Genomic DNA, 56,577 nt, shown 5'->3' with positions numbered 1-56,577 from the left:
ATTACCATCTCGGACGAAGTCCAGAAGACGATGGAAGAGCTCAAGGCCGGCATGCCTGACGGCGTGAGCTACGAGATCGTCTATGACACGACGAAGTTCGTTCGTTCGTCGATCGAGAAGGTCGTCGACACGCTGCTCGAAGCCATCGCGCTCGTCGTCATCGTCGTCATTCTGTTCCTGCAGACATGGCGCGCCTCGATCATCCCGCTGATTGCCGTTCCGGTTTCGATCATCGGTACGTTCGCGGTGATGTATGTCTTCGGCTTCTCGATCAACGCGCTCAGCCTATTCGGCCTCGTGCTGGCGATCGGTATCGTGGTGGATGACGCGATCGTCGTTGTCGAAAACGTCGAGCGAAACATCGAGAATGGTCTCAGCCCGCGGGCTGCCACCTACAAGGCCATGAAGGAAGTGTCTGGCCCGATCATCGCGATCGCGCTGGTGCTCGTCGCGGTTTTCGTGCCGCTCGCCTTCATCTCTGGTCTGTCTGGACAGTTCTATCGCCAGTTCGCGCTGACGATTGCGATCTCGACCGTCATTTCGGCCTTCAACTCGCTGACGCTGTCTCCTGCTCTGGCTTCGCTGCTGCTGCAGGATCATCACGCCAAGCGTGACTGGCTGACCCGCGCCATGGACGCCGCATTCGGCTGGTTCTTCCGTGGCTTCAACAAGGCCTTCGGCGCCGGTTCGCGGGGCTACGGCAAGGGCGTCGGCGGTCTGCTGTCGCGCAAAAGCATCGTCATGCTTGTCTATGTGGTGCTGGCAGGCGCGACCTACGGGCTCTTCAACGCGGTGCCGGGTGGTTTCGTGCCGGCGCAGGACAAGCAGTATCTGATCGGCTTTGCCCAGTTGCCGGATGCCGCCAGCCTTGACCGAACCGAAGACGTCATCAAGCGGATGAGCGACATCGCCATGGCCGAGCCTGGCGTCGCGCATGCGATTGCCTTCCCTGGTCTGTCGATCAACGGCTTCACCAACTCCTCGAACGCCGGCATCGTCTTCGTGACGCTGAAGGATTTCGAGGAGCGCAAGTCGCCGTCGCTTTCGGGCGGTGCGATCGCCATGTCCCTGAACCAGAAGTTCGGGGCGATCCAGGATGCCTTCATCGCGATGTTCCCGCCGCCGCCGGTCAATGGTCTCGGCACGACGGGCGGCTTCAAGATGCAGCTCGAAGACCGTGCCGGTCTCGGCTATCAGGTGCTCGACGAGGCCAACAAGGCGATGATCGCCAAGGCCTACCAGACGCCTGAACTGACAGGCATCTTCTCGGCCTACCAGATCAATGTTCCGCAGCTCTATGCCGATCTCGACCGTGAGAAGGCGGAACAGCTTGGCGTCCCGGTAACCGACGTTTTCGAGACGCTGCAGATCTATCTCGGTTCGCTCTATGTCAACGACTTCAATGCCTTCGGCCGCACCTACAGCGTGCGCGTCCAGGCCGACGCCAAGTTCCGGGCACAGCCCGAGGATATCGGCAAGCTGAAGGTTCGTTCGGCATCGGGCCAGATGATCCCGCTGTCTGCGCTCCTGAAGGTGAACGCGACAACCGGGCCGGAGCGGACCAACCGTTATAACGGTTTCCTCTCCGCCGATATCAACGGCGGTCCTGCTCCGGGCTTCTCCTCCGGCCAGGCTCAGGCAGCGATCGAAAAGATCGCCGAAGAGACCTTGCCGAAGGGAATCAGCTTCGAATGGACGGATCTGACCTATCAGCAGATCCTGGCGGGCAACTCCGGCGTGGTCGTCTTCCCGCTGGCACTGCTGCTTGTCTTCCTCGTGCTCGCTGCACAGTATGAGAGCCTCGCACTTCCGATCGCGATCATCATGATCGTGCCGATGGGCGTGCTGGCCGCGTTGACAGGCATCTGGCTGACCGGTGGAGACAACAACATCTTCACGCAGATCGGTCTGGTGGTCCTTGTCGGCCTCTCGGCGAAGAACGCGATCCTGATTGTGGAATTCGCCCGCGAGCTGGAATTCGAAGGACGGACTCCGGCTCAGGCTGCCATCGAGGCAAGTCGCCTGCGTCTGCGCCCGATCCTGATGACGTCGATGGCGTTCATCATGGGCGTCGTGCCGCTGGTGGTCTCCACCGGTGCCGGTGCCGAGATGCGTGCGGCCATGGGTGTCGCGGTCTTCTCGGGCATGATCGGCGTCACCTTCTTCGGCATCTTCATGACGCCCGTCTTCTACGTGCTGGTCCGCAAGCTGTCGGGCAACCGCCCGCTGATCCAGCACAAGGAACACGAGCACGACGAGGAAGAAGCCGAAATCATCCGACTCGCCGCCGAATAACCCCCATTCAGCGGCGAGACGTGGAAAGGCGGAGCATTGCTCCGCCTTTCCTGTTTGGTGGCGGTGCCTGCGTTCCGTCTTATTGCTTGAACGTATGGAGTTGGCGCAAAGCCATCGACTATCGATGTCGGCTACCGGCCCATTGCGGAATTTGAGCAATCTCTTAAAACACACTGATGGACTACGCATTACCGCGTCGCCACGCTGATAAACCCAAGATTTAGAGCATCGATGCGTCTATTGCTCGTTGAAGATGACCGGATGATTGCAGATGCTCTCCTGAAAGGATTTGAGCGGCATGCAGTATCTTTAGACTGGGTGAAGGACGGCCCAGCAGCGCTTGAAGCTATCGATCTTGCCGAATACGCCGTCGTTCTTCTCGATCTTGGCTTGCCAAAAGCTGATGGAATGCAAGTGCTGGAAAGTCTCCGTCGAAACGGCCAGGGCATACCTGTCCTTATTGTCACTGCCCGGGACGATCTCTGCAGCCGGATAAAAGGTCTCGATCTTGGAGCTGACGATTACATCCTGAAGCCGTTCGAATTCGATGAACTGATGGCTCGTATCCGTGCCGTCGTCCGTCGCAGAGCGGGTCATGCGCAGTCGCTCGTTGAGGCGGGCGAGGTAACGCTCGATCTCGCTACCCATGCGGTGACTTTTCGTGAGGCGACCGATACGCTCCCCGCCCGCGAATTCGCGTTGCTGGCGGCGCTGGCGGAACGGCCAGGCGTGATACTGTCACGCAACCAGCTTGAAGAACGCATTTACGGCTGGGGAGAGGAGGTCGAAAGCAATGCGATCGAGGTGCTCATCCATTACATACGCAAGCGCTTCCACAAGGATATCATCCGCAATATCCGAGGCGCTGGCTGGACGATACCGAAGGCCTAATCATGTCACTCCGCCGCACTTTCATCCTGGTCTTCTCAGCCCTCCTGACGGCGCTGGCGGCCTTTGCAGCGGCCTTTTCGTATTACAGCGCCCGTAATGAAGCGTGGGGCATCCTCGACTTCCAACTCCAGCAAATAGCGCATGTTGTTGGGGATGGCAGCAGCGTCACACCTATGAAGTCGGCAGCAGCGTCGAGCGACGAGGTGGTTGCGCTTCGGATCATTCCTCAGGACGGACAGCCACCGATTACCAATGATCTCTCCGTGAATTTCCCGGAACCGACCATGCCTGGCTTTTCGACATTCAGCAGCGGCGATGTCGAGTGGCGGCTCTACGCCGACGTCCGGCCGGAGCGAACGGTCTTGATAGCCCAACGCACAGCCGAACGCGATGAACTAGCGGCGGCTGCTGCCTGGAACAGCGCATGGCCTTTCCTGCTCGCCATCCCGCTCTCGTGGATCGTTGGCTACTGGCTGGTCGGCGCGATCATGCAGCGGCTGCAGGTCATCGCCACGAGAGTTGAGGCGCGGGCTGTCGAAGATACGGAACCTCTTGCCGTAGAGGATGCGCCACTTGAGGTGCGGCCATTGGTGACCGCCATCAACAGCGCCTTTGACCGCGTGAAGGCTACGCTTGAGCAACAGCGGGCCTTTCTTGCCGATGCGGCGCACGAGCTTCGTACGCCGGTGACCGCTCTCTCGCTCCAGATCAGCAATCTGAAGCAAGCAACAGGTTTGCAGGAACGGGACGCGGCTATTGCCGAGCTCGAAGCCGGGGTTCGCCGTGCCAAGCAGGTGGCGACCCAACTGCTTGGGCTGGCCCGAAGTGAAAGTGCTGACGGGGTCGGCGTCGTATTTCCGCCCGCGAAGCTGTTGGATGCAGTCAAAGACTGCCTTGGGCGGTTCTTGGTCGCGGCTGATGCCAAGCGTATTGACCTGGGGCTAATGCAGTCAGGCACTTGTTCGGTTCGGATCGATCCGGTCGAACTGGCGGCCATTCTCGATGTCGTGGTGGACAATGCCCTGCGCTACACGCCGGAGGGCGGTCAGGTCGACCTCGCAGTCAAGACCGACAACCTAAGCGCTATCGTCACCGTGACCGATGATGGTCCCGGCATTCCCGATCAACTTAGGGAACGCGTCTTCGACCGCTTCTTCCGCGTTGATAGCTCAACGTCCGACGGGACCGGCCTCGGTCTCGCCATCGCACGCAATCTTGTCGGTCGCTACGGCGGTACGATCCGGCTGACTGAGGCTCCCGATGGTTCCGGCCTCAGGGTGGCACTTTCCTTCCCGCTAGCCTGATTCCCCCTTCTAAGTTTCTCCTAAGTCTCGTCGGCAATGGTGTGACGGTACCCGGTGGGTGCCACCACACGATTGGAGACAAACAGATGAAGCGTACTGCCAACCTCTTCCTCGCCGCCCTCATGCTCGGCTCTGCCGCCTTTGCCGTTCAGGCTTATGCGGCCAACCAGCCCTGTGAAGATGCACTGAAGGAATACCGGGCCGCCAAGGCGACGGCCAATCTCTCTGCTGACGTGATGAAGAAGGCTGACGAGCTGGAAGCCAAGGCCGTCGAGCGCTGCAATGCAGATGACGACAAGCGGGCCGACCAGTTCGTCGGCGACGCCATGAAGCTCCTCGGCAAATAACTGCACCGACGTGACCTTAGGAGACGCCCCAATGAACAACTGGTCACCCACCACTTTCGACCAACCCGCCAGTCGTGTTCCCGAGGTCACGGTCGACTTCTGGCTGATCAAGCTTTTGGCCGTGACCATGGGCGAGACTGCCGCCGACTTCCTCAACGTCAACCTTGGCTACGGACTCACTGCGACCTCGGCGTTTATGGCAGGAGTATTCCTCTGCGCATTGGCGATCCAGTTCCACCAGGGCCGCTACGTGCCGTGGTCCTATTGGCTAACCGTCGTGCTGATAAGCGTCGTCGGCACCTTGGTAACCGACAATCTAGTCGACAATTTCGGCGTTTCGCTCATGACGACGACGGTAGGCTTTACCATCGCTCTCGCTGCGACCTTCGCCATCTGGCACGGCGTCGAAGGGACCTTGTCGATCCACTCGATTTTCACCGCCCGCCGCGAAGGCTTCTACTGGCTAGCGATCCTGTTCACCTTTGCGCTCGGTACCTCGGTCGGCGACCAGGTGGCGGAGAAGTTCGACCTCGGTTACCTCAACACCGGTCTGCTCTTCGGTGGCCTCATCGCGGTCATCGCGCTTGGCTACTATAAGACCAGGCTCGATGCGATCACCGCCTTCTGGCTGGCCTATATCTTGACCCGACCGCTTGGAGCGTCATTCGGCGACCTCCTCTCACAGCCCAGGGAGTATGGTGGTCTAGGCCTCGGTACCGTAACCACCAGCATTGGCTTTCTAGTCGCTATCATAGCGACTGTCGTCTATGCGACGATACGGTATCTCAGGGTGCCCCGAACTGCATGAACGAACGGGCGCGTAAATGTATAAGCTGGGATAAACCGGTCGATGGACGTGTTCTGCCATCGACCCGAAAGAGGGATCGGTTGCTGGCATTAGCAAGTGGCGCGAATTTCATGTCAGAGCATCTCTCCGCCCTTGCTTGAGACTATCACCATGAAGTTGGTCTGCTCGGGCCGATTTTTGCCATGCCGATCTGCAGGCTTCTATCTGAGATACCGAAACCACGCGATCACCGTTTCCTTTTTGGTCGCGTCGCGATAAGTGATCTGCGCGCGGTAACAAAGGAGTCGTCCGTGGCGAGCTTGAAATCCCGGCTGAGACGGGAGGCAGACCTTCTTCTGCATCGCGGAACGAGAGCCACCCAGGGGGATTATTCCGTTCGCCGTGCGAGCAGGCCGGTTGCCGTTCAGCGCCTGATCGGTGCCTTGGGAAATATCATGCTGTCGGACAGCACGCCGATGATGGAGAAGTTCGTCGCCGGCAAGGTATTCCACCGTCTCCAGGAGCCCGGCGCTGTCGCCAACAAGCCCGTTACGGTCATGCCGCTGGCGAGCCAGATGCAGTTTGCGCTTCGCCACCTGTCGCAGAAGGGGCCGTCCTTTGCGGAAGTCGCGGCCGCGATCGGCGATCTTGCCAAGAGCCTGGAATGGGTTGCCAGCAAGACGGGGCCGTTCGCAAGCCTGAATATCGAGCACACGCACGCGCATGCCGTGGTGGCAGGGGCCTCGGGCGTCGAAGAACGGGACGACGTCGCTCTCGGCCTAACGATCATGGCGCCTTACACTCGTTTCCCTGATCATATCCAGTACCGTTCGAGGGTGTTTCTCGCGCTGTCGGATTGCGAATTCTCCTGCGACGACAAGGGCTGGCAGCGCGGATCGGTCGGATCCATCTTCTTCAACGACGCGGGCCATAACGTGGCGATGCGTTGCACGGCGCGGCCGCTCCTCGCGGCATGGTGCCACGTCGAGCGGTGACTCACCCGTTCCGGCATCTTCCGTTCACGTAAGGTTCATTGCCAGGGGTATTAGCTAGTGTCGAGGAGGTGCTGTCATGACCAAGACAATTTCGAACGCTGCGAAAGCACCGCTTGAGGACCACGAAGTCGCACTTTGCCAACGTGTGCTGCACCGTTTGAGCAGAAAAGCCGCGACGGACGCGGGAGATCTCGATGATCTGGCCTGCCTGATCCTACATCTCTATCAGGATGGCGTGCGAAGCGAAGACAGGCTCGAACATATGCTGACGCCTGTCCCGAATCTTGCCTGACGGCAGGGGCTTTTCGGTCCCGAGCACTTAGGCCAGAGATGGGCCGGGCTATCTCTGACAGCCCTATTTTTCTGTTCCCATGATCCCTCAGATATGCCTTGATGAACGTACGTCGGGCGAAGGGAGTCGCGCCGCGAGCCAAAGCTTGGAGGAGCGTGATGCACATCGCAATTGTCGGCGCCGCAGGTATGATCGGGCGCAAGCTCGTCGCGCGCCTGGTTTCGGATGGAAGTCTCGGCGGGCATCCGCTGACGCGTCTTTCGCTCGTCGATGTTGCCGAACCGGAGCGCCCGCAAGGCTTTGCCGGTCGTGTCGACAGCAGCTCGATGGATATTTCCCAGCCGGGAAATGCGACGGCACTGATCGCTGCCAGACCGGATGTCATCTTTCATCTCGCGGCGATCGTCTCCGGCGAGGCGGAGCTCGATTTCGAGAAGGGCTACGGCATCAATCTCGAAGGAACGCGATCGCTGTTTGAGGCGATCCGGCTCGCGCATCTGAAGGACGGTTATCGCCCCTGCGTCGTCTTCACATCGTCCATCGCCGTGTTCGGTGCGCCGTTCCCGGACGTCATTCCCGACGATTTCAATCTCACACCGTTGACGAGCTACGGAACGCAAAAGGCTATGGGCGAGCTGCTGCTTGCCGACTACACGCGTCGCGGTTTCCTCGATGGCATCGGTATCCGCCTGCCGACGATCTGCGTGCGGCCCGGCAAGCCCAACAAGGCGGCGTCGGGCTTCTTCTCCGGAATCGTGCGCGAACCGCTCTCCGGCCAGGCCGCGATCCTTCCCGTTCCGGATACGGTGCGCCACTGGCACGCATCGCCGCGCTCGGCCGTCGGCTTTCTCATTCATGCCGCGAGTATCGATCTGCAGTTATTGGGTTCGAGACGCAGTCTCACCATGCCCGGGGTCAGCGTCACGGTCGGCGAGCAGATCGAGGCGCTGCGTCGCGTTGCCGGTGAAAGTGCGGTCGCTCTCATCCGTCGCGAGCCGGACGAGTTGGTGATGAAGATCGTGCAAGGGTGGCCCCAGGCGTTCGAAGCAAGGCGGGCGCTGGAACTCGGTTTTGCAGCCGATCGTTCGTTCGACGACATCATCCGGGTTCATATCGAGGATGAAATGGGAGGAGAGCTCTAATGGGCGCTGCGTCGCGAAATATCGCGTTTCTTGGAACGGGCCTCATGGGAGCGCCGATGGCGCGACGCCTGCTCGATGCGGGCTTCGCGGTAACTGTCTGGAATCGCGATTCCGCCAAGGCGCAAGCGCTTGCAAAGGACGGGGCCGTCATCGCAGAGACGCCCGCCCTTGCCGCCAAGGGTGCGGCGGTCGCCTTCACGATGCTCTCCGACGGAAAGGCGGTCGAAGACGTCCTGTTCCTGCAGGGGGTTGCGGAAGCTCTGCCGCAAAACGCCACCGTCATCGATTGCAGCTCCATCGCACCGGCGCAGGCGCGAGACCACGCAGCGCGGCTTGCCGCGCTCGCGATCCGGCATCTCGACGCCCCGGTCTCCGGCGGTGTCGTCGGCGCGGCAGCCGGTACGCTTGCGATCATGGCGGGCGGGGATGGAGCGCTTATTACCGAACTGGCTGACGTCTTCGGGCCGCTTGGCCGTGTCACGCATGTCGGGCCGAGCGGTACCGGACAGCTGGCAAAGCTCGGCAATCAGCAGATCGTTGCCGTTACGATCGGGGCCATTGCCGAGGCAATGATGCTGGTGCAGGCCGGCGGCGGTTCGCCCGAGGCTTTTCGGCGAGCCATCCGCGGCGGATTTGCCGAGAGCCGGATACTCGACATTCACGGGCAGAGGATGGTCACGAGGGATTTTGGCCATGCCGGACCATCGAAGCTGCAGCTGAAGGATCTCAACAATATTCTTGCCGTTGCCGAAGACCTGTCGCTGGCCTTGCCTTTGACGGAGGCCGTTCGTGCGGAATTTGCTGCGTTCGTCGAAAGTGGCGGCGGTGACGTCGATCACAGCGGCCTGCTGTTGCAGCTCGAGAAACAGAACGCAAATGCGCGCAATTCCGTCTGATGGAGACGGGCTATCGAAAATAGACGTCGTTCCTGCGGCACAATCATTGATGGATTTTTAGTTTGTTCTAATTAACATCTCGCGCGACGGTTGGTTTGGCCAGGTCTGTCGCAGGGAATGCATGAGGCTGAGACGGTTTTGGTACCAAACGACACCACACGGTCGGAGCGGGAATTTCGGGATCTCTTGAGACGCCTTGAACTGGCGCTCGATGCATCTCAGATCGGTGTCTGGGAACACGATCTGCAGCAGAACGAGATCTCCTGGGATCTGCAGATGCACCGGCTCTACATGACGGGGCTGACCGGTGGCAAGGTGTCTACGGCCGTTTGGGCGGACGCAATCCATCCTGATGATCGCGAGCGGGCTGAACAGGATTTCAGCGATGCGGTGGCGCGGAGAGGGCAGTATAATTCCGAATTCCGCATCATCTGGCCGAATGGCGAGATCCGCCATATCCGGTCACGCGCGCATTTCTACATCAGCGACGATGGCGCGCCTTCGTTCATCGGCGCGGAATGGGACGTGACGGCCGATGTGCTTCTGACTGACGAGGCCGCACGGCAGAGGACTGTCGCGGAGGCACGCGCACTCGATCTGGAGCAGAGTGCGGCGCGCGTCGAATATGCCGCCGAGCATGATTACCTCACGGGTCTGCCGAATCGGCGCCTTTTCGACAAGCGGCTGGCGCAGTTGGTGGACGATCCTGCTGCCCTGAAACTTGCCGTGCTGCATCTCGATCTCGATGAGTTCAAGCAGATCAACGACACTTACGGACACGCCGCCGGCGATGTCGTGCTGCGCGCGGCCGCCACACGGATCAAGGCTGCACTGCCGAAAGGCGCAGTCGCTGCCCGGATCGGGGGAGACGAGTTCGTCATCATCCTCGTCAATTTTGGAAGCATCGACGAGCTTCGCGACGTTGCCCGGGATTTGCAGCGCCGATTGCGTAAGAAGATACGCTTCGGCCGCGAGCAGCTGCAATCCGGTGCGTCGATCGGCGTTTCCTGTTCTATCGATCGCAAACGCGCCAATCTCCTGGCCGAGTCGGATATTGCGCTCTACCAGGCGAAGGCATCGGGCAGAGACCGGATCGAGTTCTTCACGCAGCAGCTGAAGGACGATCTCATGGGTCGTCGGCGGATTGCCGAGGAATTGAGGACGGCGCTGACGGAAGGCGAGATCGTGCCCTTCTATCAGCTGCAGGTGGATGCTCGCACGCGCGCGGTCGTCGGGCTCGAGGCGCTGGCGCGGTGGAAGCACAAGGACAGGGGCGTGCTTCTGCCGGGAGAATTTCTGAAAGTTGCCGACGAGTATGGCCTGACTGCCGAGATCGACTCCATCATGCTACGGCGCGTGCTGGAAGATCGGCGGACGTGGGAAGGGCGGGGAGCACAGGTGCCACGAATCGCCGTCAACATCTCGGGACAGCGGCTCTACGATCCGCTGCTTTCCAAGGAGTTGCTGGCGTTGAACGTGCCGCGCAATGCCATCGTCTTCGAGCTGATCGAGACGATCTTCCTCGATGACTGCGACGACGAATTGCTGGAAAGCGTCGAGCGGATCAAGCAGATGGGCATCGAAATCGAGATCGACGACTTCGGTTCCGGTCATGCCTCTTTGATCGGACTGGTCCGGCTGCGGCCTACGCGTCTGAAGATCGATCGGCAGCTCGTCGATGCCGTCGATACGTCAGACGAGCAGCGCCGCGTCGTGAAGTCGATCATCGAGATTGCGAAGGCGCTGGGCGTCAAAGTGATCGCCGAGGGCGTCGAGACCGAGAAGCATGCGGAAACGCTGGCGAAATTGGGGTGCGACGCGCTGCAGGGTTTTGCCCTCGGGCGGCCGGCACCGGCGTCTGAAATCGACAGGCTGTTCGAGGCGGCGACCGTCGACTAGCACTGGGCATTCGACCCGAAGCAGGAGGCTAGTCGAGCTCCGCCCGGGCCTCGACGTACCAGTCGACAAATGCCTTCACACCCTCGCGCAAGGTCGTCTCGGGCTTGTATCCGGTCAGTGCGACGAGCAGATCGGGGCTCGCGAAGGTTCGGGGGACGTCGCCCTTCTGCATCGGCAGCATCAGCCGTTTGGCAGGTTGGCCGAGCGCCTTTTCAACTGTATCCACGAAGTCGAGGAGGCTCACCGGCTGTCCGCCGCCGATATTGACGACCCGGAAAGGTGCCTGATGCGAAAGCGTGTCGGTATTCTCGCCCGCCACGCGGTTCGCTTCGGATGGGGCAACGGCCGAAAGCCGTAGGATCGCTTCCACGAGATCGTCGATATAGGTGAAATCACGGCTCATCTTGCCTTCGCCGTAGATTTCGATCGGCTGGTCTTCCAGCATGTTCTTGACGAACTTGAACAACGCCATGTCAGGCCGGCCCCATGGACCGTAAACCGTGAAAAAGCGGAAGGCGGTCGTCGGGATCTTGTGAAGATGGGCATAACTATGCGCCATCAGCTCCATCGATTTCTTCGTCGCCGCGTAGAAGGTCAGCGGCTCGTCGGCGCGGTCCATCTCATGGAACGGGACGGTCGGGTTGGCGCCGTAGATCGAGGATGTGGACGCCAGCATCAGATGCTGCACGCCGACATTCTTTGCAATCTCCAGAATGTTCCAGGAGCCCTCAAGGTTCGACGTCAGATAGGCCCTGGGGTTTTCGAGGCTGTAGCGAACGCCGGCCTGGGCGGCCAGATGCACGATCACGTCGGGGTTGGCGGAGGCAACCGCATCCTCGACAGCCTTGCGGTCTTCCAGCATGGCGGTCACGGCGCGAAAGCCCGGGAATTGCGCCAGCGCGGCGTTTCGCATCTGCTTCAGCTTGATGTTGTAGTAATGCGTCATTCCATCGAAGCCGACGACCTCGTGCCCGTCCTGCAGCAGGCGGCGGGCAAGATGAAATCCGATGAAGCCGGCGGTTCCGGTGATGAAATAGCGCATGCTCAGTTCTTCTCGCTCTTCTTGCCGACGGCGAAATAGCTGAAGCCATGCCGCGTGACTTCGGCCGTCGGGTAAATGTTGCGAAGATCAACGAGCACCGGCGTGCGCACCAGCCCCTTCAGCCGCTTGAAGTCAAGCGCACGGAACTGGTCCCACTCCGTTATCAGCACGACGGCATCGGCGCCTTCGGCGATCTCGTAGGCGTCGCTGCCGTAGGTGACCGGCCCCAAAAGGTCCTTGGCCGCGTCCATTCCTTCCGGGTCATAGACGTGGACGGTGGCGCCGCCGTCGAGCAGCGCCTGAACGATGGTGATCGATGGCGCGTCGCGCATGTCGTCGGTGTTCGGCTTGAAGGTCAGGCCGAGAACCGCAATCTTCTTGCCGCGCACGCTGCCGTCACAGGCGGCAATCACCTTGCGTCCCATCGCCCGCTTGCGATTGTCGTTGATCGCCACCGTCGTTTCGATCAGCCGGACGGGGCTGTCGTAATCCTGGGCGGTCTTGACGAGGGCGAGCGTATCTTTCGGGAAGCACGATCCGCCATAGCCCGGGCCGGGGTGCAGGAACTTGTCGCCGATGCGCTTGTCCATGCCGATTCCCTTGGCCACCTTCTGGACGTCGGCGCCGATCTGTTCGCAGAGATCGGCGATCTCGTTGATGAAGGTGATCTTCATCGCGAGAAACGCGTTGGCGGCGTATTTGATCAGTTCCGAGGTTCGGCGTTCGCAGAAATAGAGCGGCGCCTCGTTGAGATAGAGCGGGCGATAGACCTCGCGCATGACCTCGATGGCCCGCGGCTCCTCGGTGCCGAGAACGATGCGGTCAGGGCGCTTGAAGTCGCTGATGGCGGCGCCTTCGCGCAGGAATTCCGGGTTGGACACGACTTCGATGTCCTTGTCCGGGAACTCTTCGCGAAAAATACGCTCGAGTTCGTCGCCGGTGCCGACGGGGACCGTCGATTTGGTGACGACGACGGTGAAGCCTTCGACCGATGCGGCGATTTCACGCGCTGCGGCATAGACATAGCTCAGGTCGGCATGGCCGTCGCCACGGCGCGAGGGCGTGCCAACGGCGATGAAGACGACGTCGGCCGCGGCCACGGGGGCTGAGAGATCTTTGGAGAAGTCCAGGCGGCCGGAGCTGCGATTGTGCTCGATGATGGTGTCGAGGCCGGGTTCGAAGATCGGAACCTCTCCAGCCTCGAGGGCATCGATCTTGGCAGCGGATTTGTCGACGCAGGTGATATGATGGCCGAAATCGGCAAGGCAGGCGCCGGAAACCAGGCCGACATAGCCCGAACCAATCATCACAATACGCATGGGGTCATTCCCTGAGAAAAACGATCACGACCCGCCGGTCCAGCGGGTCGTGACGGTTTACAGGGGTAGTTTTATAAGTTCAAGACAAAGGCTCGGTTGGCGGATCAGCTGCGTCCGAACTCGTCGACGATCCGGATGATATCGTCTTCGCCGAGATAGGAGCCGGTCTGAACTTCGATCAACTCCAGGGTGATTTTGCCGGGGTTGGCGAGGCGGTGGACCTCTCCGAGCGGAATGTAGACGGATTCGTTCTCGCGCAGCATCTGCACGTTTTCGCCGATCGTCACTTCCGCCGTGCCCCTGACAACGATCCAGTGTTCCGAGCGATGGTGGTGCTTCTGCAGGGAAAGCTTCTTTCCCGGCGTGACGAAGATCCGCTTCACCTGGAAACGGTCGCCGTTCAGCACCGAGGTATAACCGCCCCACGGACGATAGGATGTCGGGTGGAACTCGGTCAGCTTCGATGTCGCCGGCGCAGAGGCCAGCATCTTGACGATCGTTCCGACCTCCTGGCTGTCCTGCAGGCGGCCGACATAGACGGCGTCTTCGCTGGCGATGACGGCGATGTCGTCCATGCCCTGAACGGCAAGGTGGACCCCGTGGGTCATCACGAGCGAGTTCTTCGTATTGATCAGCGTCGTGTTGGCTGCCGCGAGGTTGCCGTACTCGTCGCGGCTGCCGCTCTTCCAGACGGAATCCCAGCTGCCGAGATCGGACCACTTGAAGGGCGAGGGGATGACGGCGGCGTTCTTCGTCTTCTCCATGATCGCGTAGTCGATGGAGATGTTCGGGCTTTCAGCGAAAGCGACCTTGTCCAGCCGGATGAAGTCGAGGTCCTTCAGACCCTTCGCGACGGCATCGCCGGCGGCCTTCAGGACGGCAGGCGCATAGGTGCCCATTTCGTCGAGCAGTTGCGCGGCCGAAAACATGAACATGCCGGAGTTCCAGTAGAAGCCGCCAGCGGCGAGCATCTCCTCGGCCTTTGCCAGCGGCGGCTTCTCGATGAAGCGGGCGACGGCTTGCGCGCCGCTTGCAAGGGTCTCGCCGCCTTCGATGTAGCCGTATCCGGTGGCCGGTTCGGTCGGTGCGATGCCAAAGGTGACGAGCCGGCCGCCGCCTGCTGCCGTTGCTGCCTTTTTCACGCAGTCGAAATATACCTCATCTGCGACGATCTCGTAGTCGGAGCCCATGATGTGCATGAGCGTTGCATCGTCGAAACGTTCCTGCACGAAGGCGGCCGCGGCGGCAACCGCCGGCGCGGTGTTGCGGGCGAGCGGTTCAAGCAGGATGGCGGAGAGGCCGAGGTCCAGTTCGCGGGCCTGTTCGGCGACGAGGAAGCGAAACTCCTCGTTGGTCAGGACAATCGCGGGCTCGTAGATCGCCGGATCGGAAACGCGAAGCAGGGTTTCCTGAAAAAGCGTGCGGTCGCCGATAAAGCGGATGAACTGCTTCGGGGCCGTCGCCCGCGACAGTGGCCAGAGGCGGGTGCCTTTTCCGCCTGCCATAATGACTGGGACGATCTTTTTACTCATCGGTCGTATCCTTGAACAATCTGTACGCGGTCAATCAATTGGTATTGGCCCATTGCCGGATGCGGCCAAGGCCGGCGTCGAGCAGGGCGGATGCTGCGGTTTCGCTCGCGGCTTCGACGTAGCATCGCATTTCCGGCGCGTTGCCGGAGGGCCTGAAATGGACGATGCTCTTATCCTTTAGCGTTACCCGCAATCCATCGATATCGCTGATGCCTGCGACCTCGCCGATCGGCTGCAGGAAGGATGACAGGTTCTCCGGGCTGGCCCGCAGGTATGCCATCAGCCGCGCGCTGGTCTCGACGGGAAAGTTTTCGAGCCGGTCGGCTGTGGCAAACGGCAGGCGGTAGTCCGCGGCGATTGCGGAAAGAGGCTTTTTCTTCGACGCAGCTACAAGCAACGTCGCCAGGATCGGCAAGAAGCAGTCGCGGGTGGGCAGGGCCTGCAGACAAGCGCCTCCCAAGGAGAACTCACTTGCCGTCAAGGTGCCGCCATTCGCTTCGAAGCCGACCACGCCGCCATCACCAGCGGCAATAGCGTCCTGCATTCCTGCTATCACGAACGGCGAGCCGACGCGTGTTCGCACTGTCTTGAAACTGCCCGATGCCTCGATGCCCGAGTTCGAGGTGACTGGAGTGACGACGACGCTGGCACCGAGGAAATTGGCAGCAATCAGGCCCAAGAGATCACCACGCAGGGGTTGTCCGGTTTCGTCGCTGACAAGCGGGCGGTCGCCGTCGCCGTCGGCCGAGACGATCGCATCAAGCCCGTGGTCCCGCGCCGCGGCCTTGAGGATGGCGATCGTGTCCTGCGAGACGGCTTCCGTATCCACGGGGATGAAGGACTGCGAGCGGCCGAACGGGACAACCGTTGCTCCAAATCCTTGCAGAATCTCGACGAGAAGATCGCGCGCCACGGTGCTGTGCTGGTAGATCCCGACTTTCAGGCCGCGCAGGGCATCTGGCCCAAGAAGGGCCGCGTTCCGCCTTGCAAACAGGGAAAGGCATTCGGACGCCCGGTTCACGGCTGCTGCCTGGCTGGGGGCGTAACTGAATCCGCCTTCATCCAGCACCGCCGCTGCCGCCGTAATAGCCGCCTCGTCATCCTTGTCGATCTCGCCGTCCGGTCGGTAGAACTTGATGCCATTGCGGTCGGCGGGGATGTGCGAGCCCGTCACCATGAGGCTGGCGGCGTTTTGCTGGAGGCCGTAGAGGGCGAGAGCCGGCGTCGGCAGCGTGCCGCAATCGCCAACCTTGAAACCCAAGGCGGTCAGAGCGTCCACGCAGTTGGCTGAGATCTCGGGGCTCGAGTCGCGGAAGTCGCGCGCTATGAAAATCGCATCGCCCGGCCGGGCCAGGCCACCATCCAGCAAATGCCGACCGAAGGCCGTCGCGTAGAGTGCCGAAGCGCGCCCTTTCAGGTCTTCAGACAGGCCGCGAAGCCCGCTCGTGCCGAATTTCATATTGAATAAGCCCTCGGATGCGGTTGAGTTTACCGGTCTTTTCGAAACAAACTACGTATAGTTCGTAAATTTTGACGACCGACGACGAATAAAATGTCTGCGAATTCCGTTTTCGAGGCAAGTCGAAAGCGTTTTGCAGCGGCGGAGACATTTCATGGCTGAACAGACGATCGCGCTCGAGGACAGCTGGAAAGCAGCGCTGGCCACCGAATTCGACAGCTCCTACATGCTGCAACTGAAGGCTTTTCTGCTGGCGCAGCGCGAGGACGGGAAACGGATATTCCCTAGGGGTTCGGAGTATTTCCGGGCGCTGGATCTCACTCCGCTTGCCAATGTCAAGGTCGTGATCCTGGGGCAGGATCCCTATCACGGCTTCGGGCAGGCGCATGGGCTTTGTTTCAGCGTGCGTCCCGGCGTTCGAATTCCACCGTCGCTCGTCAACATCTACAAGGAGCTGCAGACCGATCTCGGCATCCCGCCGGCCAAACACGGCTTTCTGGAGCACTGGGCACGGCAGGGCGTACTCCTGCTCAACAGCGTTCTGACTGTCGAGGAATCCAGGGCGGCTTCCCATCAGGGGCAAGGCTGGGAGAAGTTCACGGATGCGGTCATCCGCAAGGTCAACGATGATTGCGACGCCGTCGTGTTCATGCTCTGGGGCTCTTATGCGCAGCGGAAGGCCGCTTTCGTCGATACATCGCGGCATCTGGTGCTGAAGAGCGTCCACCCGTCACCGCTCTCCGCGCATAACGGCTTCTTCGGCAGCCGGCATTTCTCCAAGGCAAATGCATATCTCGAAGCGCATGGCCGTGCGCCAATCGACTGGACCCTGCCGGCAGACCCTGAAGCAATGTAGCTCATTCTGAACGAAGTGCTTTTATCGTTCACAAATAGGAGACAATGCGTTCCGACTGGCAGGGCTATGCCCGGGCACGTTTAGGGGCCATCTATCACCCATCGAAAGCCCGCACGGCGGGCCAGAAAGGGGTCTCAAATGTTGGATCAAATCAAAGGCTTGCATCACGTTACGTCGATGGCGGAAGACGCCCGGACCAACAACCTGTTCTTCACGAACACGCTTGGGCTGCGCCGCGTAAAGAAGACGGTGAACTTCGATGCGCCCGATGTCTACCACCTCTACTACGGCGACGAGACCGGCGCCCCCGGCACGATCATGACGTATTTTCCGTTCCCGAAGATGGCGCAAGGCCGACCGGGCACCGGTGAGGTCGGTACGACCGTGTATTCCATTCCGCAGGGCTCGATCGGCTATTGGAGCGATCGTCTCTCCAAGCTGAACGTCGGCGGCCTGAAGGCCGAGGAAAGCTTCGGTGAAAAGCGGCTCAATTTCGCCGGCCCGGATGGCGACGGCTTTGCGCTGGTCGAGGTCAAGGACGATGCGCGCGCGCCGTGGACACATGGCGGGATCCGCGAGGATCACGCAATTCGCGGCTTCCATTCGGTCGCCATGCGGTTGCGCGACGATGGCGCAACCAGCGAGCTCTTGAAGTTCATGGGCTACGAGCTCCAGGAAGAGCGCGATGGCGTCAAGCGCCTGACGATCCCCGGCGGCAACGGCGCACATCTGGTCGACCTTGAAACGATGCCGAACATCTCGCGTGCGCTCCCGGGCGCGGGCTCTGTCCACCACGTCGCCTTCTCGGTCGAAAACCGCGAGAAGCAGCTCGAGGTGCGCAAGGCTCTGATGGACACCGGCTATCAGGTTACGCCTGTCATCGACCGTGACTATTTCTGGGCGATCTACTTCCGCACGCCGGGCGGCGTGCTGTTTGAAATCGCCACCAACGAGCCCGGTTTCGATCGCGACGAGGATACGGCGCATCTCGGCGAAGCCCTGAAGCTGCCGCAGCAGCATCAGCACCTGCGTGGCCTGATCGAACAACATCTGCAGCCGCTCGAAGGCTAAGGAGCAAAATATGAACGCCAATAGTTATGTGCACCGGCTGCATGCCGGTGCACGCGGAAAGCCTATCGTTTTCACCCTGCACGGCACCGGTGGCGACGAAAATCAGTTCTTCGATTTCGCGCGCCAGTTGCTGCCCGATGCGACGATCGTCTCGCCGCGTGGAGACGTCTCCGAATTCGGTGCCGCCCGCTTCTTCAAGCGAACCGGAGAGGGCGTCTACGACATGGCGGATCTGGCACGCGCGACGGAGAAGCTGTCGGACTTCGTGACCGGCCTTGCACGCGAGCACGATGCCTCCGCCATTCTCGGCCTCGGATTCTCGAATGGCGCGAACATTCTTGCCAACGTGCTGATCGAGAAGGGATTGTTCGATGCATCCGCTCTTATGCATCCGCTCATTCCGTTCATGCCGAAGGCAAACGAGGCGCTTGCCGGCCGCAAGATACTCATCACCGCCGGCGAGCGCGATCCGATCAGCCCGAAGGCCGTGACCGAGGCTCTCGCCGACTATTTCGAAGCGCAGAAAGCCTCCGTCGTGACGGATTGGCATGCGGGCGGGCATGAAATCCGCCCAAACGAAGTGGACGCGGTTCGCAGTCTTTTTCAGGCATATCTTTAGTGAGAGGGATGACCAGTCTCGGCAGCGAGACTGGTCATCTTTTGCTGAAGCGATGTCATCGAGGCGAATTTCTATTCATAGTATATCGCTGGTTGTTATTTCAATTATTTATGGTATTTACTTGTCGGTGTGACCATGGGTTTTGCTGGCGGGTTTGCATCGTATGAACGAAATTGCCGACCTCCGAATGCTGCCCGGCATAATACGCCGCCAGACACGCGCAATTCTTGCGACGGCCGCCGTGATATTCTTGAGCGCCGTCGTCGTTACCTTCTCGTTGACCCCACATTATAGCGCGCAGGCGCTTTTGCTCGTCGATACAAGCTCGAAGAACTTGCTTGATCCGGATGCCGATGCTGCAAGTGGCGTTACCGACAATTCCCGCGTCGAGGGCGAGGTTCGGATTATCCAATCCGATGCGGTTCTGCTCGATGCGGTTCGCGGCGGCGGGCTCGTCGACGATGCGGAGTTTCAACCTGATACTCATCTCGGCGGTCGGCTGTTACGCTGGCTGGGCGTCAGGCAGAACGTCGCGGAAGACGGGCCTCACATGGAAGGCAGGGTTCTTGATGCCTTCAGGCAAGCGGTGAGAGTGAGGCGCGAGGGACTGACCTACCTCATCGGCGTTTCCGTTACCTCCGAGGACCCTGCCAAGGCGGCGCGGCTCGCCAATCTGGTCACCGACGTCTACATGAAGAAGCAGGTCGAGGCGAAGGTCGCCGGCACGATCGCGGCACGCAACAGCCTGCAGCATCGGGTGACCGAAGCGCGTCAGCTGCTTTCTGAATACGAAACGAAGCTGGAAGCCTTTTCCACGGCCCATGGCAGTCTCGCCGGGGCATCGGCGGACGCAGGCGCCGTGCTGAGAATGACGGGCATCGCCAACGATGATGCCGGGCCGCGCGTCGCGCCCGATGTCGTCACGCAATTCTACAGTCTTCAGCAATCCGCCGAAATCGCCAGAAACCAGTATCAGACGCTGCTGACGCGATTGCAGGATTTCGAGACACAGGTAAGCCTGCAGCTTGCCGACAGCCGGGTCGTTTCGCCCGCGCTTCTGCCGATCGAGCCATCCTATCCGAAGGTGCCGCTCATTCTCTCGGTCATGGCATTGGTGGCGCTTGCTGCAGGCATCGGCGCGGGCCTGCTCAGGGAATTCGTAGTCGGCGGCTTCACCGCCGATGACCAGGTGAACGCGGTTCTCGGCCTGCCGCTGGCCTCCGTCGTTCCGCACGAGCAGGGAAGCGAACTCGAGCGACCGCATGGGCGGGGGCTCTCCGATATCATCATTGCCTCTCCGCTATCAGTGTTTTCCGAATCCATCCGACGAATTCGCGTGTCGATCGAGCAGACACGGACGAGAGCCTTGACCTTCGGAGACGATCGGCAGCAGGAGTGCATGGTGCTGATGGTTTCGTCCGCACAGTACGGCGATGGCAAGTCGACGCTTGCCGCTTCGGTGGCGCGAACCTATGCACTGGCCGGAAAACGAACCCTGCTGATCGACTGCGATCTGCGCAAGCCGAGCATCCATAAGCACGTCGATCGCGAGCCAACTTCCGCCTTCATCGATCTTCTGCGCGGGGAGCCGGATCCGGGTCTTGCCAACATGGTCCTGACCGATCAGTCGACCAACCTCTCGGTCATCATCGGCGCGCGACCGGCGGAGTTTCCGACCGATGACCTGCTGATGGGGTCGACCATCCGGACGCTGCTTGGCCGCGCCCGTCGGCATTTCGATTATATCGTGATCGACACGCCGCCGGTCGAGTCGGCTGTGGATGCGCTCTACCTCGCGCGCCTGAGCGACGCCGTGCTGTTTGTCGTTCGTTGGGCCAGCACGCCCCAGAGTGCGGCACGTAGGGCGGTTGCGGCGCTGAAAGAGAATGTTCGCGATGGTGCGGCCGTCGTCGCCATCCTGAACGGTCAGGACCGGCGCAAGCTGTTCGGCTTCCTTGCACGATAGCTTCCGCGGGATGTGGCAACGGTAAAATAGTCCGCAGCATGCAATCTTTTTTGCAACCATCGCGTAAGTATTGACAAGCAGGTTGTTTGCGTAGAGGTTTAGTCAATTCATAAATACAACCGATGATCTAGCTGTTGCGGCAGCTGGAAGCACCCGGTTTGTTGTCTGAGGAATTTCAAGGGATCCGTTTTTACTTGTTTTCGCGAGAGATCGCATGGCCGTGGCGAAGCGCATACTTGTTCATGACTACTCGGGACATCCGTTTCAGGTTCAGCTTTCCCGCTGCCTCGCAAAACGAGGGTACGATATCAGGCACGTTCATTCTGCCAGCTTCCAGACGCCGAAAGGCGACCTGAAGCCCAGCGCGGATGCTCCCGATAACATCGAGATCGTCGGCCTCTCGCTCGATCGGCCTTTTCGAAAAGACAGCTTCTTCAAGCGACGATCGCAGGAAATAGAGTTCGGTCGGCTGGTGGCGGAAGAAATCCGCCACTTCAGGCCCGACATCGTGCTGTCGTCGAACGCGCCGCTGGATACGCAAGCGGTGATACAGAAGGCGGCGCGCGTCGCCGGTGCGCATTTCATCTTCTGGCTTCAGGATATCTACAGCGAAGCGATCAGCCGGCTTCTGCCGAAGAAGTTTCCACTGATCGGGGAGGCGGTCGCGAGGCGCTATCGGCGGCTGGAATACGGGCTGCTGCGGGAGAGCGACCATGTGATCGCCATTTCGGAAGATTTCGTGCCGATGCTGGCCGGTAGGGGTGTTTCGCCGCCGATATCGGTGATCGAGAATTGGGCGCCGCTGGCGGAGATGGATGTGCGTACGATCGGTGACGAGCCGAAGCGCTGCGCGGGCGAAGTACGGGCGGTCTACGCGGGCACGCTTGGCTACAAGCACAATCCCGGGCTGCTCCTTGCGGCTGCGAAGGCGCTGCCGATCACGCTCGATATCTTCTCGGAGGGAACTGCGGCCTCGGCCTTGCGCGCCCATGCTGAGCGTGTTCCCAACCTGAACGTCCATCCGTGGGTTTCGTTCGCGGATCTCCCTGGTGTTCTCTCTAGTGCGGATATTCTGATCGCCATGATCGAGGAGGAAGCCGGCCTGTTCTCCGTGCCTTCGAAGGTGCTGACCTATTTCTGCAGCGGGCGTCCGGTTCTCGGATCCATTCCGCGAGGCAATCTGGCGCGTCGCATCATCGAGCGCGAGAATGCGGGCTTGGTCGCCGACCCAGGTAACGAGACCGGGTTCATCAGCAACATGCAGAGGCTTTTCGAGGATGCGGGTCTGCGCGAGGCGCTTGGCGTCAACGGCCGGGCCTATGCGGAGAGGGCGTTCTCGATCGACCGGATCACGGACCGCTTCGAGGACATTTTCGACAATCTCGCTTGGAAGGAACTAAGGGCTATCTAGCGCTGGGGGGCGTTTTGCGATGAAGACTGCGCTTGTTTGTGGTGCCGGTGGGTTCATTGGCAGCCATCTCGTTCGACATCTGAAAGATCAAGGGTTATGGGTTCGCGGCGTCGATCTGAAATATCCCGCCTATGCGGAAACGTGGGCCGACGAATTCATCGTCGGCGATCTGCGGCAGCAGGCGACCTCAGAGCGTGTGATAGATCGGGCATTCGATGAAGTCTACCAGCTGGCCGCCGACATGGGCGGCGCCGGGTACATCTTCACAGGCAATCACGACGCCGACATCATGTATAATTCGGCGATCATCAATCTCAACATCGCGAGCGCCTGTCTCAGGCAACGCGTCGGGCGCGTTTTCTATTCATCGTCGGCCTGCATCTATCCGGCCTATAATCAGGATGACCCTGATAATCCCGATTGCACCGAGGCTTCGGCCTATCCGGCAGCGCCCGACAGCGAGTACGGCTGGGAGAAGCTGTTCTCCGAGCGCCTGTTCCTGGCCTATGGCAGAAACTACGGAATGCACAGCCGTATCGCGCGCTACCACAACGTCTTCGGCCCGCTCGGAACCTGGCAGGGCGGCAGGGAGAAGGCTCCGGCCGCCATCTGCAGAAAGGTGGCTGCCGCGCGCGATGGCGGGGAGATCGAGATATGGGGGGATGGCCTGCAGACGCGCTCGTTCCTCTACATCGACGAATGCATCGAAGGGTCGATCCGCTTCATGCGCTCGGGTTTCGAGGGGCCGCTGAATATCGGCTCGGACGAGATGGTCAACATTAACCAGCTTGTCGATATGGTTTGCGACATTGCCGGCAAGCGGCTGCACAAACGCCATATCCCCGGGCCGACCGGCGTACGCGGACGCAATTCGGACAACAGGCTGATCGAGGAAAAGATCGGTTGGCGGCCTTCGGCGGGTCTCAGGGCAGGGCTCGAGAAGACCTATGACTGGATCGAACGGCAGTTGATGCGGGATGCCGCATGACAGCGCCTCATCGAGGCTCGGATTCAGAGCGAACGAGTGCGTCGCTCTCGGCGTCTGTGAATGCAGGCCTGCTCATCGCAAGCTTCTTTCTCGGGCAAGGGTCGATCTTTGCCGCGCAGAGCTGGCTCGTCACGCGAGGCTCACTCGACCTGCTGGCGCAGTTCGGGGCGCATTTCTCGTTTCTTATCCTTGCGCTGATGGTTGTCGATTGGGGAACGGCGGTCGTGCTTGCCCGGCGCATTTCGCTGGCCGTGGAAGGCGAACTGCGGGATGAAGTTCGGCGGTCCTATTGGTCTGCCTGCGGTGTCAGGCTGTGTGCGGTGGTCGCCGTTGCGATTGTCTGCACCGTCTATGCCTGGAGTTGGGGAGACGTGTTTTCGCGCTGGTACCTGCTCGGAGCGGCGCCAGCCCTGGCGTTCTGGTCCTTCAATGCCACCGGCATATTGGATGGCGTCAAGCTCAGCGGCGTAAGCGGGCTGACCGCGATGCCTGCCTATGTCGCTTCGGCTGTCGCCCTTGTCCTTTCGGACGCGTTCGTGAGCCAATCCAATGGCCTGCTTCTCGGGTTCGCGGCATCGTTTGGCTATGCCGTCAGCGTCACTGCTCAGATGGCGGTGTTATATCGTGTCGGGCTTTTCCCCTCGGCTCCGCTTGGAGATCGGCAGCGATCGAGGAGCATGGCGCGTGAGGGCGCAGCGGTTCTGTTTTCCATGCTGCCGGGGCAGGCTTCGTTCCGGTTCCAGATCGTCATCTGTGCGCTGGTGCTGGGGCCTGCCGTGACGGGGTTGTTTCTCTACGGCCGCCAGGTCGCCGTGGCGGCGTCTCAGGTGCTCGAATTCTGCCGGCGTGCCAGTTTCGCGGCGTTGGTTGTTGATGTCAGGCACAGCGAGACGCCTGTTGCTACGGCATTCAGGACGCAGCGCACCGCGACCGTGCTGGCATTAGGCCTAAGCTCCGGGTTGCTGGTTGCAGGCGTATGCGGGACCTTCTTGCTGGATGGGCCGCTTACGCAGGCCTGCCATGTGCTGGCGCTCTTTTCGATCGGGATATTGTCGGGGTCGCTGTCGCAAACCGTGGTACAGACCGCGCAGGCGCGAGGCGACTACCGGGCCGTCGCGATCGCGGCCAATGCAGCGATGGCTGTCGGCCTCGGCGCGACGGCGCTGTTTGGAGCACTGTTTCATCTTCCCGGCCTCGCTGCCTCGGAAGTGCTCACTCATGTCGTTGTGGTCCTGCTGCTTGTGCTCACCGCCTTCAGGCAAACGCTTCCGCCCGCTCGATCGAGGGTGGCCGCATGATACGGCTTTGCGCGGTTCTCCTGCTTTATCTCCTCAATCTGCCGTTCGCCGACGGGCTCTTCGTTGTGCTGCTCACCCTGCCGATGTTGCTGTTGGTGCTGGCCGGCATGGTTCGCATGGGCTCACCGGCGGTTCAGATCGGCGACGTCTTCTGGTTCTGCCTGTTCGTGTTTTTCGTGCTTTCGCCGCTGCAGCGCATGCATGGCGCGATGATCGGCGGCACCACAGCCATCACCTTCTATGCCTACGAACCCTATGAATATGTCGAGGCGATGCTGATCGTCTTTCTCTTCTGCCTGCCGTTCCTGGCTGTCAGGATGGAGCGAGAAATACGTCCGGTCGCATGGGCAGGGCTTCCATCTCTGACGGCGCTGGTGTTCTTCAATGTGGCTGCCTTTAGCCTGTTCGTGATGTCGGAAGGCGGGTTCGAGCGGCTGCTGTCGTCGCGTCTGGAGCAGGATCCCGCGGAAGCTTTCATCGCAAGCATGCTGTTTCTCGGCGTGCAATCGATAACGGCCTGCCTGATCTCCATCCACCTGCGAACCTTTCCCTCAAGGCTTGCTCCGCTCGGTGCATTTGTCCTCGTCCTCTGCCTGCTTGCGATCTCCCGAAATCCGTTCAACGCACCGCGCTTCATGCTGCTCGCCGTATGGGGGCCGGTCCTGTTGGCGCTGGTCGGAGGCCGGATAGCTGCATGGAAATTCTACGCGACTGCTGTGATAGCGCTGACAGTGCTTTTTCCCGTTCTCAGCGTCACGACCCGATTGGGGCTTGAGGGTGTTGCTGGCATCTCGGAGATATCGTTTGCGGGCAACTTCTTCGATGTTCCCGCGGTCGACGTCTTCGACACGGCCGTTCATGCGGTGCGGTACATGCAGGTGCATGAGCACATGTGGGGCGCGAAGTCGGTAGCGGTCTTGCTGTTCTTTGTGCCGCGTGTTTTCTGGCCGGAAAAGCCGATCGTTGGGGGGCTCGACATCGGCAATGAACTGTTCGCCGCCGGCATGTACGGCACGCCGAATCTATCCTTCTTTCTCGGCTGTGATCTCTTCATGGACTTTGGCTTCGTGGGCGTCGTCCTCGGCGGGACCTTTGTCGCGGCTCTGCTGCAAAAAGGAGTGAAGACGGATGTCGGGCTGTTCGCGGGCCAGCCCGTTACGCAATTCGTCATCGCGTCCTCACTGCCGATATTGCTGAGAGGTCCGGTCGGTGCCGTCCTACCGCTGTTCTGCTGTCAGATGTTCGCCGTCGTTGCCTTGTCGTTCCTAGCGCGAAGTCATTACTCGCTTTCCACCGATGCGCGGGAGGCGCACGCTCTATGATCGAGATGGATCAGGCAAGTCTTGGAATCCTGAATGCGCAACACCACCGCTCGCGCTTTGGAGGTCCGAGCTTCACGCTTCGTCATCGTCTCCTGAGGGCGCTTTGGATCGTGGTGTGGGCGGTTTTCGGGCGATACACGCCGGCGCCGATGCATCGATGGCGGGCCTGTCTGCTCCGGCTGTTCGGCGCACAATTGGGGGCAAATGCCCGGGTACACGGATCGGCGACGATCTGGTATCCGCCGAACCTTTTCATGGGTGACAATGCGCTGATCGGGCAGCGCGTCATCTGCTATTCGATGGCGCCGATCCAGATCGGCCGCAACGCGATCATCTCGCAGGACGCACATCTCTGCACAGGTACGCACGACATCGACGATCCGTCCTTTCAGCTCCAGGCTCGGCCGATCACTATCGGCGCCGATGCCTGGGTGGCGGCCGATGCCTTCGTTGGGCCTGGTGTCGTCATCGAGGAAGGCGCTGTTCTCGGCGCGCGAGCCGTTGCCTTCAAGGACCTTCCGGCCTGGACTGTCCATGTCGGCAACCCGGCGCGGTTCGTCCGCGAGCGCGGCCGCTTCACCAGCGCATAGCCAGGGTCGCATCGGCCCATGCGGCGGCAACCACGGCATAGCCAACGTCATTCAGGTGCAGGCCATCGGATCGGAGCGAGCGTGGCACCAGCCCTGTGGCGATGTCTGCCTGATCGCCGGTCGTGGCGTTTGCGGCCGCGACGAGCGCGGCATGCAGATCGACGTAGCGCGCGCCGTATCGAACGGCGAGATCGGCATTGAGATCGGCGATCGCCTGCCTGATGTCTGGCCCGTCGGCAGCGGAAGGCAGCACCGAGCCGACAAGGCAGCGATTGCCGGCGACAGCGAGTGCCATGGCCGCGATATCAGAGAGAACGACCTGCCGGTCGGCCGCGTTGTTGCGACCTGCCCATATCCATTGCACATCACGGCGAAGCGCCATAGCGTCGTCAGGCGTGAATGCCGAGCCGTAGGCCACGGCGATCGCCTCGCCTTCGCCGGTCCGCGTGAAATAGAGCTGGCCGTTGCTTCCCTTGGTGATCACGCCCGATGCTTCCAGGATCGTGCCCACAATACTGCTCGTGCCGTTCAGTGCATCGATGGAGGCATGGGCGATCTCGACTTGAGGATCGTCGTCGCCGGAGGACACCAGAACATTGTCGAGCGACCAGCTGAGGAGGCTTCCGCTGGCCAGAAACGCAATCGCAGTGCAGTTTGTGTTGCCGAAGGCGGCATTGCCACTGGTGAAGACCAACTCGTGATGGCCGGCGGTGGAGATTGGCCAGGTCGGGTCACCCTCCCGTGTCGTTGTCGCCCAGCTGCCGCCGGCAGCCTGCAATCCGCCGATCTGGATCTGGCCGGCACCGGAGAGGAATTCGAGATCGAATGCCACGCGGATTGTCTTGCCCTGCGGGACTGGCGCTATCTCGAGTTCGCATCCGCGCAGAGCGCCGCCATCGTCGTTGGCGGCGATCAGTTTGCCGGCCTGAACTGTGAGAGGCGCCGCGTGGCCGTCCTGATTGCGGGAAGACCAACCGGCCACGGTTTCGTCGAAACGATGGATGAGCACCGCCTCGGGTCGATAGGCTGGAATTTCGCCGGTGCCTGGTGTCAGCACCAGTTCCGTTACGGCAGAGCCGGCCTCGAACTGGCCGGGAAACACGCGGAGGGTGATGTCGACGGCATTCCCGGGGATGACATCGAGAAGATGTGTCGACCGGATATAGGGATGAACAGCCACGCCGGTCGCGGATGCGGAATGGCGCGCGCCATCGAGTTCGAAAGCGACGGTTGCAATCTCGTTGAGGTAGCCACCGAGATCGTCGGCCTGGACAAGCGCGAGACGAAGGCTGGAGATCCCCGCCAGGGCGCCGCCGATCTTCTGGATGTCGCCGGATACCGTCCAGGCGGAGCCGGAAGCGGCGGCGTGATTGGTTGCGATGGCACCGTAAATCTGTCGACCGAAGTCGGTGAAACCGGCGTTCGCTGTGCCGTATATTCTGACGTCGCCATAAGGCAGCCCCGCGTCGTCGCTCCCGACATCGACGAGTTCATGTGTAAGCCCGTTGACGATGCCGGTCTCGAAGGACTGCATCCAGTCCCGTGTGCGCGGGAAGAGGTTTTTCGGATTGCTTTCCTTGATGGCGATCAGCAGTTCGCGTCCGCCCTGTCGTGCGGCAATCTGCGTCGACGTCTGGCCGCCGATCCCTCGATTGATCAGCGTGCGGGGAGGGTGGAACAGATTGGCCGCAAGCGCCGGGAAACTGTGGGATGGCGCGGAAGCGCCAGCTCCCTCCGTCAGGCTGTCGCCGAAGGCCGCGATCGGGGTAGGGTGCGGGTAGTGGGGGCAGAGAGAACTGTCGGCAGCGAGACCAAAACCGATAAGCATGATTTATCTCCAGGACGAAATGGGCCTTGATCCTAATGCAGCCGGAGCGAGCGGGGACGGCAGCGCGATACGGAAGGAGAGCTACCTTTCCGCGAGGAGATGAAGAGCAGCCTCGACAAGCTGTCGCAGGCTTCACTTTGTCTTAAGTAATTGCCTTGAGATTAGAGATTCGTTGTTCCATGATGCTTTCGGCGTGAAGAATTTCGTGTCGCGCTTCATGACGATCGATGTAGATCGCGTCAGCTATGAACATGAATGTCGTTATCGGTTACGCTTTGCGGCCGCTGAACCCTTGTATTGTCGTTGAATGCCGCCTGCGCGCGTGCAGTTGATCTGATTGGGACGTTTGCATGAATTCGGAGTTTGCCGTTCGCCCGATGCGGCCCGGTGAGTTGGAACTGGTGCTGGAGTGGGCACGCCAGGAGGGATGGAACCCCGGGCTTGACGATTCACTTGCATTTCACGCGGCAGATCCCTCCGGCTTCTTCGTCGGCGCGCTCGGCGAAGTCCCGGTCGGATCGATTTCGGTCGTCAAATATGGCGATGTCTTCGCTTTCGCCGGCCTCTACATGGTCCATCCCGATTTCCGCGGCAAAGGCTACGGAAAGGCGATCTGGGATGCCGGCATGGCCTCAGCCGAAGGACGTAGCATCGGGCTCGATGGCGTCGTCGCGCAGCAGGAAAACTACCGCAAGGCCGGTTTCGAGGAAGCCTACAAGACTGTTCGATACTGTGGGGTGATTTCGTCCGTTCCCGTGTCGACGCTGACGGCCAGCATCGTGTCGGACAAGCTTGACGGATTGCTGCGCTACGATGCCTCAATCTTCACCGTGCCTAGGCCGGACTTTATCTCGTCGTGGTGCACGAGCCGCAAGAGCCGCCGAACGGCCATTGTCCGCAAGAACGGAAAGATCCGGGGCTACGGAACGATCCGGAGATGTTACGAAGGTTACAAGATCGGGCCGCTTTTCGCGAGCGATGCCGATGCTGCCGCTGCCGTGCTGAAGGTGCTGGCCGAGCAGGCAGCGGGCGCCCGTGTTTTCATCGACATTCCAACTGACAACAAGGACGCCATTGCGCTCGCGCAGGGCATGGGTCTCGAGCCCGTCTTCGAGACCGCCAGAATGTATCGCGGCAAGGCGCCTGTGGTGCCGCTGAGGAACGTGTTCGGCGTGACGACGCTGGAACTCGGCTAGACGGTTCTGCCGGTCTCAGTCCATGACTGAGGCGGGCGCGGTCGGCGCGGTGGTCTTGGGACGGCCCTTTTCGGCGATTGCAATTCCGCCGAGGGTCAGGACAAGCGCGATCACGTGGAAGAGCTGCAGCTCTTCGCCGAGAAGCACGACCGAGAGCAGCGTCCCGAAAACCGGTACGAGATTGATGAAGAGACCGGCGCGATTGGCGCCGATCGCCTCGACGCCCCTGATGTAAAACACCTGCGCCAGTAGGGACGCGAATATCGCGGTATAGAAGGCTATCACCCAGCCCCGCGCGTCGGGCACCTGGACATTGCCTTGCATGCCCTCCCACAAGAGTAGCGGAACCGCGCTCAAGGCTGCTCCAAGCGCCGGGACCGCCATCAGCGTGCGCCAGTCGAGCGGCGGCTTCCAGCGCAGAAAGATCGTGTAGACGGCATAGGCAGCAACTGCGATCAGCATCAGTCCGTCGCCCCTGTTGAGGCCGAGCTGCAGAAGGCTTGCAAGGTCACCGTGCGATGCCGTCAGGGCGACGCCGGCGAGGGTCATGGCGAAGCCGGTGATCTGGGCGAGTGATACGGCGGTGCGGAAGAACACGAAGTTCAGCAGAAAGATCAGCATCGGAATGCCGGCCTGCTCGATCGCGACGTTGATGACCGTCGTGTACTTCACCGCCGAGTAAAGCATGGCGTTGAACAGCGTATAGCCGACGATCCCATAGAAGAAGAGAAGCGGCAGGTTGCGCTTGACGACCGGCCAGTCACGCTTCAACTGCGGCATCGATATGGCGGCGATCAGGGCCGTGGCGAGAAACCAGCGCAGAAACGTCAGCATCATCGGGCTGACATGATCGAGAGCGAGCTTGCCGGCCACGGCGTTTCCGCCCCAGCAGAGTGCGGCAACGACGAGACAGATATAGGCGGCAAGCTGCATCGCCGATTCTTCCAAATGAGAGGCTGATACTGCCTCAAAGTTCAACGCTGGCCGGGAACTAGCGTGGGCCGACCTGATTTGTCACGTAAAAAGCCCATTCGGCCGTCAATACAGGGTCGCTTTCCCAAAAACAAAGTTTTATAGATGCGCGGGTTTATGCAGATGCGGTTCCATCCGCTGTTAACAGGAAGACGTGAATGACGAACGTAGTCGTAGTCGGTTCGCAATGGGGTGACGAAGGCAAGGGCAAGATTGTCGATTGGCTTTCCGAACGTGCGGATGTGATTGTCCGTTATCAGGGCGGCCACAATGCCGGTCATACGCTCGTCATCGATGGTGTCAGCTACAAGCTGGCTCTGCTGCCATCTGGCCTGGTGCGCGGCAAGCTCAGCGTCATCGGCAACGGCGTCGTCGTCGATCCTCATCACTTCGTCGCTGAAGTCGCGAAGCTGCGCGCCCAGGGTGTCAATGTGACGCCCGAAGTGCTGCGCATCGCTGACAACGCGCCGCTGATCCTGTCGCTGCACCGCGACCTCGATGGCTTCCGTGAAGACGCGGCCTCCAACAGCGGAACCAAGATCGGCACCACCCGCCGCGGCATCGGTCCGGCCTATGAAGACAAGGTCGGCCGCCGCGCCATCCGCGCCATCGACCTTGCCGACAAGGAAGCACTGCCGGCCAAGATCGACCGTCTACTGACGCACCACAACGCTCTGCGCCGTGGCCTCGGCCTGCCGGAAATTTCGGTGGAATCGCTCGAGAAGGAACTGAACGACGTCGCCGACCAGGTCCTGCCCTATGTCGACCAGGTCTGGCGCATCCTCGACGACCAGCGCAAGGCCGGCGCTCGCATCCTGTTCGAAGGCGCGCAGGGCGCGCTGCTCGACAACGACCACGGCACCTATCCCTTCGTCACCTCGTCGAACACGGTTGCCGGTCAGGCTGCCGCCGGTTCGGGTCTCGGTCCGACGGCAATCGGCTATGTTCTCGGCATCACCAAGGCTTACACGACGCGCGTGGGCGAAGGTCCGTTCCCGTGTGAACTGAACGACGAGGTCGGCACGCATCTTTCGACCGTTGGCCGCGAAGTCGGCGTCAACACCGGTCGTCCGCGCCGTTGCGGCTGGTTCGATTCGGTTCTGGTCCGCCAGACGGTGAAGACATCTGGTATCACGGGTATCGCGCTGACCAAGCTCGACGTTCTCGATGGTCTCGACGAACTGAAGATCTGCGTTGCCTACAAGCTCGACGGCAAGGAGATCGATTACCTCCCCGCCAGCCAGGCTGCCCAAGCCCGCGTCGAGCCTGTCTACATTACGCTCGAAGGTTGGAAAGAATCGACCGTGGGCGCCCGCAGCTGGGCTGATCTGCCGGCGCAGGCGATCAAATACGTTCGTCAGGTCGAAGAGCTTATCGGTGCGCCGGTCGCTCTCCTGTCTACAAGTCCTGAGCGAGATGACACCATACTTGTGACCGATCCTTTTGAGGATTAAGGTTTCGTGTCATTACTTGTGCGGTTCGCTTGCTGAGCCGCACTTCTAGAGAAAGTACGTATGGCGGATTTTATCGCAGTTATCCGGCGGGCGGTTGACGGCCTGACCGACAATACGCCCGAGATGCGGGTCAAGGTCTACGAGCGCGCGCGCGGTGCCGTGCAGCGGCAGCTCGAGAACATGAAGCCGCGTCCGCCGGAAGCAATGCTGCAACGGCAGCTTGAAAAGCTTGAAACCGCAATTCGAGAAGTCGAAGCCGAGCACGCCGTAGCGTTGCCGGCTGATGATTCCGTCGTTGAAGAAGAGGTCGTTGTCGCGGCTGCCGAAGCCGTTGACGAAGAACCGGCTGGTGTCGCCGAGCCGGAGCCGCAGGCGGAAGAACCGGAAGCGCTTGTAGCCGCCACGCCTGTCGAGGAGCCGGAAGCGCCTGTCGAGGCTGCCCCTGCCGAAGAACCGGTCTATCATGAACCGGTTTACGAGCAGTCGGTCGAGACCGAGGAGCCTGTCGTTTCGAGCGAGCCCGCTTATCCCGCGGAGCCCGTCTACGAAGAGCCGACGCATCACGCAGAGGATGCGCGCTACGACGAACCGGAAGAAACGGTGCGCGAAGCCGCTGCCCAGCACGATGCCGCCTGGCAATCGCAGGAGCATCAACCCGAGCCGGTTGCGGTATCGGAAGAGGCTGAAGCATTCGAGCCCTGGCAGGCAACCCACGAAGAGGAAGCTCCGCTCGAGGCATACGAGCCTGCGGCGGAGCCGCATGAGGTTGCGGTCGAGCATCAGGCCGCGCTTGAAGAGTATGTTCCGGAAGAGCTTGCGCCGGCCGTCGAGCCGTATGAAGCGCCCGTTGAACCGGTATCGCAGCCTGCGCGCGATTTCGATCTCAGCAATCGTCTCGTCGAGCCCGTCTACGCGTTCGACAAGGAACCGGAGGCGTTCGTACAGCATAGCCGTGAGGAGCCGCTTCACACCGAGGGGGCCGCACACTTCGATCCCGTTTGGGCCGAGCATGCTGAGGAAGTACCGGAACCTGTCTCGAGGTCGGAACCCACGGATTGGGCTCTCGAAGAACTTCGGCAATTCTCGGATAGCGCGCACCCGGCACCAGCGAATGATGCTGCGCGCGCTTTCGACGACCTTGTTGCCGGGCTCGGCAATGCAGCCGTTCAGCCGGCGGCTTCTACCTCGGGTAACGAAGCGTTCTCGTGGGAAGCGGCTGCTTTCGACGACCTTCCTCCGATCGAAAGCAACAAGAAGCCGACGGTCACTGCGAATTTCGATGATGGCGATCTTTTCTCCGAGGTGCACGGCGGTCAAAGCCAGAAGCCTGAGAACCCTGACGATTCCTGGCAGGAAGCAACCCAGCTTCGCGGCTACAACAATCGCGGCGTTGTCGCCGAAGATGACGACGGCACGGCGCAGAACGATATCGACAGCGTCATTGCTTCGAAGTTCCAGGGTCGCAATCTCAGGATGGAACCGAAGCGTCGTCGCTTCGGCATCGGCTCGATCATCGGGCTGCTCATTGCGCTCGGCGTCGTCGGCGGTGGAGCATATGCCGCCTGGACGCATCAGGACGCGTTGACCGAGATGGTCAAGGGCCTTGTGAGCGCGGCACCCTCGCAGACGGTCAAGACGGAAACACAGACGCCCGCACAGCCCAACACGCCTGCATCTGCGCCGCAGAATGTCGACGCCGGGGCTACAAAGCCGGCTGAAGCGCAGAAGGAAGTCGCGTCGCTGAACGACGGCTCTTCCGTCAGCAACAAGTTTACGCAGCGCTTGCTCGCTGATGGCACCGAAGTCGATAACGGCGCAGCGGCTATCCCCAGCGCACAAGCCGCCGAGGGCAAGTCGGTCGCGCCGCAGAATGTCGCGTCTTCGGACGCTACGCCGCCTGCGACCGCAACGACGCCGGCAACAACTGGTACGGCGCCTGCCACTGCAGCAGCGGCTCCCGATGCGCAGCAGGCTGCGCCTGTTGGTTCCAGCGAGAAGATGTTCCTGTATGAGGAGCGTATCGGCCAGAGCTCGCCGACGGCGATCCAGGGTTCGGTAGCGTGGACCGTGAAGCATGAGCCGGGTGCCGATGGCAAACAGGAAGCGATCGTTCAGGGAACCATCACGGTTCCGGAGCGCAATCTGACGGCACAGGTCAATTTCAAGCGGAACTCCGACCCGTCGCTGCCGGCAAGCCACATCGTTGAGGTGGTCTTCTCGCTTCCGGCGAATTTCGAAGGTGGCGCGATCGAGAGCGTTCAGCGAATCGCGATGAAGCGGACCGAACAGGATCGCGGCGACCCACTGATCGCGGTGCCGGCAAAGATCACCGACGATTTCCATATGATCGCGCTCAACGACTATCCGGATGCCCGCAAGGCGAACCTGGATCTGCTTGAGAACCGGGACTGGATCGACATTCCGATCACCTACAGAAACGGCCGACGTGCGCTGATCACGATGCAGAAGGGTGCGACAGGCGGTCAAGCGTTCACGTCCGCGATCAAGGAATGGGCCGCTTCGGGCGACGTTTCGACCAGCCAGTAAGGCGTCGAACGACGAATACAAAAAGGGCGGATCATTCGATCCGCCCTTTTCTTTTTCAGTGCATTAGTTGTTATGCCGTGGCTTCGACCACGCGAACGGCCTTGGCGCGTTCCAGCGCTTCCTTGCGGACGGCGTCCTGAACCTTCTCGAAGGCACGAACCTCGATCTGGCGCACGCGCTCGCGGCTGATGTCGAACTCGGACGACAGGTCTTCCAGCGTCACGGGATCTTCAGCCAAACGGCGGGCTTCGAAGATGCGGCGCTCACGCTCGTTCAGCACGCTCATTGCCTTGGTGAGCATGCGGCGGCGTGTGTCCAGTTCGTCCTGTTCGATCAGGACCGCTTCCTGGCTCTCGTGATCGTCTACAAGCCAGTCCTGCCACTGTCCGGACTCGCCTTCGGATGCCTTGATCGGGGCATTCAAAGACGCGTCGCCGGAAAGGCGGCGGTTCATCGACACGACCTCCTCCTCGGAGACCTTCAGCTTGGTTGCGATCTCGGAGACGTGCTCCGGCCTCAGATCACCTTCATCGATCGCTTGGAGACGGCCCTTCAGCCGGCGCAAATTGAAGAAGAGGCGCTTCTGGTTGGCCGTGGTGCCCATCTTTACCAGCGACCACGAGCGCAGGATGTATTCCTGGATCGATGCCTTGATCCACCACATCGCGTAAGTCGCCAGACGGAAACCACGTTCCGGATCGAATTTCTTGACAGCCTGCATGAGGCCGACGTTGCCCTCGGAAACGACTTCCCCGATCGGCAAGCCATAGCCGCGATAACCCATGGCGATCTTCGCCACGAGGCGCAGATGGCTTGTTACCAATCTATGTGCTGCTTCGCGGTCGCCATGCTCCGAGTAGCGCTTGGCGAGCATATATTCTTCCTGGGGTTCCAGCATCGGGAACTTGCGGATTTCGTCCAGGTAACGATTGAGACCGGCTTCACCGGCAGTAATCGACGGCAAACTGCTTCGGGCCATGATGCACCCTCCTATGGAAAATCCGGCTCCCGATGGGACGCGCTAAGGCGTCAAAAAGGCAAGCCGGGACATTGCGGCTCTGATCGAGCCCGCACTAGGTCAATGTACAGATAAGTATGGCGGAACAGCGGTTCAAGACATGGACCGCCTTCACGAAGCCGTTACTCTGGAAGCAGGCGCAATGCTTCGACCAATGCTTCCATATCGTCCGGAAGCGGGGATTCGAAGCGCATGATCTCGCCGCTTCTCGGATGCTCGAACTGGAGCATGTAGGCATGCAAAGCCTGGCGGCCGAAGCCGTTGACGACTTTCTTCGCTGTTTCAGGCAAAAGGTTGGCCTTGGTCTTGAAGTGCGCGCCGTAGACCGTGTCGCCGAGAAGCGGATGGCCGATATGGGCCATGTGGACACGGATCTGATGCGTCCGGCCCGTCTCGAGGTGGCATTCCACCAGGGACGCCAGCGACGTCGCATCCGGATTTTCGTGGAAGCGCTCAAGAACTTCGTAGTGCGTGATCGCCTCATCCGCATCCTGGCTGTCGGCCCGCTTGACGGCTCTACGCGTACGATCGCCAGTGGCTCTGCCAAGCGGCGCGTCGATCGTGCCCGTCAGCGAGCGCGGCCGGCCCCAGACGATCGCCTGGTAGGCGCGCTCGAGCGGCATCGTTCGGCCATGATCGGCGAACTGCAGCGACAGGTGGCGGTGGGCGACGTCGTTCTTCGCAACGACCATAATGCCGGTCGTATCCTTGTCCAGGCGATGCACGATGCCCGGCCGGCGAACGCCGCCTATGCCCGACAGGCTGTCGCCGCAGTGGTGGATCAGCGCATTGACCAGCGTGCCGGTCCAATTTCCGGCTGCCGGATGGACGACCATTCCGGCCGGCTTCGACAGAACGATGAGGTCGGCGTCTTCGTAGACGACATCCAGCGGAATATCCTCGCCCTTCGGCGTCGGGTCTTCGGGCGCGGGAAGCGTGATCTCGAAGACGTCGCCGGGACGGACCTTCTTCTGGGGATCGGCGACGACGGCACCCTTGGCCGAAACCTGTCCTTCCTTGATCAGTGCCTTGATCCGGCTGCGCGAGAACTCCTCGCCCAGTTGCGCGGTCAGCCATGCGTCGAGCCGGCCTGTGGCGGTCTCATCCGCCGTCAGCACTTTCATAATGTCCGATGCTTGTTTAAAGGGGTCGCTCAAGACGCTTCTTCTCCGAAATATTTTACAAGAATGGAACGCCAAAAGATGACGAATATTCAGCCTGAAGACGAACAGGAAGAAAAGCCACTCGATCCGGCGATGGAAAGTGTCCGCCGCAAGATGATCCGCCTGCAGATCGTTTCCGGGGTCATCATGTTCGTGAGCCTTATGGCGGTCTTCGGCGCGGTTGTCTACAAGACGATGCGCGCACCCGCGAAGGAGGCTGTCGCGGTTTCCAGCAGCGCCGTACCGGCGGATGGACCGATCTCGGCCACCGCAAACCTTCCATCCGGCTTCATCATCCAGTCGTCGTCGCTATCAGCCGGCCAGATCATGTTCTTCGGCTCCACTGCCGATGGCGTGATGAAGGCGCTGGTGTTCGATATAAAGGCAGGACGCATCGTTGCCGATGTAACGATCAACGGCGGCTGAGACGATGCCAGCCGCGCCGATAACGATCGATGACGCCGACGATCCCCGCATTGCCGAATTTCGCGATATCAAGGAGCGCGATCTGACGGGAAGACAGGGGCGGTTTATCGCCGAGGGTACGGTCGTTCTTCGCATGCTGGCGGCCGCCCACGTCAACGATGGCGATTTCGCTGCGGAGAAAGTCCTTCTCCTGCGCAATCGCGCGGACGGCGTTTCGGAGATATTGGCGCAGTTGCCGGATGACGTGCCTGTTTTCATTGCCGAAGCGGAGGTCCTCGATCGTATCGTCGGCTTTCATATGCATCGCGGTGTTCTGGCGCTCGGTCGCAGGCGAACGTCCGTGACCGCCCTGATCGACCGGTTGCCCGAAAACGCCTTGGTGCTGGTTGGCGCGGGGATTTCCAACCACGACAATGCGGGGTCTATGTTTCGCAACGCCGCGGCGTTTCGAGCCGATGGCGTAATTCTTGACGAGACCTCGTGCGATCCGCTGTATCGCAAGGCGCTGCGTGTTTCCGTTGGCTCCGTGCTCAGCGTTCCCTACGAGCGGGGAGGTGCGGCTGAAACGCTGTTGGCGCAGCTGGCAGAGCGGGATTTCGCGATCTGGACGCTGTCACCGCGCGGCGAAACTGATATCAGATCGATACCGCCATCCGGCCGTATGGCGCTTGTCGTCGGGACGGAAGGAGAGGGGCTGCCGCAGGAAATCCTCTCACGCTTCCGCAGTGCACGGATTCCGCAGTCCGAGGGGCTGGACAGCCTCAATGTGGCGACGGCAACGGGAATAGGGTTGTTCGCAATGTCGTCCGCGACCGGCCGGATCTGATCAGCCGGGTTCGGAGAGTACGGTCGCCGCGCGTTGTGCGAGGTCGATACGCTCGCCGTCCTGCGGGTCGGTCGCCTCAGGCAGAAGATCGCGGATCGGAGACGAAGCGCCTTCCTGAAGGGCCGTCAAGGCAACCATGCTAGCCGCGACGGATGCTATGTCTTCCCTGATTGCATCATCTTGCGACGGATCATTCTTCGCCTTCAGCAGCCGTTCGGAAACGGTGGCGCTGCGGGCGCGGACCTCGTCGGCCAGCCGCGCGGTGGCGGCCGCGGCATCGAGCGGCGCGGCGATGCTCGCCTCCTTCGGTGCCTTTTCCACCTCAGGCTCGGACAGAACCGGCGCCAATCCGGCGCTGCGCAGGGCGCGGTTTGCCTTGCGGAGGTCTCCATTGGCGGCCTTCAGCTGATCTTTCAACTTGGCAATTTCCTGTTGCTTTCGGGCCAGCAGCGCATCGCGGTCGGAAAGCGCTGTTGAATCCCGCTGCGTCTTATCCTCCAGCCGGACGACCATATGCTCCTGGTGCGTCAGCTTCTTCTCAGCGTCCTTCGCGCGCTTCTGGACGAGATCCACGTCCAGGCGCAGCGTGTCGCGTTCGGTGCGAAACGCGTTCGATTTGAACATGAGGTTTTCCACCTCGGTCTCGCGTGCGGCGATATCGATCTTCAGGTTGTCGGCCTGCTCGGTAATCTTGCCCAGCCGGATACGAAGCGCATCGAGCTCGCCTTCCTTGGCGGCACTCGACTGTTCGGCAATATGAAGGCTCGTCTTCAGCTGGCTGATGTAATTCTCGTCCTTGCGCAGATGCGAGCGAAGATCCGCGGCCTCGACGCTCATGTCCGCGATCTGGGCCTGAAGCCCGCCGATCTCGGACGCGAACTGGCCGGCGTCACGCGCTGCCGAATCATGCTTCAGCTGCAGCGACAGCGATTTTTCGCGTTCGCGGAGCAGGTCCTGCGCGGTGCGGGCATTTTCTGCGGCGTAGAGGGCGCGGACCATGTCCTTCTGCGCACGCACTTCCTGCGGACTGAGCGGCATGGTCGCCCGCATGCGATTTTCCGTGTACCAGACAACGCGGCGGTGGACGGCGGGCGATACCAGGAAGACGAGAAACGCCGCGGTCAGAAAGCCCAGTCCGAACAAAAGAGCGTATTCGATCACGACGGGGCCACTGCTTCCGGAAGTTGATTTGCGTCAAGCCAATCTTTAGGCGCATGGCGCGGATTGGGCAAGTGGCGGAAAGGTGACGGCGAACCGGGGCCCACCGTCACGCTTGTGTCAGAAGGGGTTCCAGGTCGGGCTCGGCGTCACCTTGAGGTAGCCGACGTTCAGGCCGAGACGGGCGCCGACGCCGGTGCGGATCGGCACGATAAGAACGTTGTTGTTCTTCAGAAGCGTCATCCCGAAGCCCGCGAGGACGAAGGCCTGGCCACTGACACCGCCGAAGCGGGCGTAGATGGCATCGGTAGAGGGCAGATCGTAGACCAGCATCATCACGCGCGTGCCCTGGCCACCGTAGTCGATGCCGAGCGAGGGGCCCTGCCAGTAAAGCGAATGCTCGCCTGCGTTCTTTGTATTGAGCTGGCCTTCGCCGTAGGTCAGGCCGGCTATGAATGCGCCGGAGCCTTCCTGTCCGAGAACGTATCCGTTCGGAAGGCCGTATTTCTGGAAGGCCGCTTCGATGACCTTGGCGAGGCCGCCACTGGTCGATCCGAAGAAGGAATGGCCGGCGTCGACGATCTCCTGCATCGAATACTGGCCACTGTTAGCCTGCTGCGCCGACGCCTGCGTCGTCGACAGCACCGCCGCGGCGACTGTAAGGGCGAGGATCAGGCGGCCAAGTGCCCGAAATCTTCCGAAGATTGAGGAGTGCATGGTGTCATCCGTTCATCATGGTCGGTCGTTTGAGCCGTTTCCGGCATTTACTGCATTTTGCGCGGATGGTCTTAACAATCGGTTTACCAAATATGGTGTCATTATGGCGCCGAGTACGCTCGCAAACTTCGTGCAATTTAGTTGAGGCAAGATCTGCGGCGGAATGATTATACCGCCCTCAGGAGACGATGATGTCGAAAAATCCAAACCTTACCTTGACCGGCCCCGACCTGGCCGCGCTTCTCTGCAGCCGCGTTTGCCATGACGTCATCTCGCCCGTAGGCGCGATCAACAACGGCCTCGAGCTTCTCGACGAAGGTGGTGCCGATGCCGATGCGATGGATCTTATCAGAACAAGCGCGCTCAATGCTTCGGTTCGCCTGAAGTTCGCGCGCCTGGCGTTCGGAGCGTCGGGTTCCGTCGGTGCGTCGATCGACACCGGCGAAGCCGAGCGGGCCGCCAAGGATTTCGCGGCCGCGGAAAAGAAGACCGAAGTGACCTGGAACGGGCCGCGCGCGATCATCCCGAAGAACCGCGTGAAGCTGCTGCTGAACCTCTTCCTGATCGCCTATTCGTCGATTCCGCGCGGCGGTTCGCTCGAGATCACGCTCGAGAATCCGGAATTTGACGCGATCTTCAAGATCGTCGCCAAGGGCAAGCTGATGCGGCTCCCGCCGAAATTCGTCGAAATCTCCACCGGAGAGATCGAAGAAGCGATCGATGCGCATACGATTCAGCCCTACTATGCCGTCCTTCTCGCGGAGGAATGCGGCATGCGGCTCAGCCACAGCGCCAGCCCGGAAGAGATCGTTTTTGGTGCAGAACTGATCGCTGCCTGATAGCGGAATCGGGACGAACCGCTGATCAAGGTAATAATTCCTTAGCCTAATGTTCCTATCCTGGCGGTTGAAACGCCCGCCGGGACAGAAGCTGGGCTAAGGAGCAGCCATGCAGAGGTTCATGATTACCGACTCTTCGGACGTGGTTCGCAAGGTCGGAAGGCGGATTCTCTCCGAACTGGACTTCCTGGTCAGCGAGGCTTCCAATGCCAGCGAGGCGCTATCGCGCTGCCAGATGGAACTGCCCGACTATCTCATCGTCGATTCAGGCATGGACGGCGCGATCGATCTCATTGTCGCCATTCGCGGAATGGAAGGCGGCAAGGAGGTCAAGATCTACTACTGCGTCATCGAGGCCGACCTGAAGAAGCTGATGATGGGCAAGCGCGCCGGCGCCACCGACTTCCTCCTGAAGCCCTTCGACCGCAAGATCCTGACCGCCGTTTTCGGCAATCGCGCCATCGCGGCGTAATACCGGATACCGATCACCACTGTGTGCGAGCCGTCTTTCAGGACGGCTTTTTTGCGTGCCAGGCGCTGCCAAAACAAAAAAATCCCGCCCGGATGGGCGGGATTTTATCGGTAAGGGGTTGGCTAGTTTCAGGCGGTTTCGGCGTATTCGGCACCATCGGGCTCGCGCAGCACGTAGCCGCGACCCCAGACGGTTTCGATGTAGTTCGCGCCACCCGCGGCGTTCGCGAGCTTCTTGCGCAGCTTGCAGATGAAGACGTCGATGATCTTCAGTTCCGGCTCGTCCATGCCGCCGTAAAGGTGGTTCAGGAACATTTCCTTGGTGAGGGTCGTACCCTTGCGGAGCGAAAGCAGCTCCAGCATCTGGTACTCCTTGCCCGTCAGATGAACGCGCTGGCCACCGACTTCGACGGTCTTGGCGTCGAGGTTGACGATCAGTTCGCCGGTCATGATGACCGACTGGGCGTGACCCTTCGAACGACGGACGATCGCGTGAATACGGGCGACGAGCTCGTCCTTGTGGAACGGCTTGGTCATGTAGTCGTCTGCGCCGAAGCCGAGACCGCGGACCTTGTCCTCGATGCCGGCCATGCCGGAGAGAATCAGGATCGGTGTTTTGACCTTGGACAGGCGGAGAGTGCGGAGCACTTCATATCCGGACATGTCGGGGAGGTTCAAATCGAGAAGGATGATGTCGTAATCATACAACTTCCCGAGATCGACGCCTTCCTCACCGAGATCGGTGGTGTAGACGTTAAAACTTTCTGACTTGAGCATCAATTCGATGCTCTGCGCTGTCGCGCTGTCATCTTCAATGAGTAGTACCCGCATTCTTATCCCCTTTACCGCCGCCGAAAGGTGGTCTGGCCCCTACGCGATACCGAATATGTCACTGCGTGATTTGGAACCTGCCACGAAATGGTTAACAAATTCTGATTCACTCTGGCAAGAGGGTGAGAATTTATTAAATAATTTGTCCATTTCGCTGTTTTCCAACGAGAATCCGCAAAGCCAACTTCTCAACTTTTACATTAAGAATGGCCGGTAAGCGATTCATTCGACTCACCAATGAACAGGTACCGGAAATCGCGTAGTTGTGTTTACCGACCCTTAAATCATCGGGACTATCATTAACGATGCCCGTAAACGAAAGGTTACCAACGGTAGGTTTTTGTTAACATCGAAGGAAATTTTTCGGCAAATCGCGTCAAAGCGGTTCGCAGCGGGCTGTGTAAGCGGAGCAGGGGTCTCGCATCACTGGAGTAATGCGTATGAAGTCGCGTGAGAGCCTAGTTCGTCTGAAAGAGTTTCAGGTGAACGAAAAACGTCGTCAACTGCAGCAATTGCAGATGATGATGTCTGAATTCGACCGGATGACGAAGGATCTGGAGAGCCAGATCGTAATCGAAGAGAAGAAATCCGGTATTTCGGACCCGAATCATTTCGCCTACCCGACTTTCGCGAAGGCAGCACGCCAACGCGCGGACAATCTTCAGGTCTCGATCAAGGAGCTGAAGATGCAGGAAGAGTCGCTCGAGCAAGTGCTCGAGGAGATGCAGGCGGAATATGCACGTGCGGCCGCGCTGGAAGAGCGCGATGGTGCCGTTCGAGCACGGGCCTAACAAAGAAAGCAGGCGCCAGAGTTCTGGCGCCTGGGGTGATGCCTGAAAAAGCCATGCATGATGGGCTGTCGCGTCCGTCATACATGGCTTTTGGCATTGCACGGTCGTGTCAGAGACTGACGACGTCGCGCCATTCCTCATGGCGTTGAGCCTGGGCCTTGAAGAACGGGCAAAGGGGGAAGATTTTCCAACCGCCGCGTCTTGCCTCGTTGATCGCGTGAGCGGCGAGCGCCTGGCCTATGCCTTTTCCCCTCAGCGCATCCGGCACGCCGGTATGATCGATGATGATCAGCTTGGCATTGGTGCGCGAGAACGTCATCTCGGCTTGATGTCCGTCGAGGTCCACGACGTAGCGGCCGCCGGAGGCGTTATCTTCGTTCTTGATTTCCATCGATTATCTTCCTCGCAGGGATTGCATGAGGAAACTTCGCAGGGGACCTTGCTTGCGCCAAGCCGGCGCCCGAGCACACACTGTTCGATAAAGGAGACGGTGGCGATCGACGTGCGGGTATGTTCTGCCTGCCGCCGGCGGCGTGGACGTCCAAGTGGTCTTTGAAGGACGTTAACACGCGCCGACTCTGGCGAGTCATGATGCCGCGTGGCGGCATCAACGGTTTCGGGCCGCTGTAGCACCGGGGTGCTTTCGGCCCGAAACGAAAATCGTTGCTCGGATGAGCTGTCTAGTGACGATACTGCTGGATACGCGTGGTGCGCAGCCCGGCCAGGCCGTGGCTGTTGATCGACGACTGCCAGGAGAGAAACTCCTCGACGGTCAGGGTGTAACGATCGCAAGCTTCTTCCAAGCTCAACAAGCCACCGCGAACAGCCGCGACAACCTCTGCCTTGCGGCGGATTACCCAGCGCCGGGTATTCGGCGGTGGAAGATCCGCAATCGTCAGCGGGCTGCCATCGGGGCCGATGACATATTTCACTCGGGGACGTATCATTTCGGTCATTGGACTCTCTACACAACTCAAGACCACGGCAGCCACTCTAGCTTGTCACATTTAAAAATTGCCTAAGCACATCGTAAGACTTTGATAACAAGTTTAGTCGCTGCCGGTGCGAAGCAGTAAAGCCGGTTCTGGCAACCTCCCGTTACGTAAATTTGTAACAAACGCATGGGAGCCATGCGCATTGCGCGGTGGGCATTTGACATTCGTCATCTTATAAGCACCGCAACATAGATTTAAGCGCCAGACCCCGTCTTCGTTCTTATCCTCATGTCCGGAATGACTTTAGGCCATCTACTCCATTCCGTTACCGGGACTGGGGTTGTCGGCTTTTTCCGGTTCTCTTGAAGGCTGCCGTCTTACGGCAAGGACATCAGACGACGCCGGCAGCCGTGGGAAGTTTCGATGGGAAAGCAAGTGCGCGCCGTTTCCGACAGCGCAGACGATGCCGTTTTTTTACGCCCCGATATGCCGGCGCGAGCCATGCCAACCGGACCGGGCGAGCGTATGGAGGCGATGGCGAGATCGGCCGGCTTTCAATATTACTTGCTTGCTGCCTTTCCTCGTGGCGATCGTGCGAGCTTCTCGGCCAACTGTCTTGCGAGCAACTGGCCGGAGGAGCTTCTGTCCTTCTACGACGGGGCCGATCTTTTCTATTATTGCAAGCTTGTGAACAGGATACGGCGATCGATCGTTCCCGTTTTCTGTGACAAGGCGCCGTTCGAAGCCACCGCGGCGAATCAGGAAAACCCGGCGCTCACGACGCTTTTTCGCGAGCGCGGATTGAAGAGCACGTTCGCATTTTCACTGCATGACGCCGAGCTGCGGCAGTATATTTTCGCCTTTTCAGGCGAGCGGCCGAAGATCGGGCGCGAAGAGGCCATGGCGATGGTCTTCCAGAGCATCGAATTTCTGGAGTTGTTCGCAAAGGATCATCCGACCGAACAGCCCCCTGAAAGCCTCAGCAGCCGTGAAATCGAGTGTCTCCGGTGGTCGGCCGCAGGCAAGAGCAGCGACGAGATCGCCATTATTCTCAACCTCTCGCCCCACACCGTTGTCGGCTATCTGAAGAGTGCAATGCGCAAACTCGACTCGGTCAATCGCATGCAGGCGATTGCCCGAGCGTTTCGCTATCGTCTTCTTTGAAACCCCGTCACAACAAGGTGATGGCGAGCTCCGTTTTGGTTTCGCCAAAATCGTAGAGCGCTGTGCCGGTATGGCGCAGGGCGAGCCAGTCGCCCGCCTCGAGCTGCGCAAACGCCATTGCGGATTGCCGGGCAGGGGAGGTCGACGCCTGCCCCTCGAGCGCGGCGAGAATTGTTGTCCCGTTTGCCTCGATAGCGAGGCCATGGCCTGATGAACTGAGCGTGCGGACATTCAGCGAAAGCAGATAAAGGCCAGCCGAGGGGACGACGAGGCGCTGTCCACTGCCTGAAGGCACGGCTGCTCCGAGCTGTACGTTCCCCTGAGCAAAGCGAAAGGCGTCGAAGCCGGTCAGGCTGCCTGAGGCGGGCGTTGCCGTGCCCGCAGTCCGCGATGCCGCCGCCGTCGGTCGCTCCGGGGTCTCGACAACGCCCGTTGCCGAGATTCGCAACGCCGTCTTCCAGCTGCTGCCGTCGCTGCTGACCTTGATCGAGAAATCGTCGTTGCCCGCCAATCCCAGTTCGGCCCGCCCGGCCCAGGCCGTCTGGAACAGAATCGTGCCTGTCTCGCCGACCGCCGCCTTGTTGAGTTTCAGCTGGTGGCCATGCCCTTCATGGCTGAAGAGGCTCGCCGGTGACGAGACCGCCAGCCGATTCGTGTCGTCAGGCGCGGCGTTGATGCCGATCATGGCCACCGATCGGTCGCTTCCGAGCGAGATCGCCTGCCATGCCGCACCGTCGAAGCTGCGGAGGTCGCCGGTTTCGCGGAACAATGCGCACCAGCCGCTTTTGGGCGAGAGATAAAGCCAGGCGGCGTCCTGACGCATCGCGAGTTGGCCATCTTTGCCAGCCCATGCCGCCGTCGAGCCAGGCAGGACGAGGTAACAATCTCCTTCCGATGGGCCACGGGAGGTGCGGTCAACTCCTGATGCACGGTCAATTGCACGACGGCGTCGAGGCGTTGCAGCGCCTCGTTATGCGTCACATGCTTTTGGGCCTGCGAGGGCAATATGTAGGGCAGGGCAAGGTTGGCTGTCTGATCCGACATCGAGGCGCTCCGTCTTGGCACCGGTGCATCCGATGCTGTTTCGTTGCGCTAGATCCTAAACAGTGAGCGACGGACGGGCAGCAACGCGCAGCGGAGTTGTTGATTCAGCTCTGTTTTCTGAAAGAATCATGCACCTCACAATGCGGGTGGTCGTCCGCCCCAGGATATGAAGTTGGGGTTGGCGAAGTCGCTATCCTCGGTCTGGCCGATCTTGCCGTAGGTGAGCGGCGCGCCGTCGAGCGTCACCGTTGTTCCGCCAGCCGCGCGCAGGATTGCGTCGCCGGCCGCCGTGTCCCACTCCATCGTGCGTGTGAAGCGCGGGTAAACATCTGCTCCCCCTTCGGCCAGAAGGCAGAATTTCAGCGACGAGCCGATGTTGGTGCAGCGCGAAATGGCATTGTCGGCGAGAAAGCGTTCGGTTTGCGGGCTGTTGTGCGAGCGGCTGGCCAGAGCTGACCGATCAGCGGGCTGTGCGCGAACATTGATGAATGCGCGGCGTTCGATGCGGAATGATGCATCGATGAAAAGCTTTTCGGCGCGGTCGCCCTCGCCGGAAAAGGCAAGGCCGAGTGCGGGCGCGTAAACGATTCCCGCGACCGGCGCGCCATCGGCGATGTAGGCGATGTTGACGGTGAACTCACCGCGCCGGGCGATGAATTCCCGCGTCCCGTCGAGAGGATCGACAAGGAAGAACGCATCGCCAATCGCGGGAACGATCCCTGCCGCAACCGATTCCTCGGCGATGACGGGTATGTCAGGAAAGTCCTCGTGCAGATGGCGAAGAATGATACGCTCCGCTTCCTCGTCAGCGATCGTGACGGGGCTGTCGTCGGCCTTCTTTGCGCTGGCGCAGCCGCGCGCATAGATTTCCAGGATGGCTTGCCCTGCCTCAAGAGCAGCGCGTTCGAAGGTTTGGAGCATTTCGATTGTGTTCTGTATATTGCTATCGATGCAGATATAGGTGATTTCACTTCCGATTGCACGCCGAATGGAGCGCGTCGATTTGCGTGCACTCTGTTCGCGCCCAGCCTGAGAAGCCTGCTCCCATGCGCTTGTGAGCTTGCCTGGAACGGGACAGCAATGTGTGGCAAATGCAATCAAATCCGGCGTTTTCCGGGCGCTGCATGTTAAAAAAATCAACTTATTGAGTTAAAAAAAGTCATTTTCACCAAAAAGGCAAAGAACTTTGGAGCATTGCGATTTTGCGCTTCCCTTTTGGCTTGAAAGCAGTATGAAATCTTTAAACAAGAGCTCAATAAGGGTTCTAATAACAAGAGATGCAGGTTGATCTGGCCGGCATCCAGGGGAAATGACATATGGAATATTTTGTCCAGCAGCTCGTTAACGGGCTGACTCTTGGATCTATCTATGGCCTTGTGGCTATTGGCTATACGATGGTTTACGGCATCATCGGCATGATCAACTTCGCCCATGGCGATATTTTCATGATCGGTGGCTTTGCAGCCCTCATCGTCTTCCTCGTTCTCACATCGATGTTCGCCGGTCTGCCGGTCGCGGTCCTGCTGTTGGCAATGCTGCTCGTCGCGATGTTGATGACGAGCCTGTGGAACTGGACCATCGAGCGCGTCGCCTATCGTCCGCTCCGGGGCTCGTTCCGTCTGGCGCCGCTGATTACGGCGATCGGCATGTCGATCACCCTGTCGAACTTCATTCAGGTCACGCAGGGTCCGCGCAACAAGCCGATCCCGCCGCTCGTCAGCACGGTTTACAATGTCGGCGGCATATCGATCTCGCTGAAGCAGATCGTGATCATCGTCATCACGGCGGTTCTGCTGACGCTGTTCTGGTACCTCGTCAATCACACCTCGCTCGGTCGTGCCCAGCGCGCAACCGAACAGGACCGCAAGATGGCGGCTCTTCTCGGGGTGAACGTCGACCAGACGATCTCGGTTACCTTCATCATGGGCGCCGCTCTCGCAGCCGTCGCCGGCACGATGTATCTGATGTATTATGGTGTGGTGAATTTCAACGACGGCTTCGTGCCAGGTGTGAAAGCATTTACCGCAGCCGTTCTCGGCGGGATCGGCTCGTTGCCGGGCGCCGTTCTCGGCGGCCTGATGATCGGCCTGATCGAGTCCCTGTGGTCGGCTTACTTCACCATCGCATACAAGGATGTCGCGACCTTCGGCATCCTCGCTTTCGTGCTGATCTTCAAGCCGACAGGTATCCTGGGCCGGCCGGAAGTCGAGAAGGTTTAACGTCATGGCAAATGTTGGAAACTCCGCTGGCAAGCCCGCACCCGGACTTGTCCAGACGGGTATTAAAGAAGCTTTGTTCGCAGCTGTCATCGCGTTCGGCATGTTCGTGCTCTACGTCGGTTTGAAAACAGACCAGAACATCAATAACGAACTCATCATCGTGCAGCGCTGGGGATTGCTTGCAATCTTCGTCGCGATCGCAGCGGTCGGCCGCTTCGTCATCGTCGTTTTCCTGCGGCCGCACCTGGATGCGCGCAAGCTCAAGAAGGCGAGAAGCGGAGAGCTCGACATCTCCACCGACAAGGGCTTTTTCCACAGGCATTTCCTGAAAATCGGGCTTGTCGCGCTCCTGGTTTATCCGATCGTCGTTGTTTCGCTCGTCGGTGCGCAGGGATCGCTGAAATATGTCGACAACTTCGGCATTCAGATCCTGATCTACGTGATGCTGGCCTGGGGCCTCAACATCGTCGTCGGTCTCGCCGGTCTTCTCGATCTCGGATATGTCGCGTTCTACGCTGTGGGCGCCTATTCCTATGCGCTGCTGTCGAGCTATTTCGGCCTGTCCTTCTGGGTTCTGCTGCCGCTCTCGGGTATCTTTGCCGCCTTGTGGGGCATCATTCTCGGCTTCCCAGTCCTGCGTCTGCGCGGCGACTACCTGGCGATCGTGACGCTTGCGTTCGGTGAAATCATCCGTCTCGTTCTCATCAACTGGACGGACGTCACAAAAGGCACGTTCGGAGTCTCGGGCATTCCGAAGGCGACGCTGTTCGGCATTCCCTTCGATGCCAGCCCGCATGGCTTTGCCAAGCTTTTCCACCTGCCGATGTCCTCGGCCTACTACAAGATCTTCCTCTTCTATCTCATCCTGGCGCTTTGCCTGCTGACGGCCTACGTCACGATCCGCCTTCGCCGCATGCCCATCGGGCGTGCATGGGAAGCGCTGCGTGAAGATGAAATCGCGTGCCGTTCGCTCGGTATCAACACCGTCACCACCAAGCTTACCGCTTTCGCTACCGGTGCCATGTTCGGTGGCTTCGCCGGATCCTTCTTCGCCGCACGCCAGGGCTTCGTTTCGCCCGAGTCCTTCGTGTTCCTGGAATCGGCTGTCATTCTTGCGATCGTCGTTCTCGGTGGCATGGGCTCGCTGACGGGTATCGCGGTTGCCGCGATCGTGATGGTCGGCGGCACGGAACTGCTGCGCGAGATGGACTTCCTGAAGGCGGTCTTCGGTCCTGACTTCACGCCGGAACTCTATCGCATGCTGCTCTTCGGTCTGGCGATGGTTATCGTCATGCTGATCAAGCCGCGCGGCTTCGTCGGCTCGCGAGAACCGACGGCCTTCCTGAAGGAACGCAAGGCAATTTCCGGAAGCTTCACCAAGGAGGGTCACGGTTGATGAGCCCTCAGGACACCACCATGACCACCGATACCTTGCTCAGGGTCGAGCATCTGTCGATGAAGTTCGGCGGCCTCATGGCCATCAACGACTTCTCGTTCGAAGCGAAGCGCGGCGACATCACCGCACTGATCGGCCCGAACGGTGCCGGAAAGACGACCGTGTTCAACTGCATCACCGGCTTCTACAAGCCGACGATGGGAATGATCACGCTGCACCAGAAGACCGGCAAGGAATACCTGCTCGAACGGCTTCCGGATTTCCGCATCACGCGGGAAGCCAAGGTCGCCCGTACGTTCCAGAACATCCGTCTTTTCTCCGGTCTCACGGTTCTCGAAAACCTGCTCGTCGCGCAGCACAACAAGCTGATGAAGGCGTCCGGCTACACGATCCTCGGCCTTCTCGGCATCGGCTCATATCGGGCCGAGGCGAAGAACGCGATCGAACTGGCGCGTCATTGGCTGGAGAAGGCCGATCTGATCGATCGCGCCGATGATCCGGCGGGCGATCTGCCCTACGGCGCGCAGCGCCGCCTCGAGATCGCGCGCGCCATGTGCACGGAGCCGGAACTTCTTTGCCTGGACGAGCCGGCAGCCGGTCTCAATCCGCGTGAATCGGCGTCGCTGAACATGTTGTTGCGCAGCATCCGCGCCGATAGCGGCACGTCGATCCTGCTGATCGAACACGACATGTCTGTCGTCATGGAAATTTCCGACCACGTGGTGGTGCTGGAATACGGCCAGAAGATTTCCGACGGCACGCCGGAGCACGTCAAGAACGATCCGAGGGTCATCGCGGCCTATCTCGGTGTCGAGGATGAGGAAGTGGAACAAGTGATTGCAGCCGTCGAGAACCTCGAAGGAGGCTCCAACTGATGACCGGTCAGCCACTTCTTAAAGTTCAGGGTGTCGAAACCTACTACGGCAACATTCGTGCGCTGGCAGGCATCGACGTCGAAGTCCATCAGGGTGAAATCGTCAGTCTGATCGGCGCAAACGGCGCCGGCAAGTCGACGCTTATGATGACGATCTGCGGAAGCCCGCAGGCGCGTACCGGCGCCGTGGTCTTCGAAGGCCGTGATATCACTCGGATGCCGACGCACGAGATCGCGCGGCTGCGCATCGCTCAGTCGCCCGAGGGACGCCGTATCTTTCCGCGCATGACGGTCATGGAAAACCTCCAGATGGGGGCCGGGCTCGACGACCTCAAATACTTCAAGGAAGACGTCGAGAAGATCTTTGTGATGTTCCCGCGTCTCAAGGAGCGCCAGTCGCAGCGCGGCGGCACGCTTTCGGGCGGTGAGCAGCAGATGCTGTCGATTGGCCGTGCGCTGATGGCGCGTCCGAAGCTGCTGCTTCTCGACGAGCCCTCTCTTGGTCTTGCGCCGCTTATCGTCAAAGGCATCTTCGAGGCGATCAAGAAGCTCAACAAGGAAGAAGGGCTGACCGTCTTCCTCGTCGAGCAGAACGCCTTTGCGGCGCTGCGCCTGTCCGACCGCGCCTATGTCATGGTGAACGGCAAGGTCACGATGTCCGGCTCCGGCCAGGAACTTCTTGCCAACCCCGAAGTTCGCGCCGCCTATCTCGAAGGCGGACGACATTGAGCATGACGAAGAGGAGACTTTGATATGCAGGGACTTTTCTTTGAAGGCGATACCGGCGTTCGCAGCGTCATCCGCCTCGTCGTCGTTCTCATCGGCTTCTGGACTGCATGGCGCGCCGGTCGCGCCGCAGCCGACGGCTGGAGCGAGTACCCTCTGGTGATCGCCTATACGCTTTTGCTGGGAGTCGCGATGCAGTTTCTGCATCACGCGCTCTTCGACGGGCCGTTTCTCAGCCCCTTCTACTACGTCATCGACGTAGTGCTTCTTTTGATCTTCTCGACGGCCGGCTACCGCTATCGCCGCACCAACCAGATGGTCAATAACTACTACTGGCTATACGAAAAGACGTCCCCCTTCTCCTGGAAGGCAAAACATTGACAGCCGGTTGAAACTAGGGACAGATTGCCCCTTGGAGTGGAACAAGTTTCCTGGCGCAGTAAGGTGGGTACTGCGTCGGGTTCGTGGAACGGAACCCGCTAAAAAAATTGGGAGTAACAGAATGAGAAAGTCTCTCCTGTCGGCTGTAGCTCTGACGGCGATGGTCGCCTTCAGCGGCAACGCTTGGGCCGACATTATCGTGGGCGTCGCTGGTCCGCTGACCGGCCCGAACGCCGCTTTCGGTGCGCAGCTCCAGAAGGGCGCTGAGCAGGCCGCTGCCGACCTCAATGCCGCTGGCGGCATCAACGGCGAGCAGATCAAGGTCGTGCTCGGCGACGACGTCTCCGACCCGAAGCAGGGCATCTCGGTCGCCAACAAGTTCGCAGCTGACGGCGTCAAGTTCGTCATCGGCCACTTCAACTCGGGTGTTTCGATCCCGGCTTCCGAAGTCTACGCTGAAAACGGCATCCTCGAAATCACGCCGGCTGCTACCAACCCGCAGTTCACCGAGCGTGGCCTGTGGAACACGTTCCGTACCTGCGGACGTGACGACCAGCAGGGCGCAATCGCCGGCAAGTATCTTGCCGACCACTTCAAGGACGCCAAGATCGCTGTCGTTCACGACAAGACGCCTTACGGCCAGGGTCTCGCTGACGAAACCAAGAAGGCTCTGAACGCTGCTGGTTCGACCGAAGTTCTCTACGAAGGCATCAATGTCGGCGACAAGGACTTCTCGGCCCTCATCGCGAAGATGAAGGAAGCCGGCGTTTCGATCATCTACTGGGGTGGTCTCCACACCGAAGCTGGTCTGATCATCCGTCAGGCTGCTGACCAGGGCCTCAAGGCTACGCTGGTTTCCGGTGACGGTATCGTTTCGAACGAACTGGCATCGATCGCTGGCGACGCGGTTGCCGGTACGCTGAACACCTTCGGCCCCGATCCGACACTGAACCCGGCCAACAAGGACCTCGTTGCGAAGTTCAAGGCTGCCGGCTTCAACCCGGAAGCCTACACGCTGTACTCCTACTCTGCGATGCAGGCGATTGCCGGCGCTGCCAAGGCAGCTGGCTCGACGGACGCAGAAGCCGTTGCAGCCGCATTGAAGGCAAAGGGCCCGTTCCCGACCGCTCTCGGCGATATCTCCTTCGACGAGAAGGGCGACCCGAAGCTTCCTGGCTACATCATGTACGAGTGGAAGAAGGGCGAAGACGGCAAGTACGGCTACTTCCCGAAGGCTGACTAAGCCATATCGCTAAATGCATAGATCGAAGCCCGGCCAACCGCCGGGCTTCTTTTTTTGGAGAAGGTCGCTCTTTCGCTTGCCTCGGTTCGTTGCCTGTCGCATCGTCCGGCCGCCAACATACAAGGAGTCGACATGTCTCGTCCGACGATACTTCTTACCCGGCGCTGGCCGGCTGCCATCGAGGCGGTGCTCGCTGAACGTTTCGATGCAACGTTCAATGTCGATGATCAGCCGATGACGCCGGAAGCGATCTCCCAGGCGGTGCAACGGTATGACGGGATTCTGCCGACAGTCTCCGACAAGCTGCCTGCAGCCGTCTTTGCGGGTGGCGACATCAGAACGAAGATCCTTGGCAATTTCGGTGTCGGCTTCAATCATATCGACGTTGCGGCTGCAAAAAGCCACGGTATCGTCGTTACGAATACGCCTGGCGTTCTTACCGACTGCACCGCCGATATCGCCATGCTGCTGCTTCTGTCGGTGGCGCGTCGTGCCGGAGAGGGCGAACGACAGATACGGGCCGGCGAATGGCATGGCTGGTGCCCGACCCACATGATCGGCACGAAGGTCTCAGGAAAGACCGTCGGCATCATCGGCTTTGGGCGGATCGGCAAGGCCTTTGCCCAGCGTTGCCATTTCGGCTTCGGCATGGACGTTGTTTTCTATAACCGGTCGCCCGTGGATCCCGCCGAGGCCAGCCGATACGGCGCCCGTCAGCTTCCGACAGTCGAGGACGTGCTTGGCGCTGCCGATTTCGTCTCGCTGCATTGCCCGGGTGGTGCCGAGAACAGGCATCTGATGAACGCCGAGCGCCTTGCTGCCATGAAGCCAGGCGCATTCCTCATCAACACCGCCCGTGGCGACGTCGTCGATGAGGCCGCCTTGGCCACCGCGTTGAAGAACGGCGTTATCCGGGGCGCCGGGCTCGATGTCTATGAGGCGGAGCCGCAGGTGCCGGAGACGCTGCGGGCGTTGGAGAACGTCGTTCTTCTGCCGCATCTCGGCAGCGCCACCGAAGAAACACGGACGGCCATGGGGATGAAAGTCGTCGACAACATCACGGCCTTCTTTGACGGCAAGGAACCGCCGGACCAGGTAGCCTGACCCCCTCTATCGCTCGGCGCCGACGGTCTTGCGCTCGCCCGATGGGTTTCGCGGCTTGGCCTCGAGGCCGACGAGCAGGCGTGCGGGGCCGGGGATGAGGTCCACGGCGACGGCGAAAAGCACGGAGAGAACGAAGGTCGCGGCGGCGACGATCAGGAAGCTCGGCATTGCCTCCAGGCCGAGCGGGAGCACATAATAGAGCGCGCCGACGATCACCGTCTGGTGGATGATGTAGAGCGGGAAGACCAGACGGTTGACCGTGACCAGTCGTGCGTCCGGCTGATTGAAATGACGGGCGGCGAAGCCGATCAGGGTCAGGATCATCGACCAGGCGAGCAGGAAGATCGCGGCCTTGAAGAGCGGCGTTTCATCGGCATAGCTGCCGATGGCTCGTTCGGCAGGGGCAAGCCAGGCGAAGGCGTAGAGGAACACGGTGACGGCCAGCGCGATTGCCGCGCTCAGATAGCGGTTGGCGATGATCGGCTCGATCTGGCTGCGATGATTGCGAGCGACGAGGAAGCCGAGGCCGAACCAGCTTGCCCAGACTGCGAACCATGCGCCGTCATTGTAGAGGGCATTGGTTTCCTTGGGGTAGAACGGCGACAGGGAGAGGTTCAGCAGCAGCGGCAGCAGGAAGAACAGGTAGATCATACCGGTCTTCGCGACGCGTTCGAACCAGGCCATGATCGCGTTTCCTGTCCGGCTGAGATAGAGAAAGATCGGGTAGCAGATCACCGACATCACGAGCAGGTAGGCGACGAACCACATGTGCGCCCAGGTGAAGTTGCCGGTCGGATAGCGGCCCTCGGTGAAATAGCGCGTCAGCCAGAATGTCAGCAGCGAGCCGTCATAGCCGTCCTCGTACATGCGCTCGTACCAGACCTGTGGCACGACAAGGACGGCCATGGCGAAGAGCAAGGGGACGAGCAGGCGGATCGTGCGCTTGCGCAGGAAGGCAAGGCTGGAATCGGAGCGGAAGGAGAAGGCCGCCCCCATGCCCGAGACGAAGAACAGTAGCGCCAGCCGCCAGGCGCGCGGGAATTCCATGATCAGCGACAGCGCGGGGCTGGTGCGATCGCTATGGATCAGCCAGCCCATATCGGTGAAGAAGGCCGCCGAGGAGTGATAGAGGATCAGGATCGCGAAGGCGGAAATCCGCAGCCGGTCCACATAATAAAGCCTGTCCTTCATGACCTGCCGGATATCATCTTGATGCCATTCCCATTGAGAGGGGTGCGCAATTCTATCGCGCCAGGCTTTAAAAATGTCTGTCCGTGCCTCGCAACGTGCGGCGCGCTAGATTTCGAGTTCGAAGAGCAGCTCGTTGTCCTGCACGCCGATCAGCTGCCAACCGGCCCTGCGATAGATGTGCTCTGCCTGGGTTCCGGAATCTGTGGTCAGCCATATGCGGGTGAAACCGGCATCCTTGAGGGTCGCGCAGGCCCTGTCGAGCAGCGCCCGCCCGATACCACGACCGGCAGCCGCGTTATCGACGAATAAAGCCCAGATGTAGCCGTTTCGTGGGTCGGCGGCGGAAAAGCCGCTGATGTCGCCGTCCTCTTGCCAAACCCACAATCCGGGATTGGCAATGAACCACCGGATATCCGCGATCGTCACCTTGGACGGATCGGAAAGCCGGTTTTCCTGCACCTCGGCTCGAATCTGGACGACGCGCGGGATATCTGCGTCTGTGGCTCTGCGGAGCCCTCATTGCCCTGGCCATCTGTGCCCAAGCCAACCTACGTCTCATGCAGAACGTGGGCTGCCTTGACGGCCGCAGAGGCGCGGTTTTCGACGCCGAGCTTCACGTAGATCTGTTCAAGATGCTTGTTCACCGTCCTTGCCGACAGCCCGAGAATTTCACCGATATCCCGGTTCGCCTTGCCCTTGGCGATCCAGAGCAGCACTTCAGATTCGCGGTGGGTGAGCGCGAAACTCTGGCGCAACGTCTCGTCGTCGGGACGGCGGTTGTTCGCCGTCAGCCGGAAAAGATACTCGTCGGGACCGATCGTGCCGAGAAAGGCGAGGCCAAGGACATCCTTGCCTTCGTGAGAAACCGAGATCGAGCCGTCGGTCGTGGGGGAGGCGGAGCGCTTCTTCATCCATTCCGCAATCCGACCGGCCACGACGTCAAGGCTGTCGTCACCATGAAGCGCCGTGTTGATCAGCCTCGTTGCCTGCGGGGTCGACCAGTGGATTTCGCCATCACCTTTCACGGCAAGCAGGTGCCGGCCGGCGGCATCCAGCGCCACGCGGGCGCTTTGCGTGGACCGGGCATTGCGGAGATGAACGCCGATGCGGGCGCGCAGTTCGTCGATGTTGATCGGCTTGGTGAGGTAGTCGACGCCGCCCGACTCCAGCGCATGCACGACATGCTCCGTTTCCGTCAGTCCGGTCATGAAGATGACAGGGATCTGGCTGATCGCCGGGTTCGCCTTCAGTCTCCGGCAAGTCTCGAAGCCGTCCATCGAGGGCATGATGGCGTCGAGAAGGATCAGATCAGGCGTGATCCGCTCGACGATCCCAAGGGCCGCGGTACCCGAGGTCGCGATCAGCACCGAGAAGCCCGATTGCTCCAAAGCGTCGGTCAGAAACCCCAGCGCTTCCGGTGAGTCATCCACCAGCAGGACGATATCGCGGGGATGTTCAGCCAAGGGTCTCTACCTTTTCATCGAAGCGGTGCAGGAAGTTCGCGGCACCATCGAGATCGAAGGCACCGACGTAAGAGCGCAGTTCGTCCGTAAATGGCTGATTTGCCTCTGATTTGGCAAGGTCGGCCAGTTTCGCTTCGATGCCCCTGATATAGCCGATTTCCGCGAGGCGCAGCAGTTCCTGCACATGCGCGGCGCCGGGGCTGCGCATTTGCCGCTCCGGCTTTGAAATGGGAAGGGCCGTGGGCTCGGCGTAGAGCCATTTCAGGCCGAGGTGCAGGG

The 56,577-nt window shown here is 60.4% G+C and carries 54 protein-coding genes (2 of these 54 only partly in view); 35 read left to right on the top strand and 19 right to left on the bottom strand.

The annotated features are described in order from the left end of the window. The 10 genes from ASE04_RS03705 to ASE04_RS03660 form a co-directional block, all read left to right on the top strand. A protein-coding gene (locus tag ASE04_RS03705; RefSeq protein ID WP_056812185.1) for an efflux RND transporter permease subunit crosses the window boundary here: on the top strand, positions 1-2,295 show its 3' portion. It extends 906 nt beyond the left edge of the window; only the last 2,295 of its 3,201 coding nucleotides appear in the window; its start codon lies beyond the left edge, outside the window; it ends in the stop codon at positions 2,293-2,295. Positions 2,296-2,526: 231 nt separating this feature from the next. After that, the gene (locus ASE04_RS03700) at positions 2,527-3,186 is read left to right on the top strand and encodes a response regulator transcription factor (RefSeq protein ID WP_056812183.1); all 660 of its coding nucleotides are present in this window, start codon (positions 2,527-2,529) and stop codon (positions 3,184-3,186) included. A gap of 2 nt (positions 3,187-3,188) precedes the next feature. Continuing rightward, positions 3,189-4,490 carry a sensor histidine kinase gene (locus ASE04_RS03695; RefSeq protein WP_056812180.1) on the top strand — a complete coding sequence of 434 codons (1,302 nt, stop codon included), beginning with the start codon at positions 3,189-3,191 and terminating at the stop codon, positions 4,488-4,490. Positions 4,491-4,576: 86 nt separating this feature from the next. Beyond that, positions 4,577-4,837: a hypothetical protein gene (locus ASE04_RS03690; RefSeq protein ID WP_056812177.1), complete on the top strand. Its 261-nt coding sequence runs from the start codon at positions 4,577-4,579 to the stop codon at positions 4,835-4,837. Positions 4,838-4,868: 31 nt separating this feature from the next. After that, a complete protein-coding gene (locus ASE04_RS03685) occupies positions 4,869-5,645 on the top strand; it encodes a COG4705 family protein (RefSeq protein ID WP_056812175.1) in 777 nt (258 codons plus the stop codon). Between the two features lie 290 nt (positions 5,646-5,935). Then, complete coding sequence (locus ASE04_RS03680; RefSeq protein ID WP_244490326.1) at positions 5,936-6,619, top strand: dimethylsulfonioproprionate lyase family protein; 684 nt, start codon at positions 5,936-5,938, stop codon at positions 6,617-6,619. 76 nt (positions 6,620-6,695) lie between these two features. Next, the gene (locus ASE04_RS03675; protein ID WP_056812170.1) at positions 6,696-6,911 is read left to right on the top strand and encodes a hypothetical protein; all 216 of its coding nucleotides are present in this window, start codon (positions 6,696-6,698) and stop codon (positions 6,909-6,911) included. 158 nt (positions 6,912-7,069) lie between these two features. Continuing rightward, the gene (gene denD / locus ASE04_RS03670; RefSeq protein WP_056812167.1) at positions 7,070-8,053 is read left to right on the top strand and encodes a D-erythronate dehydrogenase; all 984 of its coding nucleotides are present in this window, start codon (positions 7,070-7,072) and stop codon (positions 8,051-8,053) included. After that, positions 8,053-8,949: an NAD(P)-dependent oxidoreductase gene (locus ASE04_RS03665; RefSeq protein WP_056812164.1), complete on the top strand. Its 897-nt coding sequence runs from the start codon at positions 8,053-8,055 to the stop codon at positions 8,947-8,949. Before denD ends, ASE04_RS03665 begins: the two co-directional genes overlap by 1 nt. Positions 8,950-9,066: 117 nt before the next feature. Then, on the top strand, positions 9,067-10,848 hold the full coding sequence (locus ASE04_RS03660) for a putative bifunctional diguanylate cyclase/phosphodiesterase (RefSeq protein WP_056812160.1): 1,782 nt from the start codon (positions 9,067-9,069) through the stop codon (positions 10,846-10,848). Positions 10,849-10,876: 28 nt separating this feature from the next. On the opposite strand, the gene ASE04_RS03655 is transcribed toward ASE04_RS03660, so the two are convergent. From ASE04_RS03655 to ASE04_RS03640, 4 genes are all read right to left on the bottom strand, one after another. Continuing rightward, on the bottom strand, positions 10,877-11,890 hold the full coding sequence (locus tag ASE04_RS03655; protein ID WP_056812157.1) for an NAD-dependent epimerase: 1,014 nt from the start codon (positions 11,888-11,890) through the stop codon (positions 10,877-10,879). Positions 11,891-11,892: 2 nt separating this feature from the next. Beyond that, positions 11,893-13,209 (bottom strand): UDP-glucose dehydrogenase family protein, encoded by a 1,317-nt coding sequence (locus ASE04_RS03650; RefSeq protein ID WP_056812153.1) that lies wholly within the window; start codon positions 13,207-13,209, stop codon positions 11,893-11,895. 104 nt (positions 13,210-13,313) lie between these two features. Further along, positions 13,314-14,741 carry a mannose-1-phosphate guanylyltransferase/mannose-6-phosphate isomerase gene (locus ASE04_RS03645; protein WP_056812150.1) on the bottom strand — a complete coding sequence of 476 codons (1,428 nt, stop codon included), beginning with the start codon at positions 14,739-14,741 and terminating at the stop codon, positions 13,314-13,316. A gap of 34 nt (positions 14,742-14,775) precedes the next feature. Continuing rightward, entirely contained in the window at positions 14,776-16,200 is a 1,425-nt protein-coding gene (locus ASE04_RS03640) for a phosphomannomutase (RefSeq protein ID WP_056812147.1), read from the bottom strand. Positions 16,201-16,354: 154 nt separating this feature from the next. Here ASE04_RS03640 and ung point away from each other — a divergent pair, with 154 nt between their 5' ends. The 9 genes from ung (at position 16,355) to ASE04_RS03595 (ending at position 26,321) form a co-directional block, all read left to right on the top strand. Next, the gene (gene ung / locus ASE04_RS03635; protein ID WP_056812145.1) at positions 16,355-17,056 is read left to right on the top strand and encodes a uracil-DNA glycosylase; all 702 of its coding nucleotides are present in this window, start codon (positions 16,355-16,357) and stop codon (positions 17,054-17,056) included. A gap of 138 nt (positions 17,057-17,194) precedes the next feature. Then, entirely contained in the window at positions 17,195-18,127 is a 933-nt protein-coding gene (locus ASE04_RS03630) for a VOC family protein (protein WP_056812142.1), read from the top strand. A 10-nt stretch (positions 18,128-18,137) separates the two neighbouring features. After that, on the top strand, positions 18,138-18,746 hold the full coding sequence (locus ASE04_RS03625) for an alpha/beta hydrolase (protein ID WP_056812140.1): 609 nt from the start codon (positions 18,138-18,140) through the stop codon (positions 18,744-18,746). A gap of 163 nt (positions 18,747-18,909) precedes the next feature. After that, a complete protein-coding gene (locus tag ASE04_RS03620) occupies positions 18,910-20,712 on the top strand; it encodes a GumC family protein (RefSeq protein ID WP_056812136.1) in 1,803 nt (600 codons plus the stop codon). A gap of 214 nt (positions 20,713-20,926) precedes the next feature. Further along, a complete protein-coding gene (locus ASE04_RS03615; protein WP_056812134.1) occupies positions 20,927-22,123 on the top strand; it encodes a glycosyltransferase family 4 protein in 1,197 nt (398 codons plus the stop codon). 19 nt (positions 22,124-22,142) lie between these two features. Further along, the gene (locus ASE04_RS03610; protein ID WP_056812130.1) at positions 22,143-23,111 is read left to right on the top strand and encodes an NAD-dependent epimerase/dehydratase family protein; all 969 of its coding nucleotides are present in this window, start codon (positions 22,143-22,145) and stop codon (positions 23,109-23,111) included. Then, complete coding sequence (locus tag ASE04_RS03605; RefSeq protein WP_156408700.1) at positions 23,108-24,409, top strand: hypothetical protein; 1,302 nt, start codon at positions 23,108-23,110, stop codon at positions 24,407-24,409. The genes ASE04_RS03610 and ASE04_RS03605 overlap by 4 nt, the downstream gene beginning before the upstream one ends. After that, positions 24,406-25,731: a hypothetical protein gene (locus tag ASE04_RS03600; RefSeq protein WP_056812124.1), complete on the top strand. Its 1,326-nt coding sequence runs from the start codon at positions 24,406-24,408 to the stop codon at positions 25,729-25,731. Before ASE04_RS03605 ends, ASE04_RS03600 begins: the two co-directional genes overlap by 4 nt. Positions 25,732-25,736: 5 nt before the next feature. Further along, entirely contained in the window at positions 25,737-26,321 is a 585-nt protein-coding gene (locus ASE04_RS03595; protein ID WP_056812387.1) for a DapH/DapD/GlmU-related protein, read from the top strand. Here ASE04_RS03595 and ASE04_RS03590 read toward each other — a convergent pair. Then, positions 26,308-28,149, bottom strand: a complete 1,842-nt coding sequence (locus tag ASE04_RS03590; protein WP_056812122.1) for a hypothetical protein — start codon at positions 28,147-28,149, stop codon at positions 26,308-26,310. The genes ASE04_RS03595 and ASE04_RS03590 overlap by 14 nt on opposite strands. A 350-nt stretch (positions 28,150-28,499) precedes the next feature. Here ASE04_RS03590 and ASE04_RS03585 point away from each other — a divergent pair, with 350 nt between their 5' ends. Then, positions 28,500-29,345 carry a GNAT family N-acetyltransferase gene (locus tag ASE04_RS03585; protein ID WP_056812119.1) on the top strand — a complete coding sequence of 282 codons (846 nt, stop codon included), beginning with the start codon at positions 28,500-28,502 and terminating at the stop codon, positions 29,343-29,345. 15 nt (positions 29,346-29,360) lie between these two features. On the opposite strand, the gene ASE04_RS03580 is transcribed toward ASE04_RS03585, so the two are convergent. After that, positions 29,361-30,278 carry a DMT family transporter gene (locus ASE04_RS03580; RefSeq protein ID WP_056812115.1) on the bottom strand — a complete coding sequence of 306 codons (918 nt, stop codon included), beginning with the start codon at positions 30,276-30,278 and terminating at the stop codon, positions 29,361-29,363. 197 nt (positions 30,279-30,475) lie between these two features. Between ASE04_RS03580 and ASE04_RS03575 the strand changes: the two genes are divergently transcribed. Both ASE04_RS03575 and ASE04_RS03570 read left to right on the top strand, forming a co-directional pair. Next, positions 30,476-31,771, top strand: coding sequence for an adenylosuccinate synthase (locus tag ASE04_RS03575; protein WP_056812112.1), 1,296 nt, complete (start codon positions 30,476-30,478; stop codon positions 31,769-31,771). A gap of 60 nt (positions 31,772-31,831) precedes the next feature. Next, positions 31,832-34,318 carry a hypothetical protein gene (locus tag ASE04_RS03570; RefSeq protein ID WP_056812109.1) on the top strand — a complete coding sequence of 829 codons (2,487 nt, stop codon included), beginning with the start codon at positions 31,832-31,834 and terminating at the stop codon, positions 34,316-34,318. A gap of 70 nt (positions 34,319-34,388) precedes the next feature. On the opposite strand, the gene rpoH is transcribed toward ASE04_RS03570, so the two are convergent. Next, the gene (rpoH, locus tag ASE04_RS03565; protein ID WP_056812106.1) at positions 34,389-35,297 is read right to left on the bottom strand and encodes an RNA polymerase sigma factor RpoH; all 909 of its coding nucleotides are present in this window, start codon (positions 35,295-35,297) and stop codon (positions 34,389-34,391) included. A gap of 161 nt (positions 35,298-35,458) precedes the next feature. Beyond that, entirely contained in the window at positions 35,459-36,493 is a 1,035-nt protein-coding gene (locus ASE04_RS03560) for an RluA family pseudouridine synthase (RefSeq protein WP_056812103.1), read from the bottom strand. A gap of 45 nt (positions 36,494-36,538) precedes the next feature. On the opposite strand from ASE04_RS03560, the gene ASE04_RS03555 reads away from it, so the two are divergent. Both ASE04_RS03555 and ASE04_RS03550 read left to right on the top strand, forming a co-directional pair. Then, positions 36,539-36,925 (top strand): hypothetical protein, encoded by a 387-nt coding sequence (locus tag ASE04_RS03555; protein ID WP_056812384.1) that lies wholly within the window; start codon positions 36,539-36,541, stop codon positions 36,923-36,925. Between the two features lie 4 nt (positions 36,926-36,929). Then, positions 36,930-37,751 carry a TrmH family RNA methyltransferase gene (locus tag ASE04_RS03550; protein WP_056812100.1) on the top strand — a complete coding sequence of 274 codons (822 nt, stop codon included), beginning with the start codon at positions 36,930-36,932 and terminating at the stop codon, positions 37,749-37,751. Here the strand turns inward: ASE04_RS03550 and ASE04_RS03545 are convergent, their stop codons facing one another. Continuing rightward, complete coding sequence (locus ASE04_RS03545; RefSeq protein WP_056812098.1) at positions 37,752-38,912, bottom strand: hypothetical protein; 1,161 nt, start codon at positions 38,910-38,912, stop codon at positions 37,752-37,754. A 117-nt stretch (positions 38,913-39,029) separates the two neighbouring features. Beyond that, complete coding sequence (locus ASE04_RS03540) at positions 39,030-39,626, bottom strand: DUF1134 domain-containing protein (protein ID WP_056812095.1); 597 nt, start codon at positions 39,624-39,626, stop codon at positions 39,030-39,032. A gap of 191 nt (positions 39,627-39,817) precedes the next feature. Here ASE04_RS03540 and chpT point away from each other — a divergent pair, with 191 nt between their 5' ends. Beyond that, positions 39,818-40,465, top strand: coding sequence for a histidine phosphotransferase ChpT (chpT, locus tag ASE04_RS03535; protein WP_056812092.1), 648 nt, complete (start codon positions 39,818-39,820; stop codon positions 40,463-40,465). A 109-nt stretch (positions 40,466-40,574) separates the two neighbouring features. Beyond that, positions 40,575-40,937 (top strand): response regulator, encoded by a 363-nt coding sequence (locus tag ASE04_RS03530; RefSeq protein ID WP_056812089.1) that lies wholly within the window; start codon positions 40,575-40,577, stop codon positions 40,935-40,937. A gap of 128 nt (positions 40,938-41,065) precedes the next feature. On the opposite strand, the gene ctrA is transcribed toward ASE04_RS03530, so the two are convergent. Then, complete coding sequence (gene ctrA, locus ASE04_RS03525; RefSeq protein ID WP_003542362.1) at positions 41,066-41,767, bottom strand: response regulator transcription factor CtrA; 702 nt, start codon at positions 41,765-41,767, stop codon at positions 41,066-41,068. A 440-nt stretch (positions 41,768-42,207) separates the two neighbouring features. On the opposite strand from ctrA, the gene ASE04_RS03520 reads away from it, so the two are divergent. Next, on the top strand, positions 42,208-42,558 hold the full coding sequence (locus tag ASE04_RS03520) for a hypothetical protein (RefSeq protein ID WP_056812086.1): 351 nt from the start codon (positions 42,208-42,210) through the stop codon (positions 42,556-42,558). A gap of 109 nt (positions 42,559-42,667) precedes the next feature. Here ASE04_RS03520 and ASE04_RS03515 read toward each other — a convergent pair whose 3' ends face one another. Together ASE04_RS03515 and sciP are read right to left on the bottom strand one after the other, a co-directional pair. Then, positions 42,668-42,949 (bottom strand): GNAT family N-acetyltransferase, encoded by a 282-nt coding sequence (locus tag ASE04_RS03515; RefSeq protein WP_056812081.1) that lies wholly within the window; start codon positions 42,947-42,949, stop codon positions 42,668-42,670. A gap of 289 nt (positions 42,950-43,238) precedes the next feature. Continuing rightward, a complete protein-coding gene (gene sciP / locus ASE04_RS03510) occupies positions 43,239-43,514 on the bottom strand; it encodes a CtrA inhibitor SciP (protein ID WP_056812078.1) in 276 nt (91 codons plus the stop codon). A gap of 402 nt (positions 43,515-43,916) precedes the next feature. On the opposite strand from sciP, the gene ASE04_RS03505 reads away from it, so the two are divergent. Next, entirely contained in the window at positions 43,917-44,657 is a 741-nt protein-coding gene (locus tag ASE04_RS03505; protein WP_056812075.1) for a helix-turn-helix transcriptional regulator, read from the top strand. Between the two features lie 7 nt (positions 44,658-44,664). Here the strand turns inward: ASE04_RS03505 and ASE04_RS03500 are convergent, their stop codons facing one another. Further along, positions 44,665-45,528, bottom strand: a complete 864-nt coding sequence (locus tag ASE04_RS03500; protein WP_338012483.1) for a DUF2793 domain-containing protein — start codon at positions 45,526-45,528, stop codon at positions 44,665-44,667. A gap of 308 nt (positions 45,529-45,836) precedes the next feature. After that, positions 45,837-46,622, bottom strand: a complete 786-nt coding sequence (gene cysQ / locus ASE04_RS03495) for a 3'(2'),5'-bisphosphate nucleotidase CysQ (protein WP_056812381.1) — start codon at positions 46,620-46,622, stop codon at positions 45,837-45,839. A gap of 395 nt (positions 46,623-47,017) precedes the next feature. Here cysQ and ASE04_RS03490 point away from each other — a divergent pair, with 395 nt between their 5' ends. From ASE04_RS03490 to ASE04_RS03460, 7 genes are all read left to right on the top strand, one after another. Continuing rightward, positions 47,018-47,920 (top strand): branched-chain amino acid ABC transporter permease, encoded by a 903-nt coding sequence (locus ASE04_RS03490; protein ID WP_056812071.1) that lies wholly within the window; start codon positions 47,018-47,020, stop codon positions 47,918-47,920. Between the two features lie 4 nt (positions 47,921-47,924). Further along, on the top strand, positions 47,925-49,316 hold the full coding sequence (livM, locus tag ASE04_RS03485) for a high-affinity branched-chain amino acid ABC transporter permease LivM (protein WP_056812069.1): 1,392 nt from the start codon (positions 47,925-47,927) through the stop codon (positions 49,314-49,316). Beyond that, entirely contained in the window at positions 49,316-50,191 is an 876-nt protein-coding gene (locus ASE04_RS03480; protein WP_056812066.1) for an ABC transporter ATP-binding protein, read from the top strand. Before livM ends, ASE04_RS03480 begins: the two co-directional genes overlap by 1 nt. Then, the gene (locus tag ASE04_RS03475; RefSeq protein ID WP_056812063.1) at positions 50,191-50,919 is read left to right on the top strand and encodes an ABC transporter ATP-binding protein; all 729 of its coding nucleotides are present in this window, start codon (positions 50,191-50,193) and stop codon (positions 50,917-50,919) included. The genes ASE04_RS03480 and ASE04_RS03475 overlap by 1 nt, the downstream gene beginning before the upstream one ends. 24 nt (positions 50,920-50,943) lie before the next feature. After that, positions 50,944-51,297 (top strand): DUF6867 family protein, encoded by a 354-nt coding sequence (locus ASE04_RS03470; protein WP_056812060.1) that lies wholly within the window; start codon positions 50,944-50,946, stop codon positions 51,295-51,297. A gap of 121 nt (positions 51,298-51,418) precedes the next feature. Continuing rightward, entirely contained in the window at positions 51,419-52,540 is a 1,122-nt protein-coding gene (locus tag ASE04_RS03465; RefSeq protein WP_056812057.1) for a branched-chain amino acid ABC transporter substrate-binding protein, read from the top strand. A 132-nt stretch (positions 52,541-52,672) separates the two neighbouring features. Beyond that, the gene (locus tag ASE04_RS03460; protein WP_056812379.1) at positions 52,673-53,644 is read left to right on the top strand and encodes a 2-hydroxyacid dehydrogenase; all 972 of its coding nucleotides are present in this window, start codon (positions 52,673-52,675) and stop codon (positions 53,642-53,644) included. A gap of 6 nt (positions 53,645-53,650) precedes the next feature. Here ASE04_RS03460 and ASE04_RS03455 read toward each other — a convergent pair whose 3' ends face one another. The 4 genes from ASE04_RS03455 to ASE04_RS03440 all read right to left on the bottom strand — a co-directional run. Then, complete coding sequence (locus ASE04_RS03455; RefSeq protein WP_056812052.1) at positions 53,651-54,835, bottom strand: acyltransferase family protein; 1,185 nt, start codon at positions 54,833-54,835, stop codon at positions 53,651-53,653. Between the two features lie 105 nt (positions 54,836-54,940). Continuing rightward, entirely contained in the window at positions 54,941-55,294 is a 354-nt protein-coding gene (locus ASE04_RS03450) for a GNAT family N-acetyltransferase (RefSeq protein WP_244490325.1), read from the bottom strand. A gap of 89 nt (positions 55,295-55,383) precedes the next feature. Continuing rightward, positions 55,384-56,298, bottom strand: a complete 915-nt coding sequence (locus ASE04_RS03445) for a response regulator transcription factor (RefSeq protein ID WP_056812047.1) — start codon at positions 56,296-56,298, stop codon at positions 55,384-55,386. Then, positions 56,291-56,577, bottom strand: partial view of a hybrid sensor histidine kinase/response regulator gene (locus ASE04_RS03440; protein ID WP_056812045.1) — the 3' portion only. The gene runs 3,100 nt beyond the window's last position; 287 of the gene's 3,387 nt are visible here — the last part of the coding sequence; its start codon lies beyond the right edge, outside the window; its stop codon occupies positions 56,291-56,293. Before ASE04_RS03440 ends, ASE04_RS03445 begins: the two co-directional genes overlap by 8 nt.

Origin of the sequence: Rhizobium sp. Root708 (genome assembly GCF_001429725.1) — a bacterium.
In the GTDB taxonomy this organism is placed as follows: Bacteria; Pseudomonadota; Alphaproteobacteria; order Rhizobiales; family Rhizobiaceae; genus Rhizobium.
This window is presented reverse-complemented; position numbering and strand designations above follow the sequence as displayed.

Excerpts from the sequence above, each read along its gene's own strand:
- ASE04_RS03700 (WP_056812183.1), top strand. The coding sequence starts at position 2,527 with ATGCGTCTATTGCTCGTTGAAGATGACCGGATGATTGCAGATGCTCTC.
- ASE04_RS03695 (WP_056812180.1), top strand. The coding sequence starts at position 3,189 with ATGTCACTCCGCCGCACTTTCATCCTGGTCTTCTCAGCCCTCCTGACG.
- ASE04_RS03690 (WP_056812177.1), top strand. The coding sequence starts at position 4,577 with ATGAAGCGTACTGCCAACCTCTTCCTCGCCGCCCTCATGCTCGGCTCT.
- ASE04_RS03685 (WP_056812175.1), top strand. The coding sequence starts at position 4,869 with ATGAACAACTGGTCACCCACCACTTTCGACCAACCCGCCAGTCGTGTT.
- ASE04_RS03675 (WP_056812170.1), top strand. The coding sequence starts at position 6,696 with ATGACCAAGACAATTTCGAACGCTGCGAAAGCACCGCTTGAGGACCAC.
- denD (WP_056812167.1), top strand. The coding sequence starts at position 7,070 with ATGCACATCGCAATTGTCGGCGCCGCAGGTATGATCGGGCGCAAGCTC.
- ASE04_RS03665 (WP_056812164.1), top strand. The coding sequence starts at position 8,053 with ATGGGCGCTGCGTCGCGAAATATCGCGTTTCTTGGAACGGGCCTCATG.
- ASE04_RS03660 (WP_056812160.1), top strand. The coding sequence starts at position 9,067 with ATGCATGAGGCTGAGACGGTTTTGGTACCAAACGACACCACACGGTCG.
- ASE04_RS03655 (WP_056812157.1), bottom strand. The coding sequence starts at position 11,890 with ATGCGCTATTTCATCACCGGAACCGCCGGCTTCATCGGATTTCATCTT.
- ASE04_RS03650 (WP_056812153.1), bottom strand. The coding sequence starts at position 13,209 with ATGCGTATTGTGATGATTGGTTCGGGCTATGTCGGCCTGGTTTCCGGC.
- ASE04_RS03645 (WP_056812150.1), bottom strand. The coding sequence starts at position 14,741 with ATGAGTAAAAAGATCGTCCCAGTCATTATGGCAGGCGGAAAAGGCACC.
- ASE04_RS03640 (WP_056812147.1), bottom strand. The coding sequence starts at position 16,200 with ATGAAATTCGGCACGAGCGGGCTTCGCGGCCTGTCTGAAGACCTGAAA.
- ung (WP_056812145.1), top strand. The coding sequence starts at position 16,355 with ATGGCTGAACAGACGATCGCGCTCGAGGACAGCTGGAAAGCAGCGCTG.
- ASE04_RS03630 (WP_056812142.1), top strand. The coding sequence starts at position 17,195 with ATGTTGGATCAAATCAAAGGCTTGCATCACGTTACGTCGATGGCGGAA.
- ASE04_RS03625 (WP_056812140.1), top strand. The coding sequence starts at position 18,138 with ATGAACGCCAATAGTTATGTGCACCGGCTGCATGCCGGTGCACGCGGA.
- ASE04_RS03620 (WP_056812136.1), top strand. The coding sequence starts at position 18,910 with ATGAACGAAATTGCCGACCTCCGAATGCTGCCCGGCATAATACGCCGC.
- ASE04_RS03615 (WP_056812134.1), top strand. The coding sequence starts at position 20,927 with ATGGCCGTGGCGAAGCGCATACTTGTTCATGACTACTCGGGACATCCG.
- ASE04_RS03610 (WP_056812130.1), top strand. The coding sequence starts at position 22,143 with ATGAAGACTGCGCTTGTTTGTGGTGCCGGTGGGTTCATTGGCAGCCAT.
- ASE04_RS03605 (WP_156408700.1), top strand. The coding sequence starts at position 23,108 with ATGACAGCGCCTCATCGAGGCTCGGATTCAGAGCGAACGAGTGCGTCG.
- ASE04_RS03600 (WP_056812124.1), top strand. The coding sequence starts at position 24,406 with ATGATACGGCTTTGCGCGGTTCTCCTGCTTTATCTCCTCAATCTGCCG.
- ASE04_RS03595 (WP_056812387.1), top strand. The coding sequence starts at position 25,737 with ATGGATCAGGCAAGTCTTGGAATCCTGAATGCGCAACACCACCGCTCG.
- ASE04_RS03590 (WP_056812122.1), bottom strand. The coding sequence starts at position 28,149 with ATGCTTATCGGTTTTGGTCTCGCTGCCGACAGTTCTCTCTGCCCCCAC.
- ASE04_RS03585 (WP_056812119.1), top strand. The coding sequence starts at position 28,500 with ATGAATTCGGAGTTTGCCGTTCGCCCGATGCGGCCCGGTGAGTTGGAA.
- ASE04_RS03580 (WP_056812115.1), bottom strand. The coding sequence starts at position 30,278 with ATGCAGCTTGCCGCCTATATCTGTCTCGTCGTTGCCGCACTCTGCTGG.
- ASE04_RS03575 (WP_056812112.1), top strand. The coding sequence starts at position 30,476 with ATGACGAACGTAGTCGTAGTCGGTTCGCAATGGGGTGACGAAGGCAAG.
- ASE04_RS03570 (WP_056812109.1), top strand. The coding sequence starts at position 31,832 with ATGGCGGATTTTATCGCAGTTATCCGGCGGGCGGTTGACGGCCTGACC.
- rpoH (WP_056812106.1), bottom strand. The coding sequence starts at position 35,297 with ATGGCCCGAAGCAGTTTGCCGTCGATTACTGCCGGTGAAGCCGGTCTC.
- ASE04_RS03555 (WP_056812384.1), top strand. The coding sequence starts at position 36,539 with ATGACGAATATTCAGCCTGAAGACGAACAGGAAGAAAAGCCACTCGAT.
- ASE04_RS03550 (WP_056812100.1), top strand. The coding sequence starts at position 36,930 with ATGCCAGCCGCGCCGATAACGATCGATGACGCCGACGATCCCCGCATT.
- ASE04_RS03540 (WP_056812095.1), bottom strand. The coding sequence starts at position 39,626 with ATGCACTCCTCAATCTTCGGAAGATTTCGGGCACTTGGCCGCCTGATC.
- chpT (WP_056812092.1), top strand. The coding sequence starts at position 39,818 with ATGTCGAAAAATCCAAACCTTACCTTGACCGGCCCCGACCTGGCCGCG.
- ASE04_RS03530 (WP_056812089.1), top strand. The coding sequence starts at position 40,575 with ATGCAGAGGTTCATGATTACCGACTCTTCGGACGTGGTTCGCAAGGTC.
- ctrA (WP_003542362.1), bottom strand. The coding sequence starts at position 41,767 with ATGCGGGTACTACTCATTGAAGATGACAGCGCGACAGCGCAGAGCATC.
- ASE04_RS03520 (WP_056812086.1), top strand. The coding sequence starts at position 42,208 with ATGAAGTCGCGTGAGAGCCTAGTTCGTCTGAAAGAGTTTCAGGTGAAC.
- ASE04_RS03515 (WP_056812081.1), bottom strand. The coding sequence starts at position 42,949 with ATGGAAATCAAGAACGAAGATAACGCCTCCGGCGGCCGCTACGTCGTG.
- sciP (WP_056812078.1), bottom strand. The coding sequence starts at position 43,514 with ATGACCGAAATGATACGTCCCCGAGTGAAATATGTCATCGGCCCCGAT.
- ASE04_RS03505 (WP_056812075.1), top strand. The coding sequence starts at position 43,917 with ATGGGAAAGCAAGTGCGCGCCGTTTCCGACAGCGCAGACGATGCCGTT.
- cysQ (WP_056812381.1), bottom strand. The coding sequence starts at position 46,622 with ATGCTCCAAACCTTCGAACGCGCTGCTCTTGAGGCAGGGCAAGCCATC.
- ASE04_RS03490 (WP_056812071.1), top strand. The coding sequence starts at position 47,018 with ATGGAATATTTTGTCCAGCAGCTCGTTAACGGGCTGACTCTTGGATCT.
- livM (WP_056812069.1), top strand. The coding sequence starts at position 47,925 with ATGGCAAATGTTGGAAACTCCGCTGGCAAGCCCGCACCCGGACTTGTC.
- ASE04_RS03480 (WP_056812066.1), top strand. The coding sequence starts at position 49,316 with ATGAGCCCTCAGGACACCACCATGACCACCGATACCTTGCTCAGGGTC.
- ASE04_RS03475 (WP_056812063.1), top strand. The coding sequence starts at position 50,191 with ATGACCGGTCAGCCACTTCTTAAAGTTCAGGGTGTCGAAACCTACTAC.
- ASE04_RS03470 (WP_056812060.1), top strand. The coding sequence starts at position 50,944 with ATGCAGGGACTTTTCTTTGAAGGCGATACCGGCGTTCGCAGCGTCATC.
- ASE04_RS03465 (WP_056812057.1), top strand. The coding sequence starts at position 51,419 with ATGAGAAAGTCTCTCCTGTCGGCTGTAGCTCTGACGGCGATGGTCGCC.
- ASE04_RS03460 (WP_056812379.1), top strand. The coding sequence starts at position 52,673 with ATGTCTCGTCCGACGATACTTCTTACCCGGCGCTGGCCGGCTGCCATC.
- ASE04_RS03455 (WP_056812052.1), bottom strand. The coding sequence starts at position 54,835 with ATGAAGGACAGGCTTTATTATGTGGACCGGCTGCGGATTTCCGCCTTC.